This window comes from Puniceibacterium sediminis (assembly GCF_900188035.1).
Lineage (GTDB): Bacteria > Pseudomonadota > Alphaproteobacteria > Rhodobacterales > Rhodobacteraceae > Puniceibacterium > Puniceibacterium sediminis.
This window is the reverse complement of the sequence record NZ_FZNN01000004.1, coordinates 230,210-277,555: the sequence shown is the minus strand read 5'-3', so window position 1 is coordinate 277,555 and position 47,346 is coordinate 230,210. Positions and strand designations below refer to the sequence as shown.

At 59.4% G+C, this 47,346-nt stretch carries 48 protein-coding genes and 1 pseudogene (1 of these 49 running past the window's edge); 36 read left to right on the top strand and 13 right to left on the bottom strand.

Annotated features, from left to right (window positions below; translation table 11 throughout):
• Both CHB75_RS07010 and CHB75_RS21620 read right to left on the bottom strand, forming a co-directional pair.
• Positions 1-531: pseudogene (locus CHB75_RS07010) on the bottom strand (IS5 family transposase); the annotation flags it as partial.
• Positions 532-745: 214 nt separating this feature from the next.
• Entirely contained in the window at positions 746-901 is a 156-nt protein-coding gene (locus CHB75_RS21620) for a hypothetical protein (protein WP_176439073.1), read from the bottom strand.
• A gap of 267 nt (positions 902-1,168) precedes the next feature.
• Between CHB75_RS21620 and CHB75_RS07005 the strand changes: the two genes are divergently transcribed.
• The gene (locus CHB75_RS07005) at positions 1,169-1,840 is read left to right on the top strand and encodes a TetR/AcrR family transcriptional regulator (RefSeq protein ID WP_089269813.1); all 672 of its coding nucleotides are present in this window, start codon (positions 1,169-1,171) and stop codon (positions 1,838-1,840) included.
• Between the two features lie 132 nt (positions 1,841-1,972).
• Here the strand turns inward: CHB75_RS07005 and CHB75_RS07000 are convergent, their stop codons facing one another.
• Together CHB75_RS07000 and CHB75_RS06995 are read right to left on the bottom strand one after the other, a co-directional pair.
• Positions 1,973-2,839 carry an alpha/beta fold hydrolase gene (locus CHB75_RS07000; protein WP_089269812.1) on the bottom strand — a complete coding sequence of 289 codons (867 nt, stop codon included), beginning with the start codon at positions 2,837-2,839 and terminating at the stop codon, positions 1,973-1,975.
• Between the two features lie 125 nt (positions 2,840-2,964).
• A complete protein-coding gene (locus CHB75_RS06995; RefSeq protein WP_089269811.1) occupies positions 2,965-4,335 on the bottom strand; it encodes a M20/M25/M40 family metallo-hydrolase in 1,371 nt (456 codons plus the stop codon).
• A 443-nt stretch (positions 4,336-4,778) separates the two neighbouring features.
• Here CHB75_RS06995 and hemA point away from each other — a divergent pair, with 443 nt between their 5' ends.
• The 3 genes from hemA to ispG all read left to right on the top strand — a co-directional run bounded on the left by hemA (position 4,779) and on the right by ispG (position 8,608).
• Entirely contained in the window at positions 4,779-6,002 is a 1,224-nt protein-coding gene (gene hemA, locus CHB75_RS06990) for a 5-aminolevulinate synthase (protein WP_089269810.1), read from the top strand.
• 129 nt (positions 6,003-6,131) lie between these two features.
• A complete protein-coding gene (locus tag CHB75_RS06985; RefSeq protein ID WP_089269809.1) occupies positions 6,132-7,367 on the top strand; it encodes a helix-turn-helix domain-containing protein in 1,236 nt (411 codons plus the stop codon).
• 107 nt (positions 7,368-7,474) lie between these two features.
• A complete protein-coding gene (gene ispG / locus CHB75_RS06980; protein WP_089269808.1) occupies positions 7,475-8,608 on the top strand; it encodes a flavodoxin-dependent (E)-4-hydroxy-3-methylbut-2-enyl-diphosphate synthase in 1,134 nt (377 codons plus the stop codon).
• A 76-nt stretch (positions 8,609-8,684) separates the two neighbouring features.
• Here ispG and CHB75_RS06975 read toward each other — a convergent pair whose 3' ends face one another.
• From CHB75_RS06975 to CHB75_RS06965, 3 genes are all read right to left on the bottom strand, one after another.
• The gene (locus CHB75_RS06975) at positions 8,685-9,458 is read right to left on the bottom strand and encodes a transglutaminase-like domain-containing protein (RefSeq protein WP_089269807.1); all 774 of its coding nucleotides are present in this window, start codon (positions 9,456-9,458) and stop codon (positions 8,685-8,687) included.
• A 189-nt stretch (positions 9,459-9,647) separates the two neighbouring features.
• On the bottom strand, positions 9,648-10,397 hold the full coding sequence (locus tag CHB75_RS06970; RefSeq protein ID WP_089269806.1) for a DsbA family protein: 750 nt from the start codon (positions 10,395-10,397) through the stop codon (positions 9,648-9,650).
• Positions 10,398-10,461: 64 nt separating this feature from the next.
• Positions 10,462-11,781 (bottom strand): M48 family metalloprotease, encoded by a 1,320-nt coding sequence (locus CHB75_RS06965; protein ID WP_089269805.1) that lies wholly within the window; start codon positions 11,779-11,781, stop codon positions 10,462-10,464.
• Between the two features lie 74 nt (positions 11,782-11,855).
• On the opposite strand from CHB75_RS06965, the gene CHB75_RS06960 reads away from it, so the two are divergent.
• From CHB75_RS06960 to CHB75_RS06950, 3 genes are all read left to right on the top strand, one after another.
• Complete coding sequence (locus CHB75_RS06960) at positions 11,856-13,001, top strand: pyridoxal phosphate-dependent aminotransferase (protein WP_089269804.1); 1,146 nt, start codon at positions 11,856-11,858, stop codon at positions 12,999-13,001.
• Between the two features lie 123 nt (positions 13,002-13,124).
• Positions 13,125-14,333 (top strand): N-acetylmuramoyl-L-alanine amidase, encoded by a 1,209-nt coding sequence (locus CHB75_RS06955; protein WP_089269836.1) that lies wholly within the window; start codon positions 13,125-13,127, stop codon positions 14,331-14,333.
• A 135-nt stretch (positions 14,334-14,468) separates the two neighbouring features.
• Positions 14,469-17,018: a penicillin-binding protein 1A gene (locus CHB75_RS06950; protein ID WP_089269803.1), complete on the top strand. Its 2,550-nt coding sequence runs from the start codon at positions 14,469-14,471 to the stop codon at positions 17,016-17,018.
• On the opposite strand, the gene CHB75_RS06945 is transcribed toward CHB75_RS06950, so the two are convergent.
• Positions 17,012-17,833 carry an aminoglycoside phosphotransferase family protein gene (locus CHB75_RS06945; protein WP_089269802.1) on the bottom strand — a complete coding sequence of 274 codons (822 nt, stop codon included), beginning with the start codon at positions 17,831-17,833 and terminating at the stop codon, positions 17,012-17,014. The genes CHB75_RS06950 and CHB75_RS06945 overlap by 7 nt on opposite strands.
• A 90-nt stretch (positions 17,834-17,923) precedes the next feature.
• On the opposite strand from CHB75_RS06945, the gene prfB reads away from it, so the two are divergent.
• A complete protein-coding gene (gene prfB / locus CHB75_RS06940) occupies positions 17,924-19,048 on the top strand; it encodes a peptide chain release factor 2 (protein ID WP_089269801.1) in 1,125 nt (374 codons plus the stop codon).
• Between the two features lie 49 nt (positions 19,049-19,097).
• Here prfB and CHB75_RS06935 read toward each other — a convergent pair whose 3' ends face one another.
• The gene (locus CHB75_RS06935; protein WP_342745295.1) at positions 19,098-20,012 is read right to left on the bottom strand and encodes a helix-turn-helix domain-containing protein; all 915 of its coding nucleotides are present in this window, start codon (positions 20,010-20,012) and stop codon (positions 19,098-19,100) included.
• 134 nt (positions 20,013-20,146) lie between these two features.
• Between CHB75_RS06935 and CHB75_RS06930 the strand changes: the two genes are divergently transcribed.
• Entirely contained in the window at positions 20,147-20,494 is a 348-nt protein-coding gene (locus CHB75_RS06930; RefSeq protein WP_089269799.1) for a hypothetical protein, read from the top strand.
• A gap of 242 nt (positions 20,495-20,736) precedes the next feature.
• On the opposite strand, the gene ilvN is transcribed toward CHB75_RS06930, so the two are convergent.
• Together ilvN and CHB75_RS06920 are read right to left on the bottom strand one after the other, a co-directional pair.
• Positions 20,737-21,297, bottom strand: a complete 561-nt coding sequence (gene ilvN, locus CHB75_RS06925; RefSeq protein WP_089269798.1) for an acetolactate synthase small subunit — start codon at positions 21,295-21,297, stop codon at positions 20,737-20,739.
• 85 nt (positions 21,298-21,382) lie between these two features.
• A complete protein-coding gene (locus CHB75_RS06920; protein ID WP_089269797.1) occupies positions 21,383-23,137 on the bottom strand; it encodes an acetolactate synthase 3 large subunit in 1,755 nt (584 codons plus the stop codon).
• Between the two features lie 466 nt (positions 23,138-23,603).
• On the opposite strand from CHB75_RS06920, the gene CHB75_RS06915 reads away from it, so the two are divergent.
• The gene (locus tag CHB75_RS06915) at positions 23,604-24,809 is read left to right on the top strand and encodes a DegT/DnrJ/EryC1/StrS family aminotransferase (RefSeq protein ID WP_089269796.1); all 1,206 of its coding nucleotides are present in this window, start codon (positions 23,604-23,606) and stop codon (positions 24,807-24,809) included.
• Here CHB75_RS06915 and CHB75_RS06910 read toward each other — a convergent pair.
• Positions 24,785-25,252, bottom strand: coding sequence for a CreA family protein (locus CHB75_RS06910; RefSeq protein ID WP_089269795.1), 468 nt, complete (start codon positions 25,250-25,252; stop codon positions 24,785-24,787). The genes CHB75_RS06915 and CHB75_RS06910 overlap by 25 nt on opposite strands.
• A gap of 73 nt (positions 25,253-25,325) precedes the next feature.
• Positions 25,326-25,799, bottom strand: a complete 474-nt coding sequence (locus tag CHB75_RS06905) for a pyridoxamine 5'-phosphate oxidase family protein (RefSeq protein WP_089269794.1) — start codon at positions 25,797-25,799, stop codon at positions 25,326-25,328.
• A 156-nt stretch (positions 25,800-25,955) separates the two neighbouring features.
• On the opposite strand from CHB75_RS06905, the gene CHB75_RS06900 reads away from it, so the two are divergent.
• The 26 genes from CHB75_RS06900 to nuoN form a co-directional block, all read left to right on the top strand.
• The gene (locus CHB75_RS06900) at positions 25,956-27,119 is read left to right on the top strand and encodes an isovaleryl-CoA dehydrogenase (RefSeq protein ID WP_089269793.1); all 1,164 of its coding nucleotides are present in this window, start codon (positions 25,956-25,958) and stop codon (positions 27,117-27,119) included.
• 62 nt (positions 27,120-27,181) lie between these two features.
• Positions 27,182-27,844, top strand: coding sequence for a glutathione S-transferase family protein (locus CHB75_RS06895; RefSeq protein WP_089269792.1), 663 nt, complete (start codon positions 27,182-27,184; stop codon positions 27,842-27,844).
• Positions 27,845-28,048: 204 nt separating this feature from the next.
• Complete coding sequence (locus CHB75_RS21285; protein WP_141135084.1) at positions 28,049-28,327, top strand: hypothetical protein; 279 nt, start codon at positions 28,049-28,051, stop codon at positions 28,325-28,327.
• A gap of 70 nt (positions 28,328-28,397) precedes the next feature.
• On the top strand, positions 28,398-28,763 hold the full coding sequence (locus tag CHB75_RS06890; protein ID WP_089269791.1) for an NADH-quinone oxidoreductase subunit A: 366 nt from the start codon (positions 28,398-28,400) through the stop codon (positions 28,761-28,763).
• Positions 28,754-29,371 carry a NuoB/complex I 20 kDa subunit family protein gene (locus tag CHB75_RS06885; RefSeq protein WP_245840755.1) on the top strand — a complete coding sequence of 206 codons (618 nt, stop codon included), beginning with the start codon at positions 28,754-28,756 and terminating at the stop codon, positions 29,369-29,371. The genes CHB75_RS06890 and CHB75_RS06885 overlap by 10 nt, the downstream gene beginning before the upstream one ends.
• Before the next feature lie 60 nt (positions 29,372-29,431).
• Positions 29,432-30,040, top strand: coding sequence for an NADH-quinone oxidoreductase subunit C (locus CHB75_RS06880; protein WP_089269790.1), 609 nt, complete (start codon positions 29,432-29,434; stop codon positions 30,038-30,040).
• Positions 30,037-30,273, top strand: a complete 237-nt coding sequence (locus CHB75_RS06875; protein ID WP_089269789.1) for a hypothetical protein — start codon at positions 30,037-30,039, stop codon at positions 30,271-30,273. Before CHB75_RS06880 ends, CHB75_RS06875 begins: the two co-directional genes overlap by 4 nt.
• Positions 30,273-31,493 (top strand): NADH-quinone oxidoreductase subunit D, encoded by a 1,221-nt coding sequence (locus CHB75_RS06870; protein WP_089269834.1) that lies wholly within the window; start codon positions 30,273-30,275, stop codon positions 31,491-31,493. The genes CHB75_RS06875 and CHB75_RS06870 overlap by 1 nt, the downstream gene beginning before the upstream one ends.
• Positions 31,490-31,780: a hypothetical protein gene (locus tag CHB75_RS06865; protein WP_089269788.1), complete on the top strand. Its 291-nt coding sequence runs from the start codon at positions 31,490-31,492 to the stop codon at positions 31,778-31,780. Before CHB75_RS06870 ends, CHB75_RS06865 begins: the two co-directional genes overlap by 4 nt.
• A gap of 16 nt (positions 31,781-31,796) precedes the next feature.
• Positions 31,797-32,183 (top strand): hypothetical protein, encoded by a 387-nt coding sequence (locus CHB75_RS06860; protein ID WP_089269787.1) that lies wholly within the window; start codon positions 31,797-31,799, stop codon positions 32,181-32,183.
• 8 nt (positions 32,184-32,191) lie between these two features.
• Positions 32,192-33,373: an NADH-quinone oxidoreductase subunit E gene (locus CHB75_RS06855; protein WP_089269786.1), complete on the top strand. Its 1,182-nt coding sequence runs from the start codon at positions 32,192-32,194 to the stop codon at positions 33,371-33,373.
• Positions 33,374-33,403: 30 nt separating this feature from the next.
• Positions 33,404-34,096, top strand: a complete 693-nt coding sequence (locus CHB75_RS06850; protein ID WP_089269785.1) for an NADH-quinone oxidoreductase subunit E — start codon at positions 33,404-33,406, stop codon at positions 34,094-34,096.
• Positions 34,097-34,112: 16 nt separating this feature from the next.
• Entirely contained in the window at positions 34,113-34,331 is a 219-nt protein-coding gene (locus tag CHB75_RS06845; protein ID WP_089269784.1) for a DUF5337 domain-containing protein, read from the top strand.
• Between the two features lie 3 nt (positions 34,332-34,334).
• Positions 34,335-35,630: an NADH-quinone oxidoreductase subunit NuoF gene (gene nuoF, locus CHB75_RS06840; protein ID WP_089269783.1), complete on the top strand. Its 1,296-nt coding sequence runs from the start codon at positions 34,335-34,337 to the stop codon at positions 35,628-35,630.
• Between the two features lie 212 nt (positions 35,631-35,842).
• Positions 35,843-36,343 carry a DUF3291 domain-containing protein gene (locus CHB75_RS06830; protein ID WP_089269781.1) on the top strand — a complete coding sequence of 167 codons (501 nt, stop codon included), beginning with the start codon at positions 35,843-35,845 and terminating at the stop codon, positions 36,341-36,343.
• A gap of 5 nt (positions 36,344-36,348) precedes the next feature.
• On the top strand, positions 36,349-36,684 hold the full coding sequence (locus tag CHB75_RS06825) for a hypothetical protein (protein ID WP_245840753.1): 336 nt from the start codon (positions 36,349-36,351) through the stop codon (positions 36,682-36,684).
• Positions 36,685-36,804: 120 nt separating this feature from the next.
• Positions 36,805-37,206, top strand: coding sequence for a DUF5333 domain-containing protein (locus CHB75_RS06820; RefSeq protein ID WP_089269779.1), 402 nt, complete (start codon positions 36,805-36,807; stop codon positions 37,204-37,206).
• 4 nt (positions 37,207-37,210) lie between these two features.
• Positions 37,211-39,229, top strand: a complete 2,019-nt coding sequence (gene nuoG, locus CHB75_RS06815) for an NADH-quinone oxidoreductase subunit NuoG (RefSeq protein ID WP_089269778.1) — start codon at positions 37,211-37,213, stop codon at positions 39,227-39,229.
• A 382-nt stretch (positions 39,230-39,611) separates the two neighbouring features.
• Positions 39,612-40,649 (top strand): NADH-quinone oxidoreductase subunit NuoH, encoded by a 1,038-nt coding sequence (gene nuoH / locus CHB75_RS06805; protein ID WP_089269777.1) that lies wholly within the window; start codon positions 39,612-39,614, stop codon positions 40,647-40,649.
• 1 nt (position 40,650) lies between these two features.
• Positions 40,651-41,145, top strand: coding sequence for an NADH-quinone oxidoreductase subunit NuoI (gene nuoI / locus CHB75_RS06800; protein WP_089269776.1), 495 nt, complete (start codon positions 40,651-40,653; stop codon positions 41,143-41,145).
• A gap of 70 nt (positions 41,146-41,215) precedes the next feature.
• The gene (locus CHB75_RS06795) at positions 41,216-41,620 is read left to right on the top strand and encodes a carboxymuconolactone decarboxylase family protein (RefSeq protein WP_089269775.1); all 405 of its coding nucleotides are present in this window, start codon (positions 41,216-41,218) and stop codon (positions 41,618-41,620) included.
• On the top strand, positions 41,617-42,219 hold the full coding sequence (locus CHB75_RS06790) for an NADH-quinone oxidoreductase subunit J (protein ID WP_089269774.1): 603 nt from the start codon (positions 41,617-41,619) through the stop codon (positions 42,217-42,219). Before CHB75_RS06795 ends, CHB75_RS06790 begins: the two co-directional genes overlap by 4 nt.
• A 77-nt stretch (positions 42,220-42,296) precedes the next feature.
• Positions 42,297-42,602, top strand: a complete 306-nt coding sequence (gene nuoK / locus CHB75_RS06785; protein ID WP_089269833.1) for an NADH-quinone oxidoreductase subunit NuoK — start codon at positions 42,297-42,299, stop codon at positions 42,600-42,602.
• A 4-nt stretch (positions 42,603-42,606) separates the two neighbouring features.
• Entirely contained in the window at positions 42,607-44,766 is a 2,160-nt protein-coding gene (gene nuoL, locus CHB75_RS06780; protein ID WP_089269773.1) for an NADH-quinone oxidoreductase subunit L, read from the top strand.
• The gene (locus tag CHB75_RS06775; RefSeq protein WP_089269772.1) at positions 44,766-46,328 is read left to right on the top strand and encodes an NADH-quinone oxidoreductase subunit M; all 1,563 of its coding nucleotides are present in this window, start codon (positions 44,766-44,768) and stop codon (positions 46,326-46,328) included. The genes nuoL and CHB75_RS06775 overlap by 1 nt, the downstream gene beginning before the upstream one ends.
• 12 nt (positions 46,329-46,340) lie before the next feature.
• Positions 46,341-47,346: the 5' portion of an NADH-quinone oxidoreductase subunit NuoN gene (nuoN, locus tag CHB75_RS06770; protein ID WP_089269771.1), read on the top strand. 440 nt of this gene lie beyond the right edge of the window; the window shows 1,006 of its 1,446 coding nt (coding positions 1-1,006); its start codon is at positions 46,341-46,343; its stop codon lies off the right edge, out of view.

The window sequence follows — 47,346 nt, the reverse complement described above, 5'->3', positions numbered from 1 at the left end:
CCATGACCAGATCGAACCCCAGATAATCCGACGTCTGGCCCGGCGTGATTTCGGTTCTCATAGGCAAGCCTGCTGCATTGACGCGGAGGTGGATCTTGGTTGTGAACCCACCTCTTGAGCGGCCAAAACCCTGTCGCGGAGTCCCCCTTTAGCGCCCGCTGCCTCCCTTTCGGGACATTGCTGGCGCAATACCCTTTCGGGCAGTGGATGATGAGCGCGGATCACGGTGCTGTCGATCATCTGCAGGGCATCCGGCACGGCCCCGCTCTCGTTCAGCGCGTCCATGATCTGCTCCCAAAGCCCCGCAAGCGTCCATCGTCGGAACTGTCGGTAGACACTGGACCACTTGCCGAATTCCTCCCGCAAGTCCCGCCACGGTGCGCCAGTCCGTGCAATCCAGAAAATCCCAACAAGAACAAGGCGATGGTTGTTGGGTTTGCGTCCGTTCCGAGCGCGGACGGTCAGGATGAAGTGCTCGAAGAACATCCACTCCTCGTCCGACATTAGGTCTCGTGCCAAGCTGATCTCCATTGCAGATACTAGCTTGAATCATGATCAGCTGAGGGTGGGAATCCCTTTTGTCAACACGTCCTAGCAGAGCAGCATCGAGTTTCACTCCGGGCAGGCCACGCGAGAATCTTCCGCCAAAAAACCAATAATTCGGTGTTGTGACCGAGGCGCGCACCGTCTCGGCGCACAATGGCATTGACTGCACCGACAGTCTGGGCGTTTTCGGACGGCCTGGTCAGGTGTGCGGAAAGGTGACGCTCAGCCCTCTGAAACCATCGCCCTCGATTTTCGAAAGGATTTCTTTCATGAGAAGATCGGGGTGTGAATTGGCCTGATCGATGAGGCTGTGGTAGTATTCCAAGCCATGGGCCTGACCTTCGGTCAAATGCATGTGCGAGGTCCGCGAGGCGGAACGCCGCCTCCCAGAACACTGCCAAACAGTCGCGTGCCGCCGCGTCGGCCACGCCTCCCCAAATCAGGTAATCAGGTTTTGGCAAAACACCGTCCCTCCTGTCTGGCATCCCGGGTATTTTAGAAGGGACGACTTCGGCTAATAAATGTTCGTCGCGGTTAAAAATTCTCGAACCAACACTCAGGAACGGCGGGACATTCCCGTGGAAGTTTTCTATGTTTGAATGTGAACCCCGGGAGGAGACTGATGAGCAAAGCGGAGATTTCCGAGGCTGTGGACCATGAGGATGTTCCGCGCCGCAGCTGGAAGCAGGACCCGGACGGGGTGCGGGCGAACATTCTGCAGGTCGCGCGCGAAGCCTTTGCCCAAAAGGGATTATCTGGCACCCGGATTGACGAAATTGCCGCGAGGACCTCGACGTCCAAGCGAATGATTTACTACTATTTCGGCGATAAGGAGGGGCTTTATCTCGAGGTCCTGGCTGACGCCTACCGCCGCACACGAGAGGCGGAAGATGCGCTTGAACTTGAAGGGCTTCAGCCCGAAGAGGCCCTTCGCAAGATCGCCGAATTCACCTTTGACAACCACCGCCGGTCACAGGATTTCATCCGTCTTGTGATGATCGAAAACGTGCATGAAGCCCGCCATATGCCAGGTTCGGTTGAAATGTCGGGTGAAAACTCTTCCGCGATCCGAATGCTTGAGGACATCTATGCGCGCGGGCTTGAGGCCGGAATTTTTCGCCCCGGACTCAGTGCGGTTGAGCTGCACTGGCACATTTCCGCGCTCAGCTATTTCAACGTGTCAAACCGCGCGACCTTTTCCCACATTTTTGGGGACGAATTGTTCAGCGAAGAGGGGCAGAATACCCTGCGCCGTCATGTCGGAGATATGATCCTGAGGCTGGTTCTGGTGTAAGCGATCCAAATGGGCGCGTTGCCGCGCCGTCGGCAGGACGGCGTGGTGACTGGCGCGGCAACACGTCGGTCAGGAAGAGGCTTCCCTGCATCATAGCGGTTGCCGGATAATTATGCTCTGGGGAGTTGGGTGTCAGATACTCGATAGAAAGGAGCGCAGGGCCGCTGCCGTTTCGGTTGGGGATTGATCGGGAAAGAAGTGCCCGCCCGGAATCGCAGCATGGCGCATATCCGCGAGACGGTCGGTCCAGGTGGCGGCTACATCCATCGCCTGTGCCATCGCGCCGTCCTGACCAAACAGGACCAGCGCGGGGCAGGCCACCCGGCGTTTCAGGTCTGCGGCGTCGTCGGCAAAGTCCACATCTATCGCCGCGCGGTAGTCGTTACACATCGCGCGGATGCTTTCCGGATGGCGCCAGGCCTTTCGGTAGGCCGCGAGTCGGGCGGGGTCAAAATCCGACAGCTGCGCCTTGCCAAAGCCCAGCAGGCAACGTTCAAAATAGCTGTCGGGGTCGTGGGCGATCATCGTTTCGGGAAATGACGCGGGCTGGGCCAGAAAGAACCAGTGGTAATAGGCGCGTGCGATTTCGGTCGTGAGCGTTGCCAGCATATGATGCGTAGGTACGATATCCATCACGGTCAGGCTTTGCACCGAGTCACGGAAATCCAGCGCCATCCGGTGCGCCGTGCGGGCGCCGCGATCATGTCCGACAAGGTGGAACGTAGAAAAACCAATATGTTGCATGAGGGCGTTCATATCAGCGCCCATATTGCGAAAACTCATTGCAGCCATATCAGCGGGTTTCGAACTTTCGCCGTAGCCGCGCAGATCGGCGCAGACGACGGTGAAATCCCGCGCCAGATCCTCGGCGATTGGCCCCCACATTGCGCGGGTCTGGGGAAAGCCGTGCAGTAACAGGACCGGGGGACCATCGCCCCGGATATCAAAGGCGATGGTCTGTCCGTTTATACTCAGGCTTTGCGTGTGCGGCTGTTTCATGTCCGGCCGAAGGTAATCAGATCCAGACCGGTCCCGTCAATCGCGGGACCGATGCTTTTGGTTTGTACCAAGGCCGAAACCGGCAAGGCGGGTGACATGCAAATGTCGCCCGTTCCAGATTGCATTCAAGTCAGCGCGGCCAGCACCCGGGCCCAGGACCGGATGCCTTTGTGAAAGCTTTCCAGATCGTACTTTTCGTTCGGGCTGTGGATCTGGTCGTCATCCTTTCCGAATCCGATCAGCATGGCGTCGGTGCCCAGTATTTTTTTGAAATGCCCGGCAATCGGGATCGATCCGCCGCAACCCACATAGGCCGCAGTCGCTGGCCATTCGTCCGAAAGAGCCGTGCGCGCTGCCTCAAACGCCGGATGGTCGGTCGACATGGTGGAGGCAGCAGAAGCGCCGTAGCTGTGAAACTCGGCACTGCAGTCCGCAGGGAGCTTGGACGTGACCCAGCCGCGGAAGCTTTCGCGGATGGTGAGCGGATCCTGAGTGCCGACAAGACGAAAGCTGATCTTGGCGCTGACCTTGGAGGGCAGCACGGTCTTGAACCCTTCGCCGGTATAACCGCCCTTGATCCCGTTGACTTCGCAGGTCGGACGCGACCAGATCATCTCCAGCGGGGAACGGTCCTGTTCACCGGCTGGAACGGAGAGGCCGACATCGCCCAGGAACCCGGCGTGATCGAACCCAAGGCCCTGCCACTGTTCCGCAATTTCGGGCGTCAGTTCCGGCACGCCGTCGTAAAATCCGGGCACTGTGATACGGCCCTGATCGTCATGGAGGCCCGCGATGATGCGTGACAAAACCCGGATCGGGTTCATCGCAATGCCACCGTACATGCCGGAATGCAGATCCTTGCTGGGGCCGGTGATCGTGACCTCTTCGCCCAGCAACCCGCGCAGCATCGTGACGATAGCAGGGCTTTTGCTTTGAAACAGGCCGGTGTCGCAGATCAAGGCAATGTCGGATTTCAGCTCTTCCGCATTTTCCTTCATGAAAGGCACGAGAGAGGGCGATCCGGATTCCTCTTCTCCTTCAAAGATGAAGGTGATCTTGCAAGGCAGCGTGCCGTTCACAGCTTTCCAGGCGCGGCAGGCCTCAACAAAGGTCATGAGCTGGCCCTTGTCGTCCGAAGATCCACGTCCCCGGATCACGCGGCCCTTGGCTGTGTCTTCGATCTGCGGATCAAACGGGTCGCGGTCCCAGAGCTCCAGTGGGTCCACCGGCTGAACATCATAGTGACCATAGAAAAGCACGTGTGGGCCGGGACCGTCGATATGGCCAACGACCATCGGATGACCGGCGGTGGGACGCTTGCTCGCCTCGATCCCGAGCGACTGAAGGTCCGCCACCAGCCAGTCGGCGGCAGTCTGGCAATCGTTCTTGAAGGTCGGATCGGTTGAAATCGACGGAATGCGCAAAAGGTCGAGCAGCCGGTCAGTGGCTGCGGCAAGATCGTCGTCGATGCGGTTCAGCACGGCGTCAAGGGACATGGGCAAAGCTCCTGTATTGGGATTTGCGCCGACGCTATCAGGCCGGTGTGCAGTGTCCAGAGGGGCGCGCATCGTTCTGGGACCCAGGCACGGTTGTAGCAACAGAACCTCTCAGGCAGACCGATCCGCCAGAGCCAGACCGCAGACGCCATGTCTGCTCGTCCAGGTAGCGTGCGACATGGTGCGGAGGATGCCCGGACTTTTCATCGAAAATAAAATCATATGGATACGCCCACTTTGGTATTGTGGTGCGTTGCTATAAAGTCCGGTACTGAGGGACCGCATTGCGGGTCTCCTTGATCCAGGTCAAGGCTGCGACACCTGGTCATCGGGTAGGGCGGTTGCCAGTGAGGAATGGACACGATATCCATTCACAAAGTTGAATACAGGTCGGGACGGTGGGGCAGGACCCTCGGGACAGGCCAAGTCGAAGGAGCTGCCGGGTGGATTACACCGAGAAACTTGATCAAGCGCTGGACCGTCTGCATCAGGAAGGCCGCTACCGCACGTTCATTGATATCGAGCGTAAGCAAGGCCATTTCCCCCATGCCACCTGGCGCAAATCCGATGGCTCTGAGACGCCGATCACCGTTTGGTGCGGCAATGACTATCTTGGCATGGGCCAGCACCCCGCGGTCATGGCCGCGATGCACGAGGCGATCGAGGCGACCGGTGCCGGGTCGGGCGGCACACGCAACATCAGTGGCACCACCGTTTATCACAAGCGCCTCGAGGCCGAGTTGGCCGATCTGCATGGCAAGGAATCCGCCCTGCTGTTCACCAGCGCCTATATCGCCAATGATGCGACCCTTTCGACCCTGCCCAAGCTGTTTCCCGGTCTCATCATCTATTCGGACGCGCTAAACCACGCCAGCATGATCGAAGGCGTGCGCCGCAACGGTGGGGCCAAGCGGATCTTTCGCCACAACGACGTCGAACATCTGCGTGAACTGCTTGCCGCCGATGACCCGGACGCGCCCAAGCTGATTGCTTTCGAATCGATCTACTCCATGGACGGCGATTTCGGCCCCATCGAAGCGATCTGCGATCTAGCGGATGAATTCGGCGCCCTGACCTATATTGATGAAGTTCACGCCGTCGGTATGTACGGGCCGCGCGGGGCTGGCGTGGCAGAACGCGACCGTCTGATGCATCGGCTTGATATCATCAACGGTACACTGGCAAAGGCCTATGGCGTCATGGGTGGCTATATCGCCGCCAGCCACAAGATGTGCGATGCGATCCGCTCTTACGCGCCGGGTTTCATCTTTACCACGTCGCTGCCGCCCGCGATCGCCGCCGGGGCCGCCGCCAGCGTGGCGCATCTGAAGCGCGACCCGGAACTGCGTGAAAAGCACCAGACTCAGGCGAAAATCCTGAAAACGCGGCTCAAGGCGATGGGCCTGCCGATCATCGACCACGGCAGTCACATCGTACCTGTGATCGTCGGCGACCCCAAACATACCAAGCTTCTCAGCGACATGTTGCTTGATGGTTTTGGCATCTATGTTCAGCCCATCAACTACCCCACGGTTCCGCGCGGAACAGAGCGGCTGCGTTTCACTCCGTCACCTGTTCACGGCCCGGCCGAGATAGACAAGCTTGTCCGTGCCATGGACGAATTGTGGTCCCATTGTGCGCTGAATCGCGCCGAACTGACGGCCTAAGCCTATCTTGCGTATATATTTCCTTGCGATGTGTTAATCTGGGGGGAATAAGAACGCGACTCGAATCGTATCGTTGCGCGTCATAGTGGCAGATTCGGGGCGAGTGATAGTGGATATAGGGCAGGCGGCATGATCGGGCGCAAACCTTCGCGCATTCCAATGGAACTGGAGTCGAAGCCGCGCAGCTTTGACGACTTCGAATTGCGCCTTGGCGATGTCATGCGGGGTGAACGCGCAACCTTGGGCAAAAGCCTGCTGGACGTTCAGCGCGAGCTGCGTATCAAAGCCAGCTATATTGCCGCCATTGAAAACTGCGACCCGACAGCCTTCGATACACCCGGGTTCATCGCGGGGTATGTGCGTTCCTACGCGCGTTACCTGGATATGGATCCCGAAGAAACCTTCACGACCTTCTGTTCTGAAAGCGGCTTTGCCACGGCTCACGGCATGTCGGAAAAAGCCAGCGTTATCAAAAAGCGAGACGATATTCCGCAAGCGAAAAAGGTCTCGGTACGTGACCCATTCACGCAGCCTGCGATGCCTTTCGCGCCCAGCGGGGATGCCTTTCTGTCACGGATCGAGCCGGGAGCCATCGGATCGACTTTGGTACTGCTGATGCTGATTGGCGGAATCGGTTTCGGGGGCTGGACCGTGTTGAAAGAGGTGCAGCGTGTTCAACTGGCCCCGGTTGAACAGACTCCGGTGGTGCTCTCGGATCTGGACCCGCTGGATTCCGCAGTGCAACCCAGCGAAACTGCTGAAACGACAGAGGCCGCCGGAGTGTTTTCTCCTCCGACCAACGAGGCGATGGATCGTCTCTACCGGCCTCAGGCGCTGGACGTGCCGGTGCTCGTGGCGCGTGATGCGCCGATATCGACGCTTGATCCACGCAGCGTCGGCGCTTTTGCCAGCGCTGCTACATCCGACCTCGACAAGGTTGTAACCCAAACCGCTGAAACGGATGCTACCGTCGCGATAGCTCTGGCCGAGGCGCTTGCCGCGCCCAATTCACCTCAGGTGCTCGAAGCCTCTGCGCCGGGTGTGACCATGATCGCGGTTCGCCCTGCGTGGGTGCGGGTGCGCGCTTCGGACGGTACTGTGATCTTCGAGGGCATCCTGAATGCCGGCGACACCTATCCGGTGCCGCAAACCGAAGACCCTGCCACCGTGCGCGTTGGCGAATCCGGCGCGCTCTATTTTGCCGTAAACGGGCAGACTTATGGCCCCGCAGGCGGTGACGGGTTGGTTACGACTGTCGAACTTGCAGTGGAACAGCTCACTTCGTCCTACAGCGTTGCGGCGATCGAATCGGATGGTGATCTTGCCCGGGTCGTGGCCGAATTGAACGCCCCGACGTCGAACTGAAAACAGCTGCCGTCGGCGGTTGATACCGGCACCATCCATCGCTACCTAATGGGGCAGGGGCGTCATTGGCCGACCCCGCAAGTTTCATGTCGGCGAGGGAGCCTTTGATGAGCCTCAACCACATCCGCCCGTGGCGCAATATCTACCGCCGCAAGTCGCGCCAGATCATGGTCGGGAACGTGCCCGTCGGGGGCGATGCCCCGATCACCGTTCAGACCATGACCAACACGCTGACCACCGATATCGCCGCGACAATTGACCAGGTTCAGCGCGCGGCAGACGCAGGCTGCGATATTGTCCGTGTCTCGGTCCCGGATGAAGCTTCTTCCAAGGCGCTCAAGGAAATCGTACGTGAAAGTCCGGTGCCGATCGTCGCCGACATCCATTTCCACTACAAACGCGGGATCGAGGCTGCTGAGGCCGGCGCCGCTTGCCTGCGCATCAACCCTGGCAACATCGGAAGCAAGGAGCGCGTGCGCGATGTAATTCAGGCCGCTCGCGACCACGGCTGTTCCATGCGTATCGGCGTGAATGCAGGCTCGCTCGAACGTCATCTGCTGGAAAAATATGGCGAACCCTGTCCCGATGCGATGGTCGAATCCGGGCTGGAACACATTCGCATCCTTCAGGATAACGATTTTCACGAGTTCAAGATCAGCTGCAAGGCGTCGGATGTGTTCATGGCCGCTGCCGCCTATCAGCAGCTCGCCGAAGCGACCGACGCCCCGATCCACCTTGGCATCACCGAAGCTGGCGGCCTGACATCGGGCACGATCAAATCCGCCATCGGCCTTGGCAACCTGCTGTGGATGGGCATCGGCGACACGATCCGAGTCAGCCTTTCCGCCGATCCGGTGGAAGAGGTCAAGGTCGGCTATGAGATCCTGAAATCCCTTGGACTGCGCCATCGCGGCGTGAACATCATCTCTTGCCCCAGTTGCGCGCGGCAGGGTTTTGACGTGATCAAGACGGTCGAGGCACTGGAAAAGCGGCTGGAACATATCAAGACGCCGATGAGCCTGTCGATCATCGGCTGCGTGGTGAATGGCCCCGGTGAGGCGCTGATGACGGATGTCGGTTTTACCGGCGGTGGCAATGGTGCGGGCATGGTCTACCTTGCGGGTAAGCAAAGCCACAAGATGTCCAACGACCAGATGATCGAACACATCGTCGAAGAGGTCGAGAAAAAAGCAGCCATCCTCGATGCCCAAAGCGCGGCTGAAACCCAAGCGGCGGAATAGCGCCCGGTTTCATCTGCTTAAAAATACTCTCGGGGAGTGCGAGGGGCAGACAGCCCCTCGTTCTACCACTCTCAGATCAGACTTCGCTTACCGCAACGCTCTGCTGTCGCAGTTCAGTCGGCCCGTAAGTCGTGAGGAAGGCAATGTCCGTGGCGTCGCGTCCAACGCAGATCCGTGCCATGTTTTCGGGTTTTGCCATGCCTGTCGGATCGACAAGATGCCAGGCACCTTCAAGCCATACTTCGACTACCGCGTGAAAGTCCTGTGGTTCAACCCCCAGGGCATAGACGCTGACGATCCGCGCCGGAATCGTCCCGGCCCGGGCCAGAGTGATCAGCATATGCGCGAAATCACGGCACACGCCCTGTCGCAGAACGAAAGTCTCCAGCGCCGACGTCTCGGAATCCGAGGTGCCCGGCACATAGGCGAAAAACTTGTTCACGAACTCGTTCATCTCGGCCAGCTTGGCGCCGCCCTGCAGTGTTCCGAATTCGGCATTCACGAAAGCGAGGAATTTGTCCGATGGGCAGTAGCGCGACGGAAACAGATATTTGACCACCTCGGCAGGTAGGTCGTGCGGCAGGTCGAATTTCAGCTTTGAGATATCTTCGGTCTTGCGGTCGATCCTGACCTCGGCTGCGTAGTGCCAGTTCAGAGCATGGGATTCCTGGACCCAGAGCCGTTCACCGATGCCTTCTTCCGCTGGGGTCGTTCTGGGACGGCGGGTCTGCGTCGTCAGCACCCCCGAAACAATAGTCTGGTCGGGCATGTCTGCGGCATAAATCTGGGCCAAGCAATCGGTGGGACCGAAAAGGGCATATTCCAGTGTGACGTCAATCTTAAGGTTCATGGTCTCTCCGGGGGAATTCTGTGCGGTGATGTGGGATCGGTGTGCGCCTGCAAGCAAAAAGGCAGCGCTGGTTTGCCGCTGCCTTAGCTTGCTATTCCGAACCAATGCAAGAGGCGCGGAAAGGTTCCCTTTCGCGCGCCTTCTTTCGTTCCCATCACATATCGGCTGACAGCTACCCGCCGGGGTGCCTCAGCCTTCGCCGCGCTCCGTAGCGACGATCTGCTGCATCGTGTCCAGCGGCACGTAGCCCCGAACGAGCTCGGTTCCCATCACGAAGGTCGGTGTCCCATTGATCTTGAGAACCTGCGCCAGCGCGCGGGTTTTACTGATCTGGCGGTCGATTTCGGGGTCGTTCATGCGCGCGAGAACCGCATCCGCATCGACTTCCAACGTGTTCGCCAACCGCCGCAGTACTGGTTCGCTCATGTCCGAGGTCATGGTGATCAGGGCGTCATAGGCGGGTTTGTAAGCCTCTTCTCCCGCGACAAGCCGCACGGCGAGCGCAAAGCGGGTCGAGGTGAGCGACGCCTCACCCAGAATCGGGAATTCCTTGACAATGAATTTGATATTTCCGTCCCGCTCGACCAGTTCCGCAACTTCGTCATGGGCTTTGCGGCAGTATCCGCAGCGGTAGTCCATGAATTCGACCACGGTAATGTCGCCGTCGGGATTGCCACCGACCCAGGAGAAACCGTCGTCAAAGATGGCTGCGGCGTTGTCCGCCAGAAGCTGTTCATCGCCGGCCGTCTGTGCTTCGGCTTTGCGCTGCTCGGCGATATCGACCGCTTCGAAGATGACTTCGGGATTATCAAGCAGGTAGGCGCGGATTTCGGCCCGGAAGGCATCGCGTTCACCGTCCGTCATTGCCGAGACGTCAAAGGCCCAGGCGGGGGCTGAAAGACATGTGGCCAGGGCTGCGGCGGTAAGGGTCTTGATCATCGGCAATTCTCCCAGAGACATTTTTCATTAGACGAGCAGGATTAAGCTAAGATTAACCAACATTTCAGCGCCGTTTCGCCTGTTCGGCTGCACTTAGCACATCCTGTGCCCGTTGCCACGGGGCAGAGCCCTGCGGAAGCTGATCAACAGCGCGTTTGGCGTGAATTCCCGCATCTGACAGCCTTCCTTGCATTGCGTAGCGCTCGGCAGTCACCACCGAAGCCATGCCCGGTTGACCGGTCTTTGCATACCCTACAGCCAGATCGCGCAGGAGCCGCGTATCCTGCCAATCGCGGCCGCGCGCCTTTTCCAGCACGGGCAGTGCCGCGCTGAAATTGCCTGAGGCCAGCAGGGCCCGACCCAACCCGCCCAGGATCAGTGCATTGTTCGGAGCAAGTGATACGGCCTGACGGTAGGTCTGAATCGCGGCGTCCGCCTTGCGGGATTCCAGAAGGATCTCGGCCTTTAGGTCGATCAGGTAGGGATCGCGCGGGCGCAGGGCGATGGCACCGTCAATCGCCTTCAGCGCGCGGGGCAGGTTGCTTTGCTTGTGATATGCGGCAGCATCACGCATCAGGGCGATGTCGCGCGACGGGCTGTCACCCAAACGCCGAAGTGTCCAGTTCGGGTTGCGAATGAAGGCTGACAGTTTGCCCTGCGCGCGCGCGAACCAATAGGCGGCCGTCGGATCGTCGGGCAGGGCGCCGCCGTAGGCCGTAACAAACCCCTCCATCGCGCGCATCCGGTCGCGGGTAAGGGGATGGCTCAGTACATAGGGATCCTGACGCCCGACGGACAGCGCCTCCTGGCCGCGGAACAGATCGAACACTTCGACCGCGCCGCGGGGATCGACACCGGCGCGAACCATGGTACGCACCGAACTCTGGTCGGCGCTTGCCTCTTCGGACCGTGTATGCGCCAGAAAGTTGCGCATGACCGAGGATTGAGAACCAAAAGCGATACCCATTGCCGCTTCGCTTTGACCTGAAACGGCGGCGGCAGCAGCCAGCGCCATGCCGATGCCTGTCGCGGTGCGGGCATTGCGCATGTTGCCCGCACGGCGCGATATATGGCCGTTTGCGATGTGCGCCGCCTCATGTGCGATCACCGCTTGCAGCATGCGGGCACTTTCCAGTTTCAGGATCATGCCGGAGTTGATGAAGATGTGCTGGGTTTCCGCGATAAAGGCGTTCAGCGAGGAATCGTCCACCACCAGAACCCGCACCTGCGCCGGGCTGAGACCGGCAGCACGCAGAATCGGATCTGCCAGTTGGGCAAGACCGTATTCGATATCCGCATCGCGCAGCAGCGAAATCGCCCGCGCCGGGCTGCTTGTGATCAGGGCAAGGCAGAACGCCAGAGCCAAGAGTCGGAGGTGATACATTGACCTTGCGCCTCGTTCGTTTTCTAACCGGCCCAGACCGGACACCGACGGCACCATACTTCAGGGAGAGTGAGATGCGAAACTCAAACCGCGGGGCTGTTGATCCCTTTATTGTGATGGATGTGATGGAGGCTGCCCGCGCCGCAGAGGATGCCGGACGCCACATCATTCATATGGAGGTTGGGCAGCCCGGCACACCGGCACCGGCGGTGGCGCGCGAATCCCTGGCGAAGGCGATGGAGACGCAACCGCTGGGCTATACTGTCGCGCTGGGGTTGCCCGCCCTGCGTCAGCGCATCGCGCGGCTGTATGGCGAATGGTACAACGTGGATCTGGATCCGGCCCGTGTCGTGATCACGCCGGGATCCTCGGGGGGGTTCATCCTTGCCTTTACAGCGCTGTTCGATGCGGGCGACAGGGTGGCACTGGGTGCACCGGGGTATCCGTCCTATCGGCAGATCCTTAAAGCGCTAAGTCTTGTCCCGGTCGAGATACAGACAGCTGCGGAAAATCGACTTCAGCCGGTGCCATCCGACCTGCAGGGGCTGGACTATCAGGGGCTCATGGTTGCCTCGCCGGCCAATCCTACGGGCACGATGCTGGACAAGCCCGCGCTTGGTGCGCTGATCGGTGCCTGTCAGGAGCGGGGGGCAGCCTTTCTGTCGGATGAAATCTATCACGGTATCGAATACGAACGTCGCGCGGTCACTGCGCTGGAGATCAGTGACGATGTCTGCGTGATCAACTCGTTCTCGAAGTATTTCAGCATGACGGGCTGGCGTGTGGGTTGGCTGGTCGTACCGCCGGCGCAGGTGCGTCAGTTTGAACGGCTGGCACAGAACATGTTTATCTGCGCCTCGCATGCGGCGCAGGTGGCGGCGCTTGCGGCGATGGATGCCGGGGATGAGTTGCGGTCGAACATGGTGGTCTACACCGAAAACCGCCGCCTGATGCTGGAAGGCCTGCCGAAGGCCGGGTTCGATCGCATCGCGCCGCCGGACGGTGCCTTTTACGTCTATGCGGATGTGAGCCATCTGACGGATGACAGTCGCGCTTTTGCCGCCGAAATCCTTGAAAAGGCCGGGGTGGCGGTGACGCCGGGGCTGGACTTCGATCCAGAACGCGGTCACGGCACATTGCGGTTCTCCTATGCGCGCAGCACGGCAGACATCGTCGAGGGGCTGGAACGGCTGGCGGCGTTCATGGCCGCGCGGGGGTGAAGGCCCAATGGTTGCGTCGGTTGGCAAACCGGAATTTTGCGGATTTGGAAAGAGCCGAAGCTAGTGGATGCCAAGTCTGGAATGACGTTTGAGAACGGCGAGAAACAGGGCCACCGTGTAAGCATGAACAGGTTTTTGATCATCCTGGTATTTTCGGTCGCCGTTTTTACCAGTTCCGCGAAGGCGCAGGACCTTGGCGGTCTTGCGCGGTTTCTTGGCGGAATGGTGCGTGACACCTGGGGCGGCACCGAGCTGCAGCTGGAGCTGAGCCAGGGCGTGCCATGGCGGGTTTTTACCCTGTCTGATCCGGATCGCCTTGTGGTGGATTTCCGAGAGGTCGATTGGCAGGATGCCGATCCGGAGGCGATGCGTCGTTCGGACAATATCACGGCGCTGCGCTTTGGTTCGTTCCGTCCTGGATGGTCGCGGCTGGTGGCGGTACTTGCCGGGCCCATGCTTGTGCAGGAGGCAGAAGTCCGGATCGTTGCGGACAGCGGCAAGGCCGAACTGATTGTGAGGCTGGAGCGTGCGGACCGCGCCGCATTTGACGCCCGCGCTGGTGCGCCCGACGATCCACGTTGGGATCTGCCTGCCGTCGTCGGCGTCCGTCCGGAACCGCGGGGGCAGGGTCCTATCTTGGTGATGATCGACCCCGGCCACGGCGGACTCGACCCCGGAGCCGAGGCCGAGGGTGCCAGCGAGGCCGATCTCATGCTGACCTTCGCACGCGAGCTGCGCGAGCAATTGTTACGGGCTGGCGGATTCGAGGTGGCGCTGACCCGGGACAGCGACACCTTTGTTTCCCTCGAAGCGCGGGTGGCGCTGGCCCACGCGGCTGGGGCGGATGTCTTTGTGTCGCTGCACGCGGATTCCATCGACGAAGGCGTCGCCCATGGCGCCACGCTTTACACGCTCGCCAAGGAGGCGTCGGATGCCGCGTCGTCGGCGCTTGCGGAACGGCATGACCGGGACGATCTGCTGGCGGGGGTCGATCTGAGCGGATCGGATGACCGGGTGGCGAATGTGTTGATTGATCTTGCTCGCCTCGACAATTCACCGCGTAGCGAGGCGATGGCCAGGCACCTGCTGACGGGAATTCGCGATGCGGTCGGCAAGGTGCACAAGCACCCGCTGCGCCACGCCGATTTTTCGGTGCTAAAGGCTGCGGATATTCCTTCTGTACTGATCGAGCTGGGATTCCTGTCAACTGCCGGAGAATTGCGCAACCTACAGGACGCTGAATGGCGTGCAGATATGGCTGCGGGGATCCTTGACGGGCTGCAGGCCTGGGCGCTCGAGGATGAAGCGCTGGAACCACTTCGCAGGCAATAGAGTTGTTTCCTGCGGGCCACCCCCCCGCCGGAGGCCCTTACTTGATCTGCGCAGTGACGCCCACACGCAACGTTGTGTTTTGACGCCGTCGCCCGGGCGGTATAGTGAGGCGCGCAAAGCCTAAGGGGGCACGTCATGACCCGATTCATCCTTTCCTTCTTTGGAACAATCTTCAGCATGATCACGCTGGCAGCGCTGATGATTGCGCTGACCATCGGTGCGGTCTTCTGGATGTATGGTCGCGACCTGCCCAGCCATGAAAGCCTGGCGCAATATACCCCCCCGACGATCAGCCGGATTTACTCGACCGAAGGCAGGATCATCGACGAATTTGCCAAGGAGCGCCGCCTTTTCACCCCCGCCAACGAGATCCCGGCTCTGGTCAAGCAGGCATTCATCAGTGCCGAGGACAAGAATTTTTACCAACACTCTGGCTATGATCTTCGCGGTATTGCCGCTGCAGCCTTTGATGCAGTGCGCAGCCGGGGGCGTGATGTACGCGGTGCCTCGACCATCACACAGCAGGTAATGAAGAACTTCCTTCTGGGGGGGGACCGGCAGGCGGAACGCAAGATCAAGGAGATCATCCTCGCCTCGCGGATCGAGGAAACGATGAGCAAGGAAAAAATCCTCGAACTTTACCTGAACGAGATTTTTCTTGGACAAAATTCATATGGCGTTACGGCCGCTGCGCAGACTTACTTCAACAAGTCGCTGGTTGATCTCGCCCCACATGAAGCGGCCTTTCTTGCCTCTTTGCCCAAGGCACCGTCGGACTATCACCCTGTACGGCGCAAGGAACGTCTGACGGAGCGTCGCAACTTTGTGCTGCGGGAGATGCACGAAAACGGCTACCTGACGGATGCGCTTTACGAGAGTGAAGTCGCGCTGCCGCTGAAGTCTGTTCAGAACGGCGATTTCGAACCGTTTCAGGCCAGCCTGCCGCCACGCGACTATTTCACGGACGAGATTCGCCGTCAGTTGAGCCTTGAACGCGGCGAAGAAGATTTCTTTACCGGAGGGTATTCCGTCCGCGCCACGATCGACCCGGAGATGCAGGTCGAGGCGGCGAAGGCACTGCGCACCGCGCTAGAGGAATACGACCGCTCGCAGGGCGTGTGGCGCGGGTCGGGCAAAAAGATCCCGCTGGATCAGCTAAGTACTGAATCCGCATGGCGCGAGGCCCTGCAAAACGTGCGGATTTCCCGTGACGTCGATCTGGAGGCGCCGTGGTATCCGGCCGTCGTGCTTGAGGTCGGCTCAAGCGAGGCGCGCGTTGGGATCGAAGGCGTTCCTGAGGATGAAGATGGCCACTGGATTCCCGCCAAGGATGTTCAATGGGCCCGCAAACGTCTCTCCGGTGGCAAACTCGCACCAAAGGCAAAGGTGGCCGGTGATCTGGTCGAGGTCGGCGATGTGGTGCTGGTCCGGCGCATGACCGCTGACGCGGATGGTTCATTCATCCGCTGGACGCTGCGCCAGATCCCGCAGGTGCAGGGCGGCTTTATGGCGATGGACGTGAACACTGGACGCGTGATCGCCATGCAGGGCGGTTTCAGCTACCAGCATTCGGTATTCAATCGCGCAACGCAGGCGAAGCGACAGCCAGGTTCGAGCTTTAAACCCTTCGTCTATGCCTCCGCGCTCGACAGTGGCTATAGCCCTGCAACGATCGTGGTGGATGCCCCGATCGAGATCAACACGCCGCAGGGCGTTTGGCGGCCCAAGAACTCATCGAACACCTATTACGGCCCGACGCCGCTGCGTACAGGGATCGAACAGTCGCGCAACCTGATGACCATCCGCCTCGCTCAAGAGGTCGGTATGGACACGGTTGCGCGCTATGCGGAAAAGTTCGGCGTTTACGACCACATGAGTCGGGTATTGGCCAATGCCTTGGGATCAGAAGAGACCACGGTTTTCAAGATTGTGGCGGCTTATGCGATGTTCGCAAATGGCGGCGAACGGGTTGAACCGACCTTGATCGACCGGGTGCAGGATCGCTATGGCAACACGGTTTACCGGCACGACAAACGCGACTGCACAAATTGCGACGATCCGAACATCGCATTGGATCGAAGCCCGCGCATCGTGTCCAACCGGGAACGCGTAATGGACCCGGTGACAGCCTATCAGCTGACCTCGATGCTTGAAGGCGTTGTGCAACGAGGCACCGCGTCAAGCGTCATCAACCTGCCGGTGCCGATCGCGGGCAAGACGGGCACGACCAATGATGCCAAGGACGTCTGGTTCGTTGGGTTTTCCAGCAACATCGTGGCGGGCTGCTATATTGGGTTTGATCAGCCGCGCACGCTTGGTGCCCACGCCTATGGCGGCACCATGTGCGGCCCGGTGTTCCAGCAGTTCATGGAAAAGGCGATCAAGAAATACGGCGGAGGCAAGTTCAAGGTGCCAGAGCAGTGCCAGTTCATCAATATCGACCGCTTTACCGGTGCGCGCCTCAGCGACGACGCCAGTGGTGCGAACGTGGTGGCCGAATGTTTCCGTCAGGGCGAAGAGCCGATCTTTGGCATTCAGTTTGACGGCGGCTTTGCCATGGGCGGTAATTTCGACGTCATCCAACCGGACGGCAGTTCGCGTCAGGTCAGGACCTCGTCGGGGGGCACCGGTGTTGTTGGGCCTAAGGCGAGTTTTGGAACACTTAGTTCAGGTGGGCTTTATTGAGCGCAGAGCGCCAGACAGGCACGTAGCCTGTCGAGGTCGCGCCGTGATGCCGACGAGGTAACTTCGCCACGCCAAATGACTGAAAGCGCTGTTTTGACAGCAGTCCAGTAGGCGAGGTCTGAGGGCGCAATGTCGAGGGCAGTCGCAACAAATGCCAGCCGATTTGCCAGAGCAGTGCCGGAAACCGGCGCGGATTTTGCTGGGTGCCTTAGCGCGTTGGCCAGTTCGTAGGGTTTCGGTCCCCACACCCCTTTTGCATCAAAAGCCATAGCGCCATTAGAAGTGACAATGATGTTGCCGTGATGCAGATCTCCGTGAAGCGGTTGCTGTTTTCCGTAGTCGACCAAGGCCGTCTGGCTGTGGCGTAAAACGCTGAAGAGGCATGTCCGTGCGTCAGTTGGCTCAAAAGACAACAGCATGCGTCGTGCGTCTGCAATCCAGTTCGAGAGGGTCGGGAGGAAAATCTGCGGCACCGGGTCTGCCAGCAGGTTTCGCGCCAACCCTACCAGAGCTTGATCTGCCGCCTGCAAGGTCATGTGCGTAAGGTCAGACAGGTCCGGCCCGTGCAACCATTCTGTCAAAAGAGCGTCAGGTTCGACTGCCAGAACCTTTGCGACCCCGCGTCCAGCCATGGACACCAGGTAAGGCGCGGCGCCGGTTTCATTGCCCGCATGTCCCCGATGATAGATCTTTAACGCTGCCAGGTCTCCCAAAGGCCGCGTTACCTTGAAGATTGAGACTGCTGCGTTGTGCTGGATCATTTTCGGGTCACGTAGTGACCACCGTTCCAGCCGGGTTTCCAGAAACTCGTCCATTGGCGCCACCTTCTGTGATTGCGCATCCCTTGATATGCCCTGATAGCCTTGGTATCAGGCAGATCACCGAAAGACAGGCAGGATATCTCGATGCGCGCGGACCTTCAGAACTCAGTCGACAACATCGAGAAATCACTCGGCCTGCTGCGCCAGCGGCTGGACTGGGACACTGCGCCCCATCGGCTTGAGGAATTCAACGCCATGGTCGAGGATCCCAAGCTGTGGAATGATCCCGAGGCTGCGCAGAAACTGATGCGTGACCGCCAGATGCTGGTTGACGCAATCGAGACCTATACCTCGATCCAGCAAGACCTGGCCGACAACCTCGAACTTATCGAGTTGGGCGAAATGGAGGACGACGCCGAAGTCGTCGCCGAAGCCGAGGGCGCGCTGAAAAAACTGGAGGAAAAGGCCAGGGTCAAGGAACTTGAGGCACTGCTGGACGGCGAGGCAGATGCCAATGACACTTTCCTTGAGATCAATGCCGGCGCCGGCGGCACCGAAAGCTGTGACTGGGCATCGATGCTAGCGCGCATGTACGTCCGCTGGGCCGAGAAGAAGGGCTACAAGGTCGAGCTGCAGTCAGAGAGCGCCGGGGAAGAGACGGGCATCAAGTCCGCAGCATACAAGATCACCGGGCCCAACGCCTATGGCTGGCTCAAGTCGGAATCCGGCGTCCATCGTCTGGTGCGGATCTCGCCTTATGACTCTGCCGCCAAGCGGCACACGTCCTTCAGTTCTGTCTGGGTTTATCCGGTCGTCGACGACAATATCGAGATCGAGGTGAACCCTTCGGATATTCGTATCGACACCTACAGATCTTCGGGTGCGGGCGGACAGCACGTGAACACTACCGATTCCGCGGTGCGGATTACCCACCATCCCACGGGCATCGTGGTGACCAGTTCGGAAAAGTCACAGCACCAGAACCGCGACATTGCCATGAAGGCGCTGAAATCGCGTCTTTATCAACTTGAGCTGGACCGCCGCAACGCCGATATCAACGCGGCCCACGAGGCCAAAGGCGATGCAGGATGGGGCAACCAGATCCGGTCCTACGTGTTGCAGCCTTATCAGATGGTCAAGGACCTGCGCACCCAGCACGAGACCTCTGATACCAAGGGTGTGCTGGATGGCGACCTTGATCCGTTCATGGCAGCGACGCTTGCCCTGAACGTCTCGGGCAAGTCACGTGCGGATGCACAGCGCGACTGAGCGAGTGCGATCCGCGAGTGTGTGGCTGGAAGCGGAGCGCTAAACTGCATCAGTTGAAGGATTCACCCATGCGCAGCTGTGTGCGGTGGAAGGGGATGAGCTCGCTCTCGGTGCAGAAACCAGAGGAGCGGGCCGCCGTCATGATAGTCTTGCGATCAGAGCCCAGGTATTCATAGACCAATCGGGTCACACGGCGTCCGGTCATGCTCTCCCGCACGGTACGTGCGGCGTATCCGACCCAGAAGTTGTTCTGGAACGACGTGATGCGTGCAAGATAATTGAAAGAGGTCGTCAGCGAATTACGGCGGCTGACCAACGCAGCGATGCCGCCTTCCTGGGGCAGCAGGAAGCCACGGAATTCACGGGTCTGAGGGTCGGTGCCAAGACCTTGCGCGCGCATGGCTTCCTTGGCCTCAAAGCCGCGAATGAAGGTGAATACACCGTCGCGGAAAACATAGACCAACCCCTGAACGAACTGTTCGTCATCCATGAAACTGCGGCGCGTGAACCTGTAGAAGCCGGAGGGAAAGATTTCTTCTTCGAGCGAGATCGAACCCGCGCCAATGAAATCTGCCACAGAGGGATGGTGCAGCAGGTCGCGACGGACCGTGTCAATCTCGTCGACTGGTTCGAGCAGGATACGGGCATCTACGTGAAAGAACCTGCAGATCCGGTGTAGCACGTCGGGTCGCGGAAAGCTTTCTCCTGCCAGGTAGCGGTTGAACTGTGTCCGGTTGATCCCAAGGTCGCGGCAGAGGGCTGATATGGATACGGCATCATTGGTGAGGCGACGCAAATTTGCGCCAAGCATATTACGCAGTTCTGCCGGGCTAGGTGAAGATCCGATTTTTCGTGCTGCTGGAGACATGGCAAACTTCTTCTTATAGATGTATTCGGTTACCTTAGGACTACTCTCGGCGGTACGGTGAAACAAAAAAATCGATAATGTGACGCTAAGTAGCATCAGCTCTGATGCTGGTTCGCCTCAATCAATATTGTATACGACACAAATTGCAAGAAGGAGTCGCGGCAAAAATCGTGTCAGTGCGGGTCGATTTGCCCGAATGTGAGCCCAGATCAACGCGAAGGGTTTCATCGATGTCCAGCTCGAACATGTTTGGTGTCGTTCTTTGGACCGACACAGCCGAGAAAAAGGCAGTGATTTGGTGCGAAGACCACGGGAACCTTGCGTTCTATTCCGGTGAGGATCACAGCGCTGTTGAGGGGGTTTCCCTGGACGCTGGAGACCTCATTCAGTTCGACATGAACGAGGAATCAAATTTGCGGCTGGCACGTAACCCACAGCTGGTAGGGCAGTCGCAATACGTTGGAATCGCTCAAAGTTTACGGACCGACGGTGGGCGTGCAAAAGATAAGACTGTCACTAACGCGTCGAACATCATCCAAATGGAAAGCTTCCTGGAACGGCGTAAGGCCTCGGTCTGAGTGCAGGCTTTGCTGACATTTAAACTTCCGAAGACTGGTCTGGAAGGCCCAAACGTGCCAGTGTTCGCGGCTCTTGAATCGGCTTGATCCGCGTTGGCGAAAAGTAAGCACGCGCTACCACAAACTCACGCCTCCTTAGGTTGATGGGACATGTTGTCGCATCCGTTTAAGTTGCGAAATGTGCGGACTGGGATTTCTGACCGGAGGGCTTTGCTCCCGCCGGTCAGGGAAAAGGGATGGCCTTAAAGCCCCCGAGCCAGCGCTGCGACGCCGGTTCGAGCAATTTCACTCAGGCCAAGCGGACGCATAAGATCGGCAAATGCGTCGACTTTTTCCGGCGTCCCAGTGATCTGGAAAACAAAACTTTCCAAGGTGCTATCCACAACCTGGGCGCGGAAGATGTCCGCCAGGCGCAGCGCCTCAACGCGCTTGTCGTTGACCCCGGAAACCTTGAGCAAGGCGAGCTCGCGTTCGACCGAGCCACCCTCGGCAGTCAGATCATGAACCTCGTGAACAGGGACAATGCGTCCCAGTTGCGCCTTGATCTGCTCTATCACCTGGGGTGTGCCTGTGGTGACGATTGTGATGCGGCTGAGGTGTCCCAAATGGTCCACTTCTGCAACGGTCAAGCTGTCGATGTTGTAGCCGCGCCCCGAGAACAAGCCGATGACCCGCGCCAAGACGCCGGGTTCGTTTTCGACCAGCACAGCGATGGTGTGCGTTTCTTCTGCATCCGAGAAGGTCGAGCGCAGATTGTAAGCCGAATGCTTTGTAGAGCCTTTTTTGATGTGTAGAGCGGACATTTTATGTTCCTTTGGCTTGAGCCTGTGACCAAGACTTTTGTGAAAAGTCTTGGCAAAAGTTTTTATGAAAACTTTTGGGCGACGGTTACACCATCACCGCACCTTTTGACCCGATGGCGTCCTTGGTTTTTGCTTCACCTAGCAGCATTTTGTTGTGCGGCTCGCCGCTTGGGATCATCGGGAAGCAGTTCTCGTGCTTTTCGACGAGGCAGTCAAAGATGACCGGACCGTCGTAGCTCATCATTTCCATGATAGCTTCGTCGAGGTCCGCAGGATCGCTGCATCGGATACCCTTGGCTCCGAAAGCCTCGGCGAGTTTCACAAAGTCAGGCAGGGCCTCGGACCAGCTGTGCGAATAACGCTGACCGTGCAGCAGTTCCTGCCACTGGCGCACCATGCCAAGGCGTTCGTTGTTCAGGATGAACTGTTTGACCGGCAGGTCGAATTGGATCGCCGTGCCCATCTCCTGCATATTCATCAGCCAGGACGCTTCGCCTGCCACGTTGATGACCAGTGCATCGGGGTGCGCAACCTGCGCGCCGATAGACGCTGGAAAGCCGTAGCCCATGGTGCCAAGACCGCCCGAGGTCATCCAGCGGTTAGGGTCCTCAAACCCCAGATACTGTGCCGCCCACATCTGATGCTGGCCGACTTCGGTGCTGATATAGCGGTCACGGCCCTTGGTAAGTGCCTCAAGGCGAGAGAGGGCATACTGGGGACGGATAGTGCCTTCGTTCGGCTTGAATTTGAGGCAGTCGACCTTTTGCCATTCGTGGATGCGCGCCCACCATTTCTGCAGGCCTTCTTGGTTCACCCGGCGGCCGCGTGCCTTCCAGACCTTGAGGACATCCTCTAGCACATGACCGACGTCGCCCAGAATGGGCATGTCGACACGGATCACCTTGTTGATCGACGATGCGTCAATGTCGATATGGGCCTTACGCGACTTGGGGCTGAAGGCATCCAGCCGCCCGGTGATCCGGTCGTCAAAGCGCGCGCCCACGTTGATCATGAGGTCACAGCCGTGCATGGCAAGGTTTGCCTCGTACAGCCCGTGCATGCCCAGCATACCGAGCCAGTGCTTACCGCTCGCCGGATAGGCACCCAGACCCATGAGGGTCGAGGTGATGGGAAAACCTGTCGCTTCGACCAGTTCGCGCAGCAGTTGCGAGGCGCCGGGGCCGGAATTGATCACGCCGCCGCCGGTATAAAAGACGGGGCGTTCGGCAGTTTCGATAGCTTCGACCAGAGCGGTGATCATCTCCATGTCGCCCTTGACCTGGGGTTGGTAGTGGCCGGTCGGCGCCTTCTGCTTGGGCTGGTATTCGGCGCTGGCGAACTGGACGTCCTTGGGGATGTCGACAAGAACCGGCCCGGGGCGGCCGACCATCGCGACGTGGAACGCCTGATGGATGGTCGCGGACAGTTTGGCGGTGTCTTTGACCAGCCAGTTGTGTTTGGTGCAGGGGCGGGTGATGCCCACGGTGTCCGCCTCCTGAAAGGCATCGGAACCGATCATGAAAGTCGGGACCTGCCCGGTAAGCACGACAATGGGGATCGAATCCATCAGCGCGTCCGTAAGGCCGGTGACCGCATTCGTCGCGCCGGGTCCAGAGGTGACAAGCACGACACCCGGTTTGCCGGTCGAGCGGGCATAGCCTTCGGCGGCGTGCACGGCGGCCTGTTCGTGGCGGACCAGAATGTGCTGGATGTGGTTCTGCTGAAAGAGCTCGTCGTAAATCGGTAGCACTGCGCCACCGGGGTATCCGAATACCGTGTCCACACCCTGATCCTTCAGGGCTTGAATCACCATTTTCGCTCCGGTCATCTGACGTGTCATCGCTTTGCTCCGTTTACGACGTCTATCTGGGTCATTGCCTTGGGATGTCGTGGATCCGCTGGGCATGTTTAGCGCACAAAAAAGCCCCCGTGGGGTTCGGGGGCGCATGGGGTACCTTTTGGGTGTCCGTTACCGGCCCATGCGCTTGGTTCCTACAATTACGACTAGCGTGATCACCGGTCGGGACTCCTCTGTTTGCGTGCGGGACATTATGGCGGAGGGGGAGGGCCGTCAACCGCCATATCTGGGAAAAAATTGCCATTGGGGGTGATTTTCTTTCTGAATGTTGTTTTTTATCGGTCTTTTTTGATATTTTCTGTAACCCTACTGTGGACTGGAGTCATTTCTGCCTCTTGAGGAAGTGCAAAGGCGCAAGCTGACGGGCGTTTTGGAAGCGAACCTTTCATTTTTCTAAAAGCGCATACGCCTGATTGACGTCGTGGGTGACACCTGCATTTTACGCGCCATGACAGAGATTTTCACCGGAAGTTTCACCCAGCAGGAGCCGATTCCCGAAGAGGGGATCGCGGCGGCGCTGGAGGTTCTGCGCCACGGACGGCTGCACCGCTATAATACTGTGCCTGATGAGATCAGCCATACAGCGCTGCTGGAAGAGGAGTTCGCCGCCCTGACTGGCGCACGTTTCTGCCTGGCCGTGGCTTCGGGGGGGTATGCCATGTCCACTGCCTTGCGGGCCGTCGGGGTTGTGCCGGGGGACAGGGTCCTGACCAATGCCTTTACGCTGGCGCCGGTGCCGGGGGCGATCGCGTCGGTGGGGGCCGAGCCGGTGTTCGTTGGTGTGACAGAAGATCTGACCATCGACCTGAACGATCTGGCGCAGAAGGTGGGGCAGGCCAGTGTGCTGCTGCTGAGCCATATGCGGGGACATATCTGCGATATGGCGCGGCTGATGGACATCTGCGACGCCGCAGGGGTGACGGTGGTTGAGGATTGCGCCCACACCATGGGCGCAGGGTGGGACGGCGTGGTGTCCGGTCGGCATGGGGTAACCGGTTGTTATTCCTGCCAAACCTACAAACATGTGAATTCCGGCGAGGGCGGATTTCTGATCACCGATGAGGAAGAGGTTGCGGCGCGGGCAGTAATCCTGTCGGGATCGTACATGTTATATGAGCGGCACAGGGCGGCGCCATCGCCCGAGGTTTTTGAGCGGGTGAAGTATGTGACGCCCAATATTTCCGGGCGCATGGACAACTTGCGCGCCAGCATTCTGCGGCCCCAGTTACGGACGCTACAGGATCAGGTGATACGCTGGAATGAACGCTATCGCGTGGTTGAAGAGGGATTGCGCGACACCCCCGGGCTGCGGCTGACACACCGGCCGGAGGCAGAGGGATTTGTGGGAAGTTGCCTGCAATTTCTGTTACTTGACTGGTCTGTTGAGAGGGTTCTGGACGTGTTGAAACGTTGTGCTGCACGGGGGGTGGAGCTGAAGTGGTTCGGCGCGCCAGAGCCTGTGGCCTTCACGTCACGCTATGATTCCTGGCGCTATGCGCCAAGTGCGCCGATGCCTGCCACGGACCGCATCCTTGCCGGGTTGATCGACATGCGGATACCGCTCACCTTCAGCCTTGAGGATTGCGCGCAGATCGCGCGGATCATCCGGGCCGAGGTGAGCGCTGTTTATCAGTTGGACACGCCGGAATTATAAAGCGGCACGGTGGACATCGACATCTTGGCAGAGCCGTCGGTCAGTTCTGCGGCATGCGCCAGATAGATCAGAGTCTGGTTCTTTTCATCGAAAACCCTCTTTATCCTCAATGACTTGAGGATGATGGAGCGGGACGTGCGAAAGACGTCTTCGCCTCCGCTGTCGCGTTCGATATCACCTATGGTGATCGGGCCGGTCTGCCGACAGGCAATGGAGGCATTCGAGGGATCCTCGAACCAGTTGCCCTTGGAAAGACGGTCGATCACCGAGCGGTCGAAATAGGCGATATGGCAGGTGACGCCCTGAACCTTGGGATCGGCCACGGCCTCGATGATGATGTCATTTCCGACCCAATCGACACCGATTTCGCCGACCTCTTCGGCCTGAAGAGTGAAGGGCAGGCCAAGGCAAATGGCAAGGGCGGCAAGACGGGGTGGACGCATGGCGATCTCCGGTTTTCGGGGTATGGAAGCCGTATGGTTCCCGTATGGAAACCGTATGGCTGGCGTATGGCTATCAGATGAAGCGTATCACGCCATGCTCGCCCATGTCAGGCTTGTCCTCGGTTACGCGCGACTTCACCAGTTCATAGACAAAACCGGCGGCACCGGTTGTCGCCCAGACCTCGGCCGTGGTGGGGGTCATGCGGATCAGGCGGATGTCATCGTCGCGGCGGCCATCTTCGAACCACGACGCGGCGACGGCGTTCCAGAGTTCGTCCAGCTTTTCGGGATCATCCACCTGGCTTATGTGGCCGTCGACCGTGGCGTAAAGATTGGCCTTGGGGTCCGCGACGGCAAAAGAGGCCGTGGCGTTTGATTCGGCAGCCTGAGAAAGGTCGGTGCCCTGCGCGGTGATAAACCAGATCGCGTTTTCGGCGGGGTCGGCATAGGGCGACATCGGCACGGCGCGGGTATTTCCCGCATTCAGCAGGCCAGCCCGCACATCATCGATACGGTCCCAGAAGGCGGTTTTGAGGTCTTCGGACATACTCTCTATCCTTTTGATATTCGTGTTCATCCATGCAACGCTGCGCCGATGGGAGAGGTTCCGTTGGCCGCCGCCGCGTTTGCGTGTGGTCGACAGGACACGGTGTCGATGGAACGTTCCAGATCGGGACCGAAAGTAAATATGAGGAGGAGCGCGGTGTTCAGTGCGGTGATGAAATTTGATCTGGGCGAGGATGTGAATGCCCTGCGGGACATGGTTCACCGCTGGGCGCAGGAACGGGTGCGCCCGATTGCCGGTGAGATCGACAAGAGTAATGTCTTTCCGCCCGCGCTGTGGCGGGAAATGGGCGATCTGGGTCTGCTGGGGATCACCGTGCCCGAGGAATTCGGCGGCGCGGGGATGGGGTATCTGGCCCATGTCATCGCGGTCGAGGAAATCGCCCGGGCCAGCGCGTCGGTGTCGCTGTCTTATGGCGCGCATTCCAACCTTTGCGTCAATCAGATCAAGTTGAATGGCACCGATGCGCAGCGGCAGAAGTATCTGCCGGGGCTGGTATCCGGCACCCATGTCGGTGCCCTTGCCATGTCCGAAGAAAGCGCCGGGTCGGACGTGGTGTCGATGAAGCTGCGCGCCGAAAAGCGCAACGACCGCTATGTGCTGAACGGCAACAAGTACTGGATCACCAACGGGCCGGATGCCGATACGCTTGTCGTCTATGCCAAGACCGATCCAGAGGCCGGGTCCAAGGGGATCACGGCGTTTCTGATTGAAAAGACCATGGTGGGTTTTTCCACCAGCCCGCATTTCGACAAGCTGGGAATGCGTGGGTCGAATACGGCGGAATTGGTCTTTGACGACGTCGAAGTGCCGTTTGAGAACGTTCTGGGCGAAGAAGGACGCGGTGTGCGGGTTCTGATGTCGGGACTTGATTACGAACGGGTCGTGCTGGCGGGAATCGGTACCGGGATCATGGCGGCCTGTCTGGACGAGGTGATGCCGTACCTCGCGACGCGCAAGCAGTTCGGGCAAGCGATTGGATCGTTCCAGTTGATGCAGGGCAAGATCGCGGACATGTACACGGCGATGAATTCGGCGCGCGCCTATATCTATGAAGTGGCCAAGGCCTGCGACCGGGGGGATGTGACGCGTCAGGATGCGGCGGCCTGCTGTCTTTATGCATCGGAGCAGGCAATGGTTCAGGCGCATCAGGCCGTGCAGGCCATGGGCGGCGCGGGTTTTCTGGCCGATGCACCGGTGGCGCGGCTGTTCCGGGATGCCAAGCTGATGGAGATCGGGGCGGGCACGTCAGAGATTAGGCGGATGCTGGTGGGACGCGAGTTGATGGCGGCGATGGGCTGAGGGATGACTGTAGGAACGTTCCACCGAGTCGCGGGGATTGTTTGCCGGGGAGGCGAGACAAGATGATCCGTTTACACCATGTGCCGTTTTCGCGGTCGTTCCGAGTGCTCTGGCTGCTTGAGGAGCTGGGGCTGGATTTCGAGGTCGTGCCGTATGACATCCGCGACGGATCGCTGCGCGGTGCCTTTCAGGAGCTGTCTCCGGCAGGACGGGTGCCCGCGCTTGAAATCGGCGGGCAGGTGCTGTTCGAAAGCGGCGCGATCCACGAATATCTGTGCGAGACCTATTCGGAGGCCGGGTTGGGGCGCGACCCGGGCACCCCCCAGCGTGCGCGATACCTGGAGGCGCTGCATTTCGCCGAGACAATGGCGGGCTGCATCGAACAGCTTAACATTCAGCATGTGTTCCTGCGGGATCCGACGCAGGCGTCGCCCACGGTGATCAAGCTGGTGACGGCCCGGCTGGCCGGGACGCTGCGGGCGATGGAGCGGATGCTGGAGGGGCAGGAGTATCTTCTGGCTGACGGTTTCAGCGCGGCGGACACGATGATGGGGTTCAACCTGTTTGCGGCACCTTATTATGTCCACCTTGATGCCTATCCGGGGTTGATGGCCTACCGGGGCCGAATCTCGGCGCGTCCGGCGTACAGTCGGGCCCGCGCGCGCGATGGCGAGCAGACGTTTTATACGCGCGACTTTTATCCGGTACCAGCCAGCGGGCCATGAGCGTGGCGTTGCGCATGTCTATGGGCGTCCGCAGGATGTAACTAGGGCACCGTATAGTTGAGTTCGACAGATCCTTTTGTCCTCATCAAACCGGTGCCGCAGACGGGCAAGGCCGGCAAAACTTTTGATAAAAGTTTTGGCAAAAGTCTTCGAAGACTTTTGGGTCCGGCGATCGCGTAAGGGTGCGCGCCGGGAAATGCTGACTTGGGTCTTGTCGGCCTGATCAAGGGGCAGGGCGCGGGGGCGGCGGTGCGTTTCGCTGAGTGCCAAGGGGTCGAAGAGGGTGAGTCTCTGGCTCCTGCCAGAGAGGCAATACCAGCCGCGACGCTTTCGCGCGCCCGGAAAAGTGGCAAGTGGAAGCGATTTTTGCGCCATCCTTTTGTAAAACTTGAACAAAATCCGCTTACTTGGTTGAAACAGAAGCTTTTTTCATCAATCCTGAAAAGCGCAGGCTTGGTTGACCCGGGCAGCGGGCGGCGATAAGTCAGTTGTCAGTCAATCTAGCCACTTGACCAATGCGCCCGAAGCGGCGCCGTTGAAAAGGAGCCACCTCGTGGAAGAGATGCTGAGGGAATACCTCCCCATCCTTGTTTTTCTGGCCATCGCCATCGGGTTGGGTCTTGTGCTGATTCTGGCCGCTTTGGTCATTGCCGTGCGCAGCCCTGACCCCGAAAAGGTGAGCGCCTATGAATGCGGGTTTAACGCCTTTGATGATGCCCGGATGAAGTTCGACGTGCGGTTTTATCTCGTGTCGATCCTGTTCATCATTTTTGACCTCGAAATCGCGTTTCTGTTCCCCTGGGCCGTGGCGTTCCAGGATGTGAGCATGGCAGGTTTCTGGTCGATGATGGTGTTCCTTTCGGTCCTGACCATCGGCTTTGCCTATGAGTGGAAAAAAGGTGCGCTGGAATGGCAGTGAGTGAAGACAAGCCGCTTGTGACCGAGGTTCTGGGGGATGGGCTGCAGGTGCCGCGCGTCAAATCCGCGCCGTCGGCCAAGGCGGCCTATGGCCTGAATACGGCTGGCGGTGACAATGAGGTCGCGACGCGTGCCCTGAATGCCGAGCTGGCGGACAAGGGATTTCTGCTGACCTCGACCGAGGATATCATCAACTGGGCGCGCACCGGATCGCTGCACTGGATGACCTTTGGTCTGGCCTGCTGCGCGGTCGAGATGATGCACACCTCGATGCCGCGCTATGACCTTGAACGGTTTGGCACGGCGCCGCGCGCCAGCCCGCGCCAGTCGGATCTGATGATCGTGGCCGGAACGCTGACCAACAAGATGGCGCCGGCCCTGCGCAAGGTCTATGACCAGATGCCCGAGCCGCGCTATGTGATCTCGATGGGGTCCTGCGCCAACGGTGGCGGTTATTATCATTACAGCTATTCCGTGGTACGTGGGTGTGACCGGATCGTTCCAGTTGATATCTACGTTCCGGGCTGCCCGCCAACGGCAGAGGCGCTGCTTTATGGTATCCTGGCGCTGCAGAAAAAGATCAGACGGACCGGAACCATTGTGCGCTAAACGCGCGGATTCGGTGAAGGGCGGCGCTGAAAGCGCGGGCCTGATGAAGGAGACGACAGAATGACGGCAGCACTGCAGGAGTTGGGCGGGCATATCGAGCTCAAGCGCCCGGATTGCGTATTGGGCTGGGACGTGACGCATGACGAGCTGAACATCGACGTGGCTCCGTCCAACGTTCGCGGCTTTGTCGAATTTCTGACGACCGATAACACTTGTCGCTTCACGTCTCTGGTCGATATCACCGCCGTCGATTACCCCGAGCGGCCCAAGCGGTTCGACGTGGTCTATCATTTTCTGTCGATGTACCAGAACCACCGCATCCGTCTGCGCGTCAGCATCCGCGAAGAGGATATGGTGCCCTCGATCGTTTCTGTGCACCCCTCGGCCAACTGGTTCGAGCGCGAGATTTTCGACATGTTCGGCGTGCTGTTTTCAGGGCACCCCGATCTGCGCCGCATCCTGACCGACTATGGTTTTCGCGGCCACCCGCTGCGCAAGGATTTTCCGACCACGGGCTATACCGAGGTGCGCTATGACGAAGAGAAGAAGCGTGTCGTCTATGAGCCGGTGAACCTTGTTCAGGAATACCGTCAGTTCGACTTCATGTCGCCCTGGGAAGGTGCGCAATATGTGCTGCCCGGCGATGAGAAAAAAGAGGGCGCAAAGTGACCCCGCTTGGAATGCCTGTATACGATGGCGCGGCCGGGTTCTGGGGCTTTGCGATTGCCTATGTGGTCTGCGCTTTTGTCTGGGGCTACCCGCTGTGGAAGATCCTGCCAAAATACGCCTATGACCGCCGGTGGGCCTTTTCGACTCTGTTGGTCGGCGGGCTGGCCGTGTTGATTGCGCTATGGCTGATCGCGCTTCCTGACAAATGGACGCCACCGGAGGAAAACACATGATGGACGGCTCCAACGGTTTCGATGACGCCCTGACGGGCGAGCAGAAGATCCGCAACTTCAACATCAACTTTGGCCCGCAGCACCCGGCGGCGCATGGCGTTCTGCGTCTGGTGCTGGAGCTGGACGGCGAGATCGTGGAACGCTGCGATCCGCATATCGGCCTGCTGCATCGTGGCACCGAAAAGCTGATGGAATCGCGGACCTATCTGCAGAACCTGCCATATTTCGACCGGCTGGATTACGTGGCCCCGATGAATCAGGAACACGCCTGGTGTCTGGCCATCGAAAAGCTGACCGGGGTCGAGGTGCCACGGCGTGCCTCCTTGATCCGGGTGCTTTATTCGGAAATCGGGCGGATTTTGAACCACCTGCTGAACGTGACGACGCAAGCCATGGATGTGGGCGCGCTGACGCCGCCGCTCTGGGGTTTTGAAGAGCGTGAAAAGCTGATGATCTTTTACGAGCGGGCCTGTGGTGCGCGTCTGCATGCGGCCTATTTCCGGCCGGGCGGTGTGCATCAGGATCTGCCCGAAGATCTGATCGACGATATCGACACCTGGGCGGATGAGTTTCCCGCGCGGCTTCAGGATATCGATGATCTGCTGACCGAAAACCGGATCTTCAAGCAGCGTAATGCCGATATCGGCGTGATCACCGAACAGGACATTCAGGACTGGGGTTTTTCGGGTGTGATGGTGCGTGGCTCCGGGCTTGCCTGGGATCTGCGGCGCGCGCAGCCCTATGAATGTTATGATGAGTTCGAATTCCAGATCCCGGTTGGCAAGAACGGTGACTGCTATGACCGCTACCTTGTCCGCATGGAAGAGATGCGCCAGTCGCTGCATATCATCAAGCAGGCTATCGCCAAGCTGAAGGCACCCGAAGGGCAGGGCGATGTTCTGGCCCGGGGCAAGATAACGCCGCCGTCGCGCACCGATATGAAGACCTCGATGGAGGCGCTGATCCATCATTTCAAGCTGTATACCGAGGGATTTCACGTGCCGGCGGGCGAAGTTTATGCCTGCGTCGAGGCACCCAAGGGTGAATTCGGCGTCTATCTTGTGGCTGATGGCAGCAACAAACCCTACCGCGTCAAACTGCGCGCGCCGGGTTTCCTGCATCTGCAGGCGATGGATTACGTTGCAACCGGTCACCAGCTGGCCGATGTGGCGGCGATAATCGGGACGATGGACATCGTGTTCGGAGAGGTTGACAGATGAAGCGATTTTTTGGTGCCTGCGCAACATTTGCGCTGCTTTCCGCCTGCGCGATGCCGCCCGAGGGGGTGACCCCGGAACATCTGGCGATGTTCGATGAGGCTGTGGCGTCGATCGGCTGTGATCTGGTGAGCGAAGAGGATTTTATCCCCGTCGAGCTGCAGACCGGCATGACCCGCGCGCAGGTGCAGGACGTGGCGGCTTACAAGATCAAGACCGAAGAGGGTGTGACGCTGTCGAATGGTGGCTTCCGGCTCAAGACCGGGGCCTGTGCCGATGCGGCGGCCTGAACGGAAACGTTCCCTGATGGCTGTCGGCGTTATGGCGCTGGCGGCGCAGGGGCTGTGGGCCGAAAGTGCTGCGGCACAAACGACCGAGGCGCAGAGCAGCTGGGCGCATAGTGGACTGGCAGAGGCGATCGGTGGGCAGACTCAGGGGCAACGGGACATAGGCCGTGCGGATTATGTCTTTGTCTCCGACCTTGCGGCGCGCGGCTTTGAACCCTTTGCGACCAGCGCCGCTGGTAATGCGTCGTTCGGGATGAAGCAGGGTGCAGAAATGTACCTTTGTTTTCTGGCTGATACGACGGCTCTGTCGGGCATCCGCAATGTGGTTCTGATGGCCGAAGTGAATGGACAAAACCCCGACCGGGAGGTGCCCAACATCCCCGTCGTCTGCGTGCTGACGCAATAGGAAATGATATGCTGAGACGTCTTCATAAAGAGCAACCCGCGGCTTTTGCCTTTACCCCGGACAACCTTGCCTGGGCCCAAGCGCAGATCACCAAGTATCCCGAGGGCCGTCAGGCCAGCGCGATCATTCCGCTGCTGTGGCGCGCGCAGGAGCAGGAGGGCTGGCTGACCCGTCCGGCGATTGAAACGATCGCCGATATGCTGGGCATGGCCTATATGCGGGCGCTGGAAGTGGCGTCGTTCTACTTTATGTTTCAGCTGCAACCTGTTGGTTCTGTTGCAAATATTCAGGTATGTGGCACGACGTCCTGCATGATTTGCGGGGCCGAGGATCTGGTTGCGGTCTGCAAGGAAAAGATCGCCGCCAAGCCGCATACGCTGTCGGCCGATGGCAAGTTCACCTGGGAAGAGGTCGAATGCCTTGGTGCCTGCGCCAATGCGCCGATGGCCCAGATTGGCAAGGATTACTACGAGGATCTGACGACCGGACGTCTGGCAGAAATTCTGGACGAAATGGCGGCGGGTCGGGTTCCGCTGCCGGGTCCGCAGAACGGGCGTTATGCCGCCGAGCCGAAATCCGGCCTTACCAGCCTGACCGAATACGCCAAGGACCGCGCGCAGTATAATGCCAGTGTGCAGTTTGCGGTCGACATCGGCGACACGATCAAGCGCATCGATGGCACCGAAGTGCCGCTGACCGCGCCTTGGCAGGATCGTTCCGACAAGACGGGCGATGCCATTCCCGATGGGTCGGGCCCGGTTCTGGCGGGGGATGCTCCGATTGATGAAACCGGCATCGACAGACGTGCGGCCCCGGCCGAAAGCACGGGGCGTCCGCGCACGGATGAACCGGCCAAGGCGGCGGAATCCACGCCCGTAAGCGAGGGTGCAAGCGACGGCCAGAAGCCCGAGAGCCTGAGCGCCGCGCGCGAGGGCGGGCCGGATAACCTCAAGCTGATCAAGGGCGTCGGTCCCAAGCTTGAAGTGATGCTGAACGGGATGGGTTTTTATCATTTCGACCAGATTGCCGGTTGGAGCGCGGCGGAGATTGCCTGGGTCGACCAGAACCTTGAAGGGTTCAAGGGGCGGGTCACGCGTGACGACTGGGTCGCGCAGGCGGGCACCCTTGCGTCCGGGGGCGAGACTGAATTTGCTTCTCGTGTTAAAAAGGGTGACGTGGAAGAGACATAGCAGCCGAAAACGCCGACAGGGAGACCGAAAATGCGAATACAGAACAGGGACATAAGTTGCGCAACAGGCTGCCTCGCAGTGGCGGGCGGCATCGGTTTTCTGTTCATGGTATTGCTTCTGGTGGTCGGGAATGTGTCCTGGGCGGGCTCAATCTTTCTGGGGCTGGCGACGACCGGCGCGTTTGGTCTTTTGTTTTCCAACCTGTTCTGTCTGCCGGAGCGGAGTTCCGCAGAGACACAGGTAGCTGAGACACAGGTAAACGCGCCGACGGTAAAATCCGAGCCGGTTGTGACTACTGTGTCTGCGGTCGTGCCTGCGGGTGGGAAACCCGGCGCAGAGGTCAAGCCGTCAAAGGTGCTGGCCGGGCAGGACGAACTGGCGGCGCGCAAGGGCAGCTGGAAATACGAGGGTAATGCTGCGGCGGAGCCGGGCGAGGGGGCCAAGCCTGCGACGCTGGAGGCCGCGCGCAACGGCAAAGCCGACGACCTGAGCAAGATCAAGGGGATAGGTCCCAAGCTGCAAGAACTTTGCTACAGCATGGGGGTCTATCACTTTGACCAGATTGCGGGCTGGACTGCGACCGAGGTGGCCTGGGTTGATCAGAACCTTGAGGGGTTCAAGGGCCGCGTGAGCCGGGATGAATGGGTGGTACAGGCAAAGATATTGGCGGCGGGCAACGAGACTGAATTATCGGAGCGCACCGCCAAGGTTGACGTTTACTGAAGGGTTGGGGAAGAGGATGACGCAGGACGAGGACTTTCAACGGCAGGGGCGCATCGTTGCGCTGGTGATTGCCGGTGTCGGACTTGCCTGGGTCATCGTGACCGGCCTAGGGGCGGCGCTGGACTGGAGCCAGCGCACCCGCGCGTTTTTCGATCTGGCCGCACTTGCCGGGTTTGGAACGGGCATATGGATGATTTATGGACTCTGGCGCATGCGCCAGAAGAATAAGGACTAAGCGATGCTGCAGGATCAGGACCGGATCTTTACCAATATCTACGGAATGCATGACCGCACGCTTAGGGGCGCGCAGGCACGTGGCCACTGGGATGGCACCAAGGGTATTCTGGACAACGGGCGTGACTGGATCATCGACCAGATGAAGAAATCCGGCCTGCGCGGCCGGGGCGGGGCGGGTTTTCCGACCGGTCTGAAGTGGTCCTTCATGCCCAAGGAATCCGACGGGCGGCCGAGCTATCTGGTGGTCAACGCCGATGAATCCGAGCCGGGCACCTGCAAGGATCGCGAGATCATGCGTCATGATCCGCACACGCTGGTCGAGGGTTGCCTGATCGCGTCTTTCGCGATGCAGGCAAACGCCTGCTATATCTATATCCGGGGTGAATACATCCGCGAGAAAGAGGCGCTGCAGCGCGCGATCGACGAGGCCTATGATGCCGGTCTGGTCGGGGTGAATGCCTGCGGGTCGGGTTATGATTTCGACATTTACGTGCACCATGGGGCCGGTGCCTATATCTGCGGCGAGGAAACTGCCCTGCTCGAAAGCCTTGAGGGCAAGAAGGGCATGCCGCGCATGAAGCCACCGTTCCCGGCGGGTTCGGGCCTTTATGGCTGCCCGACAACGGTGAACAACGTCGAATCCATTGCCGTGGTGCCGACAATCCTGCGGCGTGGGCCCGAGTGGTTTTCCTCCTTTGGCCGCCCGAATAACGCAGGCACCAAGCTGTTTGCGATCAGCGGCCATGTGAACAACCCCTGTGTGGTCGAAGAGGCGATGTCGATCACCTTCGAAGAGTTGATCGACAAGCATTGCGGCGGAATCCGGGGCGGCTGGGACAACCTCAAGGCGGTCATTCCGGGCGGATCGTCGGTGCCCTGCATCCGCGGTGAACACATGAAAGAAGCGATCATGGATTTCGACTATCTGCGTGAGCAGCGGTCGGGTCTGGGGACGGCGGCGATCATTGTGATGGATCAGTCCACCGACATCATCAAGGCGATCTGGCGTCTGTCGAAGTTCTACAAGCACGAAAGCTGTGGCCAGTGTACGCCCTGCCGTGAAGGCACGGGCTGGATGATGCGGGTGATGGACCGTCTTGTGACCGGAGATGCCGAAGTCGAAGAGATCGACATGCTTCTGGACGTGACCAAGCAGGTCGAGGGGCATACGATTTGTGCCCTTGGTGACGCTGCGGCCTGGCCCATTCAGGGGCTGATACGAAACTTTCGTGACGAAATTGAGGATCGAATTAAACACAAACGTAGTCCACGTCAGGTAACTATTGCGGCAGAGTGAACAATGTCAGGTAATTATTTTGAATCGGAGTACGTGATGAAGTGTAACGAATGTATCTACTGGGACACCGGAAGCCTTGAGGACGCCGGGTTTTGCCGCCGGAATCCGCCCGAGCTTGAAAGAAATGATGCCGGCACCGTCTTGAATTCGGCGGTTTGGCCTGTGACCCGCACCTATGATTGGTGCGGTGAGTTCGCCGAAAGAGTGCCGCAGTGACAAGCCCTGCGGCGTATCATCTGGCCGAACTGAACATCGGGCGCCTTCTGGCCCCGACGGACGATCCGCGCGTGGCTGAATTCATGGGTGCGCTTGACCGGGTCAATGGTATGGGCAAGAGGATGCCGGGGTTTGTCTGGATGATGGAAGGTTCGGGCGAACCCGGGACTGGAAATACCGAATCCAAGGTGGAAGGCGATCCGCAGTTCGTGAGCAATCTGACGGTCTGGGAATCGGTCGAAACCCTGGAGAAATTCGTCTGGGACACGGTGCACCGTCAGTTCTATGAACGGCGTGCCGAGTGGTTCGAGGTGCTGGGCAAGATGCATTTCGTCATGTGGTGGGTGCCTGCGGGGCACCGTCCCACGTTGGACGAGGCGCTTGAGAAACTGGCCTTGCGAGAGGCGCAGGGCGATACGGACGCGGCCTTTGGTTGGGGCTGGCTTAAAGAGGCGCAGCGGTGGAGAATCCATCAATGCAACATAGCGGCGGAGTAACGCGCATGCGGACGATCCTTTTGCTGAGCCTTCTGGCGATGGCGATGACCACGACGGCCTGCTCCCGGAACAAGGGCGTGGCATTTGATGGAGTCGTCTACAAAGCCAAGGCCCGCGCGGAGCGCAGCAACCGCAAGGATTTCACCGTGACGGTGCAGCCGGTAACCGCGCAGGGCCTGGCCGGCGCGATCGCGGCGGCACGGCATGAGGGTATCAAGCACTGCATCCGGTACTACGGGACCAGCGACATCGTCTGGATCGTCGGCCCAGAGACGCCAGCCGATCAGTTGCGCATCGACGGGAATACGCTGACCTTTACAGGATCCTGCGTTGATGCTTGAAACATGTCTGATAACAAAGGCTTGTACGCGGGGCTATTGCATAGCAATGCGGCACGATCCCATCTTTGCGGGGAAAGGGGGCAGCACTGCTGCCCTTCGACCCATGCAAGGAGAAGAGAGATGCGCATGTCATTGATCCTGACGCTCGCCGTCGGCCTGACGGCCACTGCGGTTACTGCCAAACCGCCGCTGCGCGATGTGCCCGTGGTGGACGACGGGCTGCTCGCCGTGGGGATCGCGGATGAGATACGAAACACGTGCGACGATATCGAAGCGCGAATGCTGACCGCCCTTATGCGGCTTCAATCGCTGAAGTCCGAGGCCCGCGCACTGGGTTACAGTGCTGAAGAGATTGAGGATTACGTGACCTCCAAGGCCGAAAAGGCCCGCATGCGCGCGCGCGGCGAGGCTTATCTGAAAGCCAATGGAGTGACACTCGGGGACAAGTCCGGCTATTGCAGGCTGGGCAAACAGGAAATCGCAAAGGGGTCCGCCATAGGCACCCTTCTGAAAGCAAGGTGAGACGATGTCAGACCTCCGCAAGATCAACATTGACGGCAAGGATGTGGAAGTAGACGGCGCGATGACGCTGATTCAGGCCTGTGAAGTGGCCGGGATCGAGGTTCCGCGTTTCTGCTACCACGAACGGCTGAGCATCGCCGGGAACTGCCGCATGTGTCTTGTCGAAGTTGTGGGCGGTCCGCCCAAGCCTGCCGCAAGCTGCGCCATGCAGGTGCGTGATCTGCGCCCCGGCAAGGATGGCGAACCGCCGGTCGTCAAGACCAACAGTCCCATGGTCAAGAAGGCCCGCGAGGGGGTGATGGAGTTCCTGCTGATCAACCACCCGCTTGACTGCCCGATCTGCGATCAGGGCGGGGAGTGTGATCTTCAGGATCAGGCGATGGCCTATGGCGTTGATTTTTCGCGCTTTCGTGAACCAAAGCGTGCATCGACGGATCTGAACCTCGGCCCGCTGGTCGAGACGCATATGACGCGCTGCATTTCCTGTACGCGCTGCGTGCGATTCACCACCGAGGTGGCGGGGATTTCGCAGATGGGCCAGACCGGACGTGGTGAGGATTCCGAAATCACCTCGTATCTGGGTGAAACGCTGGATTCCAACCTGCAGGGCAACATCATCGACCTGTGCCCGGTGGGCGCGCTGGTGAGCAAACCCTACGCCTTTACTGCCCGTCCGTGGGAGCTGAGCAAGACCGAAAGCATCGATGTCATGGATGCGCTTGGCAGCAACATCCGCGTTGATACCAAGGGGCGCGAAGTGATGCGCATCCTGCCGCGCAACCATGACGGCGTGAACGAGGAATGGATTTCGGACAAGACCCGGTTCGTCTGGGACGGCCTGCGCCGCCAGCGTCTGGACAAACCCTACGTACGCGAGAACGGCAAGCTGCGGCCTGCAACCTGGCCCGAGGCGCTGACGAAGGCTGCGGCGGCGATGCAGGGCAAGAAGGTCGCCGGTCTGATCGGTGATCTTGTTCCGGTTGAGGCGGCCTTTGCGTTGAAAACGCTGATCGAATCGCTGGGCGGTACAGTCGAGTGCCGCACCGACGGTGCCAAGCTGCCCGCCGGAAACCGGTCCGGATATGTCGGTACTGCAACCATCGAAGACATCGATACGGCCAAGGCGGTGATGCTGATCGGCACCAACCCGGCGGTCGAGGCACCGGTGCTGAATGCGCGCATCCGCAAGGCCTGGAGCCATGGCGCCAATGTTGGCCTCATCGGTGAGGCCGTCGATCTGACCTATGACTACGAACATCTGGGCACTGGCCCTGCGATGATCACCGAACTTCTGCACCGCGACCACGGCGCGGTGGCCGAAGACGCGTCGATCATCATCATCGGGCAGGGTGCCCTTGCCCGCGAAGACGGTGCGTCGGTACTGGCGGCAGCGATGCAACTGGCCGAGGCGACAGGATCGAAATTCCTGGTGCTGCACACGGCGGCGGGTCGGGTCGGCGCGATGGATATCGGTGCGGTGACCGAAGGCGGCCTGACTGCTGCGCTGGACGGGGCCGAGGTGATTTACAACCTGGGCGCGGACGAAGGCGACATTCCTGCCGGGCCTTTCGTGATCTATCAGGGAAGCCATGGCGACCGGGGCGCGCATCGTGCGGATATCATCCTGCCGGGTGCCGCCTATACCGAAGAGCAGGGGCTGTTCGTGAACACCGAGGGCCGTCCGCAACTGGCCCTGCGCGCGGGCTTTGCCCCGGGCGAAGCGAAAGAAAACTGGGCTATCTTGCGCGCGTTGAGCGCCGAGCTGGGCCAACAACTGCCGTTTGATTCCATGGCCGAGCTGCGCAAGATGCTGATTGCCGATGTGCCGCATCTTGCGGCTATCGATTCTGTGCCCGAGAACGACTGGCAGCTGCCTGAAACGGGGGCGCTCGGGGAACAGGCATTCCGCAATGCGGTCAAGGATTTCTACCTGACAAACCCGATTACGCGGGCAAGCCAGTTGATGGCCGAACTGAGCGCGAACGCGAAGGCACGCAAAGAAGCGCCCCTCGCAGCGGAGTGACGGTGGTGGTGAGCACGACCTGCGCACTGACGACTGAAGTGGCATGCGGCAAGGCTGCTGCCCTTTGGTCGGCGTTTGGCATGGATGTGACGCGGCCCCGGGATGCAGAAATGGGGGCATTTCCAGCAGGAAGGCCTCCGGCCAGTGGGCCTTGTGATTATGCAGGCTATGCAGACAGCGCTGCGGCGCAGTATGGTCTGAAACAAAGAAACGGTTTCGCGCGGCATTTGCGCACAAATGTCGACGAAAAGGGTGGTCTCTGGCGTGCAGATGCGGTTTACACCGTCTCGCCAGCGCTGCCTCGGGGATCGAAGGTGGATGATGCCAGCGTCATCAGCATTCGACCACGCGGAAAACGGAATACCGATGGTGTGAGGACCTGATGGCTGATTTCTTTACCACTACCGGCGGGATCGCCGTCATCATTATAGCGCAGTGCCTTGCTGTTCTGGGCTTCGTGATGATTTCCCTGCTGTTCCTGGTCTATGGCGACCGCAAGATCTGGGCCGCGGTGCAGATGCGCCGGGGGCCGAATGTGGTCGGCACCTTTGGATTGCTGCAGTCGGTGGCCGATGCGCTGAAATATGTGGTCAAAGAGGTGGTCGTTCCTGCGGGCGCCGACAAGCCGGTGTTCATGCTGGCGCCGTTGACATCCTTCGTGCTGGCCATGGTGGCCTGGGCGGTGATCCCGTTCAGCGATGGATGGGTCCTTTCGGACATCAACGTGGCGGTTCTGTTCGTCTTCGCCGTGTCCTCGCTTGAAGTCTACGGCGTGATCATGGGGGGCTGGGCATCGAACTCGAAATACCCGTTCCTTGGTTCGCTCCGCTCGGCTGCACAGATGATTTCCTATGAGGTGTCGCTGGGCCTGATCATCATTGGCATCATCATTTCCACGGGATCGCTGAACTTTGGCGATATCGTGCGGGCACAGGATGGGTCGTTCGGGTTCTTCAACTGGTACTGGCTGCCGCATTTCCCGATGGTCTTCCTGTTCTTCATCTCGTGTCTGGCCGAAACCAACCGCCCGCCCTTTGACCTTCCTGAAGCGGAATCCGAACTGGTTGCCGGGTATCAGGTGGAATATTCGTCTACTCCGTTCCTGCTGTTCATGGCCGGGGAATACATCGCCATCTTCCTGATGTGCGCGCTGACCTCGCTGCTGTTCTTTGGCGGTTGGCTGTCGCCGATCCCGGGGCTGCCGGACGGGGCGCTGTGGATGGTCGCAAAGATGGCGTTCTTCTTCTTCCTGTTCGCGATGGTCAAGGCGATCACGCCGCGTTACCGCTATGATCAGCTGATGCGGCTGGGGTGGAAGGTGTTCCTGCCGTTCAGCCTCGTCTGGGTGGTCTTCGTGGCGTTTGCGGCAAAATTCGGATGGTTCTGGGGGCTTTATGCCCGCTGGACGGTGGGAGGCTGATATGGCTCAAATGGATTACACCCGCGCCGCCAAATATTTCCTGCTGCAGGATTTCTGGGTCGGCATGAAGCTTGGGCTGAAATACTTTTTTGCCCCCAAGGCGACGCTGAACTATCCGCATGAGAAAGGGCCGCTCAGCCCGCGTTTCCGCGGAGAGCATGCGCTGCGCCGCTATCCGAATGGCGAAGAACGCTGCATCGCCTGCAAGTTGTGCGAGGCGATCTGTCCGGCGCAGGCGATCACCATTGACGCAGAGCCCCGCGATGACGGCTCGCGTCGTACGACACGGTATGACATCGACATGACAAAATGCATCTACTGCGGTTTCTGTCAGGAGGCCTGCCCGGTTGATGCCATTGTCGAGGGACCGAATTTCGAGTTCGCGACCGAGACACGCGAAGAGCTGTTCTACGACAAGGCCAAGCTGCTGGAGAACGGGGATCGCTGGGAATCGGAAATTGCCCGCAACCTCGAAATGGATGCACCCTACAGATGACACAGGTACCCAAAAGTTTTCAGAAAACTTTTGCCAAGACTTTTCACAAAAGTCTTGGGGGGCGCCGCGCATGAGTGGCAAGACCCCATTCGAGTTGATGATGGAACAGGCGCAGGAGATGGCGAAAGCTTTCAATCCGGCGATGACCTCTTTCGATCCCAAGGGCTTTGAGAAGCTCTGGCCGACGATGCCCAAGGAATTCATGGAGATGAGTTTCGGCAAGGGTATCAGCAAGGAAGGGCTTGATGCCAAGACGCGTCTGTTGCTGACCCTGGCCGGGCTCACCATGCAGGGCGCGCAGGCCGATACACAGGTCCGCATGACCGTGCGCCACGCGCTCGAAGCCGGGGCTACCAAAGACGAAATCGCCGAGACCATCGCGCAAATGTCGATGTTCGCCGGTATTCCGGCCATGACCCGCGCCATGGAGTTGGCGCGTGCGGTCATGGAAGACAAAAAGGATGATGAGACATGAGCGTCTTTGCCTTCTACCTCTTTGCAACCAGCACGATAGCAGGTGGATTGTTCACCGTTGTCAGCCGAAATCCCGTGCACTCGGTACTTTGGCTCATTCTCGCCTTTCTCAGCTCGGCCGGTCTATTCGTGCTGCTGGGCGCGGAATTCGTCGCGATGTTGCTGGTCATCGTCTATGTGGGTGCGGTAGCTGTGCTGTTCCTGTTTGTAGTCATGATGCTCGACGTGGACTTTGCCGAGTTGAAGGCCGAGATGGCGAAATACATGCCTCTCGCGCTGCTTTTCGCGGTCATCATCCTGATGCAGTTCGCCATCGCCTTTGGCGCCTGGCAGGCCTCGGACGCCGCCGAAGGGCTGCGTGCGCAGGAGATCATGGCAGATACCGAAAATACCAAGGCGCTGGGGCTGGTGCTGTATGACCAGTATTTCCTGCTGTTCCAACTGTCCGGTCTGATCCTGCTGGTCGCGATGATCGGGGCTATCGTTCTGACGCTGCGCCACCGTGTCGACGTCAAGCGGCAGGATGTCATCGCCCAGATGATGCGTGATCCGGCCAAGGCGATGGAGTTGCGTGACGTGAAGCCCGGGCAGGGGCTGTGATCGGGCAATAGAAGATTGATCGCGGGGCCACCCGCGGCGAGACGGTATAAAAGACGGGCACAGCCCGGAGGGACATGATGATCGGACTTGAACATTATCTGACGGTCGCGGCGACGCTGTTCGTCATCGGCATCTTCGGACTTTTCCTGAACCGGAAAAACGTGATCATCCTGCTGATGAGCATCGAATTGATGCTGCTGGCGGTGAACATCAACTTCGTTGCCTTTTCATCCTTTATGAACGACCTCGTCGGGCAGGTCTTTACCCTGTTCGTGCTGACCGTTGCGGCGGCCGAGGCGGCGATTGGCCTGGCCATTCTGGTCTGTTTCTTCCGCAACCGCGGCACCATCGCCGTGGAAGACATCAACGTGATGAAAGGCTGACCCAATGGAATCGCTCATCCTCTTTGCGCCTCTGTTCGGGTCGCTCATTGCCGGTTTCGGCTGGCGTCTGATTGGCGAGCGCGGGGCCATGTGGGTCACGACCGGCCTGCTGTTCATGGCCTGCGCGTTTTCCTGGATCATCTTCCTGACGTTCGACGGCGCGCTTTACAAGGTCGAGATCTTTCGCTGGATTGAATCCGGCACGCTGAGCACGGATTGGGCGATCCGCATGGACCGCCTGACTGCCATCATGCTGATCGTCATCACGACAGTTTCCGCCTTGGTGCACCTTTATAGCTTTGGCTACATGGACCACGACCCGCAGTGGAAAGAGGGCGAAGTCTACAAGCCGCGTTTCTTTGCCTATCTGTCGTTCTTCACCTTCGCGATGCTGATGCTGGTGACTTCGGATAACCTCGTCCAGATGTTCTTTGGCTGGGAAGGCGTCGGGGTCGCATCCTATCTGCTGATTGGGTTCTATTATCGCAAGCCATCGGCCAATGCTGCGGCGATGAAGGCGTTTGTGGTCAACCGCGTTGGCGACTTTGGTTTTGCGCTGGGGATATTCGGGCTGTTCTATCTGGCGGACAGCATCAACTTTGACGACGTCTTCGCCGCTTCTCCGGGCCTTGCGGAGACACAGTTGAGCTTTCTGTGGAGTGAATGGAACGCGGCAAACCTGATTGCGGTCCTGCTGTTCATCGGTGCGATGGGCAAGTCGGCGCAACTGTTCCTGCACACCTGGCTGCCGGACGCAATGGAAGGCCCGACGCCGGTGTCGGCCCTGATCCACGCGGCGACGATGGTCACGGCGGGCGTGTTCCTTGTCTGCCGCATGTCACCGCTGATGGAATATGCGCCCGAGGCGACAGCGTTTATCACCTTTATGGGGGCGACAACGGCGTTCTTTGCCGCGACGGTCGGTCTGGTGCAGAACGATATCAAGCGTGTCATCGCCTATTCGACCTGTTCGCAGCTTGGCTATATGTTCGTGGCCGCCGGTGTCGGTGTCTATGGCGTGGCGATGTTCCACCTGCTGACGCATGCCTTCTTCAAGGCGATGCTGTTTCTGGGGGCCGGTTCGGTGATCCATGCGATGCACCACGAGCAGGACATGCGGAACTATGGGAATTTGCGCAAGAGGATCCCGTTTACCTTCTGGGCGATGATGATCGGCACGCTGGCGATCACCGGCGTCGGCATCCCGCTGACCCACATCGGTTTTGCCGGCTTCCTGTCCAAGGATGCCGTGATCGAGAGCGCCTGGGCTGGAACGCAAGGCGGTTATGCCTTCTGGATGCTGGTCATCGCGGCGCTGTTCACATCCTTCTATTCCTGGCGGTTGATGTTCCTGACCTTCTTTGGCGAGGCGCGCGGCGACAAGCATACGCACGAACACGCGCATGAATCGCCAATGGTCATGCTGATCCCGCTGGGTGTGCTGGGCCTTGGCGCGATCTTTTCGGGCATGCTTTGGTACAACAGCTTCTTTGGCGACCACGATACGATGAACCGTTTCTTCGGGATTCCGGCGCATCACGCCGAAGCAGAAGAGGGCCACGGCGCCGAAACTGCTGACGCGGCCCACACTGAAGCTGCACCCGCGACTGACGAAGGTCACGCCGAAGCGGCCACCGTTTCGCATGGCGAAGTTGCCGTCACCGATCACGCTGCTGCCGCCGAGGGCTTGCATGCTATGGCGGGCGGGATGGCACCGCAGGGCGCGATATTCATGGGTCCGGATAACACCGTGATCGACGATGCGCATCATGCGCCGGGCTGGGTCAAGGTGAGCCCGTTCATCGCTATGGTGATCGGCTTTGGCGTCGCCTACCTGTTCTATATCGTGAACCCGTCACTGCCGCGTCGTCTGGCCGAAAGCCAGCGTCCGCTTTACCTGTTCCTGCTGAACAAGTGGTACTTTGACGAGATCTATGACTTCCTCTTCATCCGCTCGGCCAAGGCCATTGGCCGGTTCCTGTGGAAACGCGGCGATGGCAATGTCATCGACGGGTCGATCAACGGGATTGCGCTTGGCTTTGTGCCGTATATCACCCGGCTCGCCGGGCGGGCGCAGAACGGCTACGTCTTTACTTATGCCTTTGCCATGGTGGTCGGGATCGCGGTCCTTGTCACATGGATGACCTTCGTGGGAGTCGAATAATGGACAACCTTCTTTCCATTGTGACCTTCCTGCCGGCGATTGCCGCATTGATCCTCGCGCTGTTTTTGCGCGGCGGGGACAAGTTGGCGGACCGTAATGCAAAGTGGCTGTCGCTGATCGCGACCTCGGCCACTTTCCTGATCTCGCTGTTCATCCTGGCGCAGTTCGACAGCAGCAACACCGGCTTTCAGATGGTGGAAAGCGCCGACTGGTTGTTGGGCTTGCAGTACAAGATGGGGGTCGATGGCATTTCGGTGCTGTTCGTGATGCTCACGACCTTCATCATGCCGCTGGTCATCGCGGCAAGCTGGAATGTGAGCAGCCGCGTCAAGGAATACATGATCGCTTTCCTGTTGCTGGAAACGCTGATGCTCGGCGTGTTCATGGCGCTGGACCTTGTGCTGTTCTACCTGTTTTTCGAGGCCGGCCTGATCCCGATGTTCCTGATCATCGGCATCTGGGGCGGGGCGAACCGGATCTACGCTAGCTTCAAGTTTTTCCTCTATACGTTCCTCGGATCGGTTCTGATGCTGGTGGCGATGGTGGCGATGGCCACCAACGCGGGAACCACCGACATCCCCACGCTGATGACTCACGAATTCTCGTACGCGACAATCTCGATCCTTGGTATTCCGGTTGTGGGCGGGTTGCAGACGATGATGTTCCTGGCGTTCTTTGCCAGCTTCGCGGTCAAGATGCCGATGTGGCCTGTGCACACCTGGCTGCCCGATGCCCACGTTCAGGCCCCGACCGCCGGTTCGGTGGTTCTGGCGTCGATCCTGCTCAAGATGGGTGGCTACGGCTTCCTGCGCTTTTCACTGCCGATGTTCCCGGTGGGATCCGAGGTGCTGACGCCGCTGGTGCTGTGGATGTCGGCGATTGCCATCGTCTACACCAGCCTTATCGCGCTGGTGCAGGAGGATATGAAGAAGCTCATCGCCTATTCATCGGTCGCGCACATGGGATACGTGACGATGGGTATCTTTGCGGGCAACCAGCAGGGTATCGACGGGGCGATTTTCCAGATGCTCAGCCACGGGTTCATTTCGGGCGCGCTGTTCCTTTGTGTCGGCGTAATCTATGACCGGATGCACACCCGTGAGATTGACGCCTATGGCGGGCTCGTGAACCGGATGCCCGCCTATGCGATGATCTTCATGTTCTTCACCATGGCCAACGTCGGTCTGCCGGGCACCTCTGGGTTCGTCGGTGAATTCCTGACGCTGATGGGGATCTTTCAGACCAACACATGGGTTGCGGCGATTGCGACTTCGGGGGTCATCCTGTCGGCGGCCTATGCGCTGTGGCTCTATCGCCGTGTTGTGATGGGCGACCTGATCAAGGAATCCCTGCGCACCATCACCGACATGACCACCCGCGAAAAGGCAATCTTTGCGCCGCTTGTGGTGATGACGATCTGGATGGGGGTCTATCCGGCCCCGATCCTTGACCGCATCGGTCCGAGCGTCGAGGCGCTGGTAAGCAATTACGATACGGCCCGAGCCGAGGCGAAATCCGCCACGCAGGTTGCCGGCAATGCCGCCGCCGCGGCAGAACACTAAGGAACGCTGATCATGATCCAGGCTGATCTGAACGTCATTCTCCCCGAGATCCTGCTGTCGGTGTTTGCCATGCTGGCACTGGTGGGCGCGGTCTATACCGAAAAGGACAAGCTGGCGCCGATGCTGGTCTGGGCTACATCGGGCCTGTTCATCGCTCTGGCGATCTGGATCGGGGCAAGCGGGCAGGGCGGCACGCACGTGGCCTTTAACGGGCTGTACGTCGACGACGCCTTTTCGCGGTTTTCCAAGGTGGTGATCCTGCTCTCGGCGGCCGCTATCCTGCTGATGAGCCAAGACTATATGACGCGTCGCGGATTGCTGCGGTTCGAATATCCTGTGCTTGTGACGCTAAGCGTTGTGGGCATGATGATGATGGTTTCCGCCGGGGATCTCATGTCGCTGTACATGGGGCTGGAACTTCAGTCGCTGGCGCTTTACGTGGTCGCGTCGCTGCGTCGCGACAGCGTCAAATCGACCGAAGCCGGACTGAAGTATTTTGTTCTGGGCGCGCTTAGCTCGGGGTTGCTGCTTTATGGCGCCTCGCTGACCTATGGCTTTGCCGGGACGACGCTGTTTTCCGGTATTATCCAGACGGTCAAGGCGGGCGAATTGTCCGTGGGTCTGCTGTTCGGTCTGGTGTTCCTGATCTCGGGGCTCGCGTTCAAGGTGTCGGCGGTGCCGTTCCACATGTGGACTCCGGACGTCTATGAGGGCGCGCCAACACCGGTGACGGCGTTTTTCGCCACAGCCCCCAAGGTCGCGGCGATGGGACTGTTTGCGCGGATGCTGCACGATGCCTTTGGCGGGGCGGTTGGCGAATGGGGCCAGGTGGTCGCTTTGATTTCGGTACTGTCGATGTTTCTGGGGGCCTTTGCCGCCATCGGACAGCGCAACATCAAGCGACTGATGGCCTATTCTTCGATTGCCCATATGGGTTTTGCGCTGATGGGGCTGGCGGCCGGCACGGAACTGGGCGTGCAGGCGATGCTGATCTACATGACGATCTACGTGACCATGA

Bases quoted from the DNA above. Each gene is read 5' to 3' on its own strand.
- CHB75_RS06855 (WP_089269786.1), top strand. From the start codon at position 32,192: ATGCTGAGACGTCTTCATAAAGAGCAACCCGCGGCTTTTGCCTTTACC.
- CHB75_RS06790 (WP_089269774.1), top strand. From the start codon at position 41,617: ATGAGCGTCTTTGCCTTCTACCTCTTTGCAACCAGCACGATAGCAGGT.
- CHB75_RS06775 (WP_089269772.1), top strand. From the start codon at position 44,766: ATGGACAACCTTCTTTCCATTGTGACCTTCCTGCCGGCGATTGCCGCA.
- CHB75_RS06825 (WP_245840753.1), top strand. From the start codon at position 36,349: ATGCGGACGATCCTTTTGCTGAGCCTTCTGGCGATGGCGATGACCACG.
- nuoG (WP_089269778.1), top strand. From the start codon at position 37,211: ATGTCAGACCTCCGCAAGATCAACATTGACGGCAAGGATGTGGAAGTA.
- CHB75_RS06910 (WP_089269795.1), bottom strand. From the start codon at position 25,252: ATGCGTCCACCCCGTCTTGCCGCCCTTGCCATTTGCCTTGGCCTGCCC.
- CHB75_RS06960 (WP_089269804.1), top strand. From the start codon at position 11,856: ATGCGAAACTCAAACCGCGGGGCTGTTGATCCCTTTATTGTGATGGAT.
- CHB75_RS06850 (WP_089269785.1), top strand. From the start codon at position 33,404: ATGCGAATACAGAACAGGGACATAAGTTGCGCAACAGGCTGCCTCGCA.
- CHB75_RS06970 (WP_089269806.1), bottom strand. From the start codon at position 10,397: ATGATCAAGACCCTTACCGCCGCAGCCCTGGCCACATGTCTTTCAGCC.
- CHB75_RS07000 (WP_089269812.1), bottom strand. From the start codon at position 2,839: ATGAAACAGCCGCACACGCAAAGCCTGAGTATAAACGGACAGACCATC.
- CHB75_RS06795 (WP_089269775.1), top strand. From the start codon at position 41,216: ATGAGTGGCAAGACCCCATTCGAGTTGATGATGGAACAGGCGCAGGAG.
- CHB75_RS06915 (WP_089269796.1), top strand. From the start codon at position 23,604: ATGACAGAGATTTTCACCGGAAGTTTCACCCAGCAGGAGCCGATTCCC.
- nuoL (WP_089269773.1), top strand. From the start codon at position 42,607: ATGGAATCGCTCATCCTCTTTGCGCCTCTGTTCGGGTCGCTCATTGCC.
- CHB75_RS06870 (WP_089269834.1), top strand. From the start codon at position 30,273: ATGGACGGCTCCAACGGTTTCGATGACGCCCTGACGGGCGAGCAGAAG.
- CHB75_RS06920 (WP_089269797.1), bottom strand. From the start codon at position 23,137: ATGACACGTCAGATGACCGGAGCGAAAATGGTGATTCAAGCCCTGAAG.
- CHB75_RS06995 (WP_089269811.1), bottom strand. From the start codon at position 4,335: ATGTCCCTTGACGCCGTGCTGAACCGCATCGACGACGATCTTGCCGCA.
- CHB75_RS06845 (WP_089269784.1), top strand. From the start codon at position 34,113: ATGACGCAGGACGAGGACTTTCAACGGCAGGGGCGCATCGTTGCGCTG.
- CHB75_RS06985 (WP_089269809.1), top strand. From the start codon at position 6,132: ATGATCGGGCGCAAACCTTCGCGCATTCCAATGGAACTGGAGTCGAAG.
- CHB75_RS06950 (WP_089269803.1), top strand. From the start codon at position 14,469: ATGACCCGATTCATCCTTTCCTTCTTTGGAACAATCTTCAGCATGATC.
- CHB75_RS06905 (WP_089269794.1), bottom strand. From the start codon at position 25,799: ATGTCCGAAGACCTCAAAACCGCCTTCTGGGACCGTATCGATGATGTG.
- CHB75_RS06930 (WP_089269799.1), top strand. From the start codon at position 20,147: ATGTCCAGCTCGAACATGTTTGGTGTCGTTCTTTGGACCGACACAGCC.
- CHB75_RS06975 (WP_089269807.1), bottom strand. From the start codon at position 9,458: ATGAACCTTAAGATTGACGTCACACTGGAATATGCCCTTTTCGGTCCC.
- CHB75_RS06880 (WP_089269790.1), top strand. From the start codon at position 29,432: ATGACGGCAGCACTGCAGGAGTTGGGCGGGCATATCGAGCTCAAGCGC.
- CHB75_RS06945 (WP_089269802.1), bottom strand. From the start codon at position 17,833: ATGGACGAGTTTCTGGAAACCCGGCTGGAACGGTGGTCACTACGTGAC.
- CHB75_RS21620 (WP_176439073.1), bottom strand. From the start codon at position 901: ATGCATTTGACCGAAGGTCAGGCCCATGGCTTGGAATACTACCACAGC.
- CHB75_RS06860 (WP_089269787.1), top strand. From the start codon at position 31,797: ATGGCTGTCGGCGTTATGGCGCTGGCGGCGCAGGGGCTGTGGGCCGAA.
- CHB75_RS06935 (WP_342745295.1), bottom strand. From the start codon at position 20,012: ATGCTACTTAGCGTCACATTATCGATTTTTTTGTTTCACCGTACCGCC.
- CHB75_RS06885 (WP_245840755.1), top strand. From the start codon at position 28,754: ATGGCAGTGAGTGAAGACAAGCCGCTTGTGACCGAGGTTCTGGGGGAT.
- nuoI (WP_089269776.1), top strand. From the start codon at position 40,651: ATGGCTCAAATGGATTACACCCGCGCCGCCAAATATTTCCTGCTGCAG.
- CHB75_RS06895 (WP_089269792.1), top strand. From the start codon at position 27,182: ATGATCCGTTTACACCATGTGCCGTTTTCGCGGTCGTTCCGAGTGCTC.
- nuoH (WP_089269777.1), top strand. From the start codon at position 39,612: ATGGCTGATTTCTTTACCACTACCGGCGGGATCGCCGTCATCATTATA.
- nuoF (WP_089269783.1), top strand. From the start codon at position 34,335: ATGCTGCAGGATCAGGACCGGATCTTTACCAATATCTACGGAATGCAT.
- CHB75_RS07005 (WP_089269813.1), top strand. From the start codon at position 1,169: ATGAGCAAAGCGGAGATTTCCGAGGCTGTGGACCATGAGGATGTTCCG.
- nuoK (WP_089269833.1), top strand. From the start codon at position 42,297: ATGATCGGACTTGAACATTATCTGACGGTCGCGGCGACGCTGTTCGTC.
- prfB (WP_089269801.1), top strand. From the start codon at position 17,924: ATGCGCGCGGACCTTCAGAACTCAGTCGACAACATCGAGAAATCACTC.
- ilvN (WP_089269798.1), bottom strand. From the start codon at position 21,297: ATGTCCGCTCTACACATCAAAAAAGGCTCTACAAAGCATTCGGCTTAC.
- CHB75_RS06965 (WP_089269805.1), bottom strand. From the start codon at position 11,781: ATGTATCACCTCCGACTCTTGGCTCTGGCGTTCTGCCTTGCCCTGATC.
- ispG (WP_089269808.1), top strand. From the start codon at position 7,475: ATGAGCCTCAACCACATCCGCCCGTGGCGCAATATCTACCGCCGCAAG.
- CHB75_RS06865 (WP_089269788.1), top strand. From the start codon at position 31,490: ATGAAGCGATTTTTTGGTGCCTGCGCAACATTTGCGCTGCTTTCCGCC.
- CHB75_RS06820 (WP_089269779.1), top strand. From the start codon at position 36,805: ATGCGCATGTCATTGATCCTGACGCTCGCCGTCGGCCTGACGGCCACT.
- CHB75_RS06955 (WP_089269836.1), top strand. From the start codon at position 13,125: ATGAACAGGTTTTTGATCATCCTGGTATTTTCGGTCGCCGTTTTTACC.